The sequence below is a fragment of the Phaeovibrio sulfidiphilus genome (genome assembly GCF_014861485.1).
Taxonomy (GTDB): Bacteria; Pseudomonadota; Alphaproteobacteria; order Rhodospirillales; family Rhodospirillaceae; genus Phaeovibrio; species Phaeovibrio sulfidiphilus.
The window spans coordinates 519,045-576,715 of sequence record NZ_JACZHT010000001.1 but is presented as its reverse complement, the minus strand read 5'-3'; the positions used below and the strand labels follow the sequence as shown (position 1 = coordinate 576,715).

The following is a 57,671-nucleotide window of genomic DNA, read 5'->3' as shown; positions in this document are numbered from 1 at the left end:
CCAGAAGCTTTTTCGAGGCAAGATAGAGGGAGATCATAAGTCTGCCGAGGCGTCCATTACCGTCTAGAAAGGGGTGTATTGTCTCAAACTGATAGTGCCCAATGGCAATGCGAATCAGCGGATGTACAAAAATCTCCTCGGAATGTAAGAAGCGTTCAAGGTCACTCATCAGGTCTGGTACATGCGTGTGATGTGGCGGAACAAAAACGGCATTCTTAAGGCTGACCCCGATCCAGTTCTGGCTGGTGCGGAATTCTCCAGGCTGTTTATGCTCGCCTCGTACGCCATCAAGAAGGGTCACGTGGGTCTGGCGTAAAAGGCGTGATGAGAGAGGCAGTGTTTCCATTTCTTTAATGGCGCTTTTAATTGCCATAATGTAGTTCTGAACTTCTTTCCAGTCATTTCGCTCCTCTGGATCTAGATCATCCGAATTTTTGAAGGCGTCTTCAATATTGGTTTGGGTTCCTTCAATTCGGCTAGACTCTGTTGCTTCTTTTGCGACGTACATGGTGATAAAAAAATTGATATCGGGAATAAGCTGTCCGAAGGCATTCAGTTCCCCAAGTGCACGATCTGCGCGCCCCAGAATGTCGCTCAGCTCGGGGTCGGAAATGATCCATTCACGACAAATTGGCTCAGGACGGAATGCTCGATATTCGTAGAGTTTTTCGTAGGTTCCTGCTTGAAAGTTCCGAATGTCCATGAGTGAACCGCTCCTTGTTTTTACCTTTATCTAGACGCTACCTCATAAAGGCCCACGCCTCAATCTTTATGTCAAAAACTAGCCTGTTCCTGACATAAGGCTGGGGCTTATGTCAGGAACAGTGTCTTCTTCAGGACATTGTCGTGGGCGGGTGAACCAAGCTGCCTGCTTTTCAGCCCGCGCCCTCGCTGCCCGGGGTCCCGAGGCCATACAGCACGACGTCGCTCGCTATGTCCAGAACCTCCATAACGCGGGGGAAGATCATCGGGGGAAACTGAATGCAGTGGCAAGGGTTTTGGTTCCTTAGGAGGTGGCCTAGTGGTTTGCAGGGCGCTTCTAACCCCTTGATTCTTATGGGGGCGACAAAGGGCTGGAAGCTGCAAACTCTCTATTGGCCAACGGAGTTTTCAGGCAACTCTTAATCAGCGGGTCCAAGGTTCGAGTCCTTGTGCGCCCACCAAATTCAGGAAGGGGTGACCCTTCGTCGAGAGACAGAAAAAGGACACGGAACTTCGGTTCGTGTCCTTTTTTGTTTGGGCGTTTTTCACGTCTGTCGTGAAGGGGCGGCTCCTCCTTTTTGTGTGCGTGGTTGTCCGGGGGCTGGCGCCGGGGCCCGCTTACATTCGAGGTGGCCGGTGCCCGCTCCGTGCGTTTTCTTCCGGAGTCGCGCCTGCTTTCGGCCCGGGTTGCGGGGAGGGACGGGGGCTGCCGGTCGACCTGTCGCTGCCCCGGACCGGGGCCGCCAAACCCGGAGTCCGGGCCCGTCGCGCCGCACGGTTGTGACCGCATCCGTCTGTAGAACACCCCAAAACGCCCCGAAATCGGTCTCCCGGGCGTGTCCGGGGCGATTTTTCCGGCTTGGAACACACTGAATTCCCAGTGGTATTTGAAAAAATAATCATCTGATGAAAGATCGTATTGACGGGTGTTCGGCATGGCGTCATGATCCGCCGGCGCGCCATGGTTGGTGTGTTGTGCCCCTGTGGCGGAACCGGTAGACGCGGCGGACTCAAAATCCGCTGCCCTTGCGGGCGTGGGAGTTCAAGTCTCCCCGGGGGCACCATCTTCTTCGCCTGGAGACCGAGACAGGCGAGGTTCCGTTCGCCCGTGCCCTTCCGGCGAGCCCACTGTTCGCTTCGTGCCCTGTTGCGAACCCAGCCCTGAAAGCAGCCCCGCATGGATCCCCGCCATCTGAAATCTTTTCTCCAGATCATGGAAACAGGCAGCTTCAGCGCTGCGGCGGAACGCATTGAGCTGACCCAGCCGGCCCTGTCCCGGCAGATCAGCATTCTTGAGCAGGAAGTCGGCGAGACCCTTTTTCGCCGGACCGGTCGTGGGGCGGAACCCACCGAGGCCGGACTTCTCCTGGCCGAGCACGCCCGTTCCATTCTGGATTCCATTGAGGCCGCGCGCCACGCCATGGCCTCGCGTCACGAGGAGGTCATGGGCCGCGTTGCGGTTGGCCTCCCGCCGTCGATTGGCGTGCGCCTGACGGCTCCCCTTGTGGACCATTTCCGTCACCGGCATCCCCTCGTTCACCTGTGCGTGGTCGAGGAGCTCTCGGGTTTTGTGCAGGACGGCCTGCTGGCGGGCTGGATCGACACGGGTATCCTGTATGCCCAGACGGTCCATCCGGCCCTGTTCCACGAGCCCCTGATGACCGAGGAACTGATGCTGATCTCGCACCCGGACCTGATGCCGGACACCGGATCGCCGAACTCCCCGGTGCCCATCCAGGCCCTCGCCGAGCTGCCGGTTCTGATGCCCAGCCGCCGTCACGGCATGCGCTCGCTGATTGATCAGGCTCTGCTGTCCCACCGCATGACCCTGAACACGGCGATTGAGACCGATTCGCTCCGGGTGTCCTCCGAGCTGGCCAAGCGCAAGCTGGGTGTGTTCATCCACGCGCCCTCGGCGTTCGAGAGAGACCTGAAGAGCGGCGCCCTCGTGGCCCGTCCGCTGGGCACCCCGCCGCTCAAGCGCGCGATTGTTCTGGCCTGGCCGAGGGACCGGGCTCCCACCCGGGCCACCCTGGCCATGGCCGATGCGATCCGCGAGATGTTCGATGCCTCGGGCGGGTACTTCGAGCTCTAGGGGGCGACTGCCCCACAGGAAACCGGCTGGCGGATGTCAGCCGGTTTTTTTGTGCCCGCAGCGGGCCAGGGGGGATGCGCCGATGGGCGCGGCTGGGTAGCTCTGCCTCGCGTCAGGGGCCCGGGTGGGGCAGTACGGGTGCGGGAGCGACCCCCGGAGCCCCGTCGCGTTCGGGCATGCAAGCCCTTGCGTTCGGGCACGCACGCCCCGGCATTCGGGCATGGAAAAGGCCGGGTCGCACGGGGCGCCCGGCCGTTTCGGTGTTCTGGCGTTCTGCGGGGCCGGGCTGCCTTGGGGCGCCCGTCCCGCGCGCGGAGGCCTTACTGGGCCATGGTCCAGCTGACCGGATCGATCCGGACCACCTTGCCGGTACACGGGCTGTAGACCACGCCCAGGGTCCAGACCTGCCGGGTTCCCTCGCTGGAGCCGTTGACCGCCAGGGAATAGCGGATGTCGTACTGGCCCTCGCCGCGGGGGAGGCAGTCAATGCTGGCCAGCCGGTGCAGGCCCGCCTGGAGGAAGCCCTTTTCCCGTTTGCACAGGGCGTCCACATCGGAGAACTTCTGTCCGACAAAGCGGGACTCGTAGTACTCGCGAGCCACGTCCGTATCGGCCTCCATGGCCTCGCGGGCGCTCAGCACCTTTCCGGTGTGGGGGATGCCCGCAAGCACCAGCGTCGGGTCGTGCTCGTCGGCGGGCATCACAAAGACCGTGTACAGGACGACGCCCATCATCAGTGCGCCGAAAATGATACTTTTGCTCATGTCTGACGTCTGGCTCCCCGTTTAGACATCCAGGTTTTTGACTTTGAGGGCGTTGTCCTGGATGAAGTCCCGTCTGGGCTCCACGACGTCGCCCATCAGGGTGGAAAACACTTCCTCGGCCTGGTCGATCTGGCTGATCCGCACCTGGAGCAGCCGTCGCACGTTCGGGTCCAGGGTGGTTTCCCAGAGCTGCTCCGGGTTCATCTCCCCAAGGCCCTTGTAGCGCTGGACCGAGACGCCCTTCTTGCCCGCATCCGTGATGGCATTGATCAGGGAGACGGGGCCGGACAGGGGCAGCTCCTGGTCCTTCAGGCGCAGCCGGGCGGGCTCGGCGAAGACGTCCCGGAAGCCGGCGGCCAGGGTGTCGAGGCGGCGGGCCTCGGCGGTGTGGAGCGACACGGGCTCCACGTGGTAGCTCTCCTCGACGCCGCGCACGGTTCGGGACAGGCGGAAGCCGCCTTCCTCGGACAGGGAGCCGGTCCAGCCGCGCTCGTGCTCGTCGGCCAGGCGGTCCAGCCGCAGGGCGAGCGTCTCGATGGCCTCCTTGGCCCGGACCGGATCGGCGATGATCTCCGGGTTGAAGGCGCCCGCAAGGGCGGACTGCTCCAGCACCTGCCAGGGGAGGGTGCGCCGCACGTTCTCGATGCCGGTGCGCATGACTCGGGCCCGGTCCACCAGGGAGCGCAGCTCCCCGGCCGCGATCTGGAGCCCGTCCGAGCCCACAAGCACCGCGTCCGCAAGACCCGCGTTGATCAGGTAGTTCTCCATCTCGCGGTCGTCCTTGAGGTAGACCTCGGAGGAGCCGCGCTTGGCCCGGTACAGCGGGGGCTGGGCGATGTAGAGATAGCCGCGCTCGATCACCTCGGGCATCTGGCGGAAGAAGAAGGTCAGGAGCAGCGTCCGGATGTGGGAGCCGTCCACGTCGGCGTCCGTCATGATGATGATCTTGTGGTACCTGATCTTGTCGACGTTGAAGTCGTCCTTGCCGATCCCGGTGCCCAGCGCCGCGATGAGGGTGCCGATTTCCGCGCTGGAGAGCATCTTGTCGAAGCGGGCGCGCTCCACGTTCAGGATCTTGCCGCGCAGGGGCAAGATGGCCTGGAAGGCCCGTTCGCGGCCCTGCTTGGCGGAGCCGCCTGCGGAGTCACCCTCCACGATGAACAGTTCGGATTCCGCCGGATCCCGGTTCTGGCAGTCCGCCAGCTTGCCTGGCAGGCTGGCCATGTCCAGGGCGCCCTTGCGCCGGGTCAGTTCCCGGGCGCGCCGGGCGGCCTCGCGGGCGGCGGCGGCCTCCACCACCTTGCCCACGATCTTCCGGGCCTCGGTGGGGTGCTCCTCGAGCCACTGCTCCAGCCGTTCGGCGGTGATCTGCTCCACCACCGGGCGGACCTCCGAGGACACCAGCTTTTCCTTCGTCTGGGACGAGAACTTGGGGTCCGGCACCTTCACGGAAAGCACGCAGGTCAGGCCCTCGCGCATGTCATCGCCGGTCAGCGAGACCTTTTCCTTGCGCATCAGCCCCGAGGCGTTCGCGTAGTTGTTGAGGGTGCGGGTCAGACCGGCGCGGAAGCCGGCCATGTGGGTGCCGCCGTCCCGCTGGGGGATGTTGTTGGTGAAGCACAGGACGTTTTCATGGTAGGCGCTGGTCCACTCCAGGCACAGCTCCACGTGGATTCCCTCGCGCTCGCCCGAGGCCGTGACCGGCGGCGTGTGGAGCGGGGTCTTGGAGCGGTCCAGGAAGTGGACGAACGCCTCGATGCCGCCGTCATAGTGGAACTCGACGGTCTTGGGCTCCGCCTGGCGCAGGTCGGACAGCACCAGCCGAACGCCCGAGTTCAGGAAGGCCAGTTCCCGCAGCCGGTGCTCCAGGGTGGCGAAGTCGTAGTCCGTGTTCGAGAAGATCTCGGTCGAGGCCAGGAAGGTGACCTCGGTGCCGGTGCGGCCGTTGCTGTCGCCCACGGCCTTCAGCGGGGCCACGGAGGCCCCCTTCTCGAAGCGCAGGAAGTGCTCCTTGCCGTCGCGCCAGATGCGCAGCTCCAGCCAGTCCGACAGGGCGTTGACCACCGAGACGCCCACGCCGTGGAGGCCGCCCGACACCTTGTAGGCGTTGTGGTTGAACTTGCCGCCGGCGTGCAGCTGGGTCATGACCACCTCGGCGGCGGAGATGCCCTCGCCCTTGTGGATGTCCACCGGAATGCCGCGGCCGTCGTCCACCACGGTGACCGAGCCGTCCTTGTTCAGGGTCACGGTCGTGTGCTGGGAATAGCCCGCCAGAGCCTCGTCGATGGCGTTGTCCACGACCTCGTAGATCATGTGGTGGAGCCCCGAGCCGTCATCGGTGTCACCGATGTACATGCCCGGCCGCTTGCGCACCGCCTCGAGCCCCTTGAGAACGTTGATGTCGTCGGAGGTATAGGCCATCTGGGTCATCTGGAAAGTCCACTCCTCACCCGGGTTTTTCCGGCTAAAACCGGGAGTTTGCGAAAAACGCACCACCTTAGCACACCGTATCGGCACAGGCGGGAAAATTGTGCGTGGGGGGCCGGTTTCTCCTGCAAAAAGCCTCCTGAACCGTGCCCCGGGCCGGTCCGGACGCTACAGGATGGCGCCGTTCTCAAGCCGCAGGAAAAGGGCGTCCGGTCCCACGCCGCCGAACAGCTCGCGGTCGGTGCCCGAGACCCAGACCTGGGAGCCGAGGGCCCGCAGGGCCTCGAACAGGGCGTCCCGGCGCAGCCCGTCCAGGTGGGCGGCCACGTCGTCGAGCAGCAGCAGCGGGGATACCCCCCGCGAGGCCGACAGAACCCGGGACTGGGCCAGAAGAAGGGCCACCAGCATGGCCTTCTGCTCCCCGGTCGACGAGTGGTGGGCCGGAGCCCCCGTCGTGCCGTGCCAGGCCAGCAGGTCGTCCCGGTGGGGGCCCGCGGTGGTTATGTCCCGCTGGGCGTCCGTCTCCCGGCTGGCGGCAAGGGCGTCGCGCAGGCGGTCCTCGGCGGCCAGGGCCGGGCCCGAGGCCAGCCAGCGGTCCACGTCCGAATCCATGTCCAGCCGAACGCCGGGAAAGGGGCCGCAGGACAGGGACACGGCGGCTCCCAGGCGGTCGAGAAGGTCGCGCCGGGCGGCCACAAGGGCCACGCCGTGGCGGGCCATCACGTCTTCCAGGGCGTCCAGCCAGGCGCCCGGCGGCCGCTGGGGCGAGCGCAGGAGCCGGAGGCGTTCCCGCTGGGCCCGGGCGTAGGCCGAGGCCCGGCCCGTATGCCCCGGGTCCAGGGCGGCAACGAACCGGTCCAGGAAGCGGCGGCGTTCCTGGGCCGCATCCCGGAACAGGGGATCCATCTCGGGGGTCAGCCAGAGAACGGGAAACAGGGCTCCCAGGGCGGCGTGTCCGGCGGCGGGCTGCCCGTCAATCTGGACCACGCGCTTTTCCCGGGCTCCGGGGCGGCCCGAGGCCTCGAGCCCGGTGCCGATGCTCACTTCGTCGGCGCCGCCGATGCGCACCCGCGCGGACACGGCCCACACCAGGGGATCACCCGGGACGGGCGGCCTGGCCGGGGTCCACTGTCCCACGTCTCCCAGGGCCGCATTGCGCAGTCCGCGTCCCGGGGCGAGGAAGGACAGGGCTTCGAGAAGGTTTGTCTTGCCTGCCCCGTTCGGGCCGACAAGCACCACAGTCGGATGGCCTGACTCCAGGCGGACGCTTCCGTGGCAGCGGAAGCGGCTCAGGGTCAGGCGCTCCACATGGGCGCCCGGGCGGGTCAGGGGAAGCCGGGCAGGGTCAGACACGCATCGGCATCAGGACGTAGAGCGCCGAGGCATCCGCCGTGTCGCGGATGACGGTCGGGGCGGCTCCGTCCGAGAGGCTGATCTGGACCGTCTCACCTTGAAGGTGATCCAGGATGTCCGTCAGGTAGCGGGCGTTGAAGCCGATCTCGAAGGCCTGGCTGTCGTATTCGGCCGAGACGTCCTCCTGGGCGCTTCCCGCATCCGGGCTGTTGGCGGACAGGGAGATCTGGTCCTTGCCCAGGGCCATCTTGACGGCCTTCGAGCGCTCGGACGAAATGGCCGACACGCGGTCCACGGCCTGCGAGAAGCTCTGCCGGTCGATCTGGAGCATCTTGTCATTGTTGCGCGGAATGACCCGCTCATAGTCCGGGAACTTGCCGTCGATCAGCTTTGAGACCAACGAGATGTCGTCGAACGTGAAGCGGATCTTCTGTTCCGAGACGGCGATGGAGATGTCCATTCCGGTTTCGTCGGACAGCTTGCGCAGCTCGCCCACGGTCTTTTTCGGCAGGATGATGCCGGGCATGCCCGCCGCACCCTGGGGCAGCGGCACGTCGGCGCAGGCCAGACGGTGCCCGTCGGTGGCCACGGCCCGCAGGACAGGAACGCCCCCCGAGTCGGCCGCGTGCAGGAAAATCCCGTTCAGGTAATAGCGGGTTTCCTCGTTGGAGATGGCCTGGCGGGTCCGGTCGATCAGACCCCGCAGGTCCGAGGCGGGAATCGCGAAGGTGTGGGAGAACTCGCCCGGGTTCATGATGGGGAATTCGCTCACCGGCAGGCAGGCCAGCCGGAACCGGGAGCGTCCGGCGCGCAGCAGGATCTGGCTCTCGTCGCCGTCAAAGGAGACCTCGACCTGGGCGCCGTCCGGCAGCTTGCGGACGATCTCGAACAGGGTGTGGGCCGGAGCCGTCGTCGCGCCGGGCTGGATGACGCCGGCGGGGCAGAACTCCTCGATCTCGATGTCCATGTCCGTGGCGTTCAGGGACAGGCCCTCGCCTTTTGCCTCAAGGCGCACGTTGGACAGGATGGGAATCGTCCCGCGCTTTTCGACGATGCTCTGAACGTGTCCCAGACTCTTGAGGAAGGCAGTCCGCTCGGTCGTGAATTTCATGCCAGAAAGCCCGTATCGCGAAAAATGAAAAAGGGGCGCAAGTATACGCGCCCCGGTTCCATTCGCCAACGGGTATTATCGCACGCGTTTATCCGGGGCCCGGAGCGGGGCTCGGTCCCTGGGCTGCGGCGGCCGCGGCAACGGCGGCTGCGGCGGCGTTTTGCCGGGCGGCCTGCTCCAGCTCGGCCTGGTGGACGAGGGCCGCGTCCTCAAGCTTCGCGAGCCCGAGCCGGCCCGCCAGGTCGGCGCACCGGGCGTAGTACTTGCACGCCAGTTTGGGGGCGCTGTCCCGGTAGAAGTTCCCCAGCTTGATCAGGGCCCGGGCCTCGCCCTTGCGGTCTCCGGCGCTGGAGAACGCACGCAGCGCCCTGAGCATGGCCTCCCGGCCGTCGTTCAGGTTCCCCAGGGAGGCCAGCATCTCGCCCAGGTCGAAGTGGGTCTGGGCCTCGTCCAGGGTGTTGCCGTTCATGGCGAACAGCTCGATGGCGGTTTCAAAGTCGTTGTGGGCCAGGTCGGGGCGCTCCATCTGGCGGTGCAGGAGCCCCCGCTCCCGCAGGACCATGCCCCGGTGGAACGTGTGGCCCAGGGCGGTGTAGAGGCCCAGGGCCTGACCGTAGAGGGCCAGCGCCCGCTTGTCCTTGCGGGCCCGGCGGGCGACCCCGGCCTGAACCCGGAGGATCCGGGCCTCTCCGGCCGTGTCTCCGGCGTCGTGCAGGAGGGCCTTGGCCTGGTTCCACAGGGCGTCGCGTTCGGTGGTGTTGGACTCCGCGTCCTCGAGGGCGCCCATCATGTAAAGCGCATAGGCCCGGTCCGTGATCCGGGTGTCATCCCAGGGCAGGGCCAGGGCCTCGGACAGGGTCTCCCGGGCGGCGCCATAGAACGAGCTGGCCAGTTCCAGCTCGCCCAGGCGGGCCAGTATCCCCAGCTCGGCGTCCGCGGGGCCCTGCTCCCGGGTGAGCATCCGGGCGCGGCGGAGAGCCTCCCGGGCGCGGTTCACCTCCCCGCACAGCACGAGGCGGTCCGCATCGGCCAGAATGTCTTCAATGGGGCGGGGAGTGTGGGTCATGGGACGGGCCTCCGGAAGGCGGGCCTCCGCGGGATGGGCAAGGCGCGCGTGGGCACCGTGAACTGATCCGCACATTTTACTTCTTCCAGACTGTGCAGGCAATCGGCAAAACCCTGGCCCCGCTCCCGTTCCCTTTTCCTGCCCCCGCGCCCTCTCCCGCGCCCCGCTTCCGTCCCGTCCCCCTGTGTCCCGTCCCCCTGTGTCCGGTTCCCCTGTGCCCGGCCCGTGCTCCGGTTCCCTGTCCCCGGCCCCGCCCCTGCGCCCGCCTCTTGTCAGGAGCGCTCCGGGGTGGCAAGACAGGACAACCGCACCGGCGGCGGACGCGTCGCCCCCACGACACAGGAGCGCTCTCTGATGGGCTGGGACATCACCTATCACCCCTTCGGCGTAAACGAGGTCCGGGATCTGTATTTCGCCGGCGTTGACACCCCCGACGCGGTGGCCGCGATGGCGGAGCGCTTTCAGGTGCCGGAGGTGGATCGTCCGCGTCTGGAGTTCATCTTCGAGCGCGCCCGGGACACGGATCCCGAGTTGCCGTTCCCCCAGACCCACGCCTTTTTCATGGCCATTACAGCGGGCTTCCTGCGCCCGTACTGGTATATCCGTGACGGGGCCCTGTCGTTTCTGTACGACGACCCCGAGTTCCGCCCGTTCTTCAGTGACTGGACGGATCTGGTCCCCGAAAGCCGCCGGCGTGAGGGCCTGGACACCCTTCTTCTGTGCAACTACTGCGGCGGGGTCTACCTGACGCCGGAGGCTCTTGCCGACCTGCGCGAGGCGGCCCGGACCCGGGCCCCGGTGGCCGAAAAGCTGGAGGCCCTGTTCTCCGGCGGGAGGCTGGATCTGTTCTGGAGCGCGGTGGACCACGCCCTGGACAACGGCCTGGGCCTTCTGGAGGCCGCCGAGGTCATCGAGCCCAACCCGGTGGATGTGCGCAAGACCCGCTGCTACGCCCGCACCGAGAACTGTGACCCGGCCGGGCCGATCCTCTACCAGAGGGACTACCTGGCGGAGATGGACCGGCTGCGGCGGAAAAAGGCCGAGGAGGATGCCCGCAAGGGCGTGGTGCGCCGCCTTCTGGACCGGATCGTCTACCGGCCCTGAGGCTCCGGCCCTGCCCGGTGGCTGGATGGACACCCGGCGGGCGGGCCGGGACAGGCGCGGTCCCGGACGCCCCGGTGGCTCGATGGACACTCGGCGGGTGGGCCCCGGTGTCCGCCGTCCGCGGGCGTGATCCGGCGTGGGGTCAAAGACCGGGGCCGGGCCTGCGCCCCCGCCAGCGTTTCCCGCTTCCCGCGTTCCGTCCGTCCCCGCTCCGGCGCGTGCGGGCCGTCAGCGTCCGCCGGGGGCGGGCTGCTGCTCCCCGCCCTCGATCTCGCAGGCCAGTTCGCTGCGCGGCAGCACGAAGAGCCAGACCAGAAGCGCAAGGGTCGCGCACAGCAGCATCATGCTGAGAAGCGGCCGGGTGGTGTGGTCAAACTGGGCGCTGATCAGCCAGCTGATCCCGGCGGCAAAGGCCATCTGCGAGAACCCCAGAAGCGAGCTGGCGGTCCCGGCCATGCGCGGGAAGGGCGTGATGGCTCCCGCCTGGCTGCTGGGCTGGATCAGGGCGTTCGCGAAGTACTGGAGGCAGCCGATGGGCAGCACCGTCCAGATCGACATCCAGCCGCCCCAGGCGAGAATGCAGCCGGTGCTGATGGCGCCGACCGAAATGGCCAGCCCCAGCGGAACCATCCGGCTCGCGCCAAGCCGGACGGACATCCGGGCCCCCAGAAGGGCCCCGGTGAAATAGGATCCCGCCAGGGCCATGAAGGTGTGGCCGTACTCTCGGGCGCTCAGGTGCAGCACGTCGATAAAGACAAACGCCGAGTTGGAGGAGTAGCTGAACAGGGCCCCGAAGCTCAGGCCCGCAACAAGCGCGTTCCCCAGATAGCAGCGGTTCGTCAGCAGCGTGCGGGCATTGTGGTAAATGCACACGATGCTGGTGGCGGCGGGGTTCTTGTTGCGGTTGGTTTCCTCCAGGAACAGGGCTGCCGACAGCAGGATGGTCGCCCCCATGATCGCCATGACCATGAAGGTGGACTGCCAGCCCAGGTGTTCCTGGAGGTAGCCGCCCACGATGGGGGCCACCGCCGGAGCCAGGGACAGCACCGAGGCCATAAGGGACAGGATGCGCGGGATCTCCGAGCGGTCGAAGGAGTCCCGCACGATGGCGCGCCCCAGGTTTCCGCCCCCGCAGGCTCCGAAGGCCTGGACGAACCGGGCCGCGATCAGGAACTCGATGTCGGGGGCAAAGGCGCACGCCACCGAGGCCCCCAGGTAGATTGCCAGGCTGGCCAGCAGGACCGGGCGGCGTCCGAACCGGTCCGACAGGGGGCCGTAGACGAGAATCCCCGCCGCGAGGCCCAGGGCGTAGACCGAGACCGTCAGCTGAACCGTGGACACGGTGGTCCCGAAGACCGCGGTCATGCTGGACAGCGACGGCAGGTACATGTTGCTGGAGAAGGGGCCGATCATGGCCATCCCGAGAAGGATCGCAAGGATCGCTCGCCGGGAGTTCCGATGCGGGTCGACCGGAGTCTCGGGGGAACGGGGTGCTTCGGTTTCGGTTCGGGTCATGAGGCGTTCGGCTCTTTCGCGCGCAGCGGGTTTCACACGATGGTCACAGGTCACAGGTAAGCCCCCGGGTCCGAGGGGGCCTGGGGGGCGAAGCCGGGTCTGGTCCTGCGGTGTGCCCCCGGCCCCGGTTCCTGTGGAACCGGCCGGTGGCGGTCCCCGCCCGATGCCGCCCGCGAGAGTCTGAGGACGATGGAACTCTTCGCAGTCTGGCCCGGACGGGGAACACCGGCTCTCTCTCCTGCCCCGGATGCAGGCTGATTTGGGAAGAGAACGCTCTCCTTTAATGGGGACACCCCGGGCGCTATTCCAGAGTACGGTACTCGATTTTTTCCCCGATGTCGCCGGAGGCCCTGGAGGCCGTCCCGTCCCCCGCTCCCCGCCCGATTCGCTCCCCCTTTTTTCGGGGGAGGCGGGGGTGACGGGCGTACCGGAGGGGGTATGTCCCGCCGGCCATGAACCCGTTATGGTTGAGTGGTGTCCGGCTGGGGTGTCCGGGGTCGGACCGGGCCCTGCGGCCTCGCGCGATTCGTGAATTCCCAGGTTTTCTGCCGCCGAACGGGTCGGGAACCGGCTTTGTCCCCCGTTCGGCTGTGCGGGGCGGCCGGGCCCGGGGCCGGGTTTTTCCGGTTTGACACCGCTATGCCTGTACAATCAAACGACGAATCCTATATTTAGCAATGAGAATTGCTAGCAATACTATGGCGTAAAGGACATTTGAGGAATTTTGGTTTGTTGGTCGTTATGTTCTTGTGTAATAGTATTGACGATTCTGTTTCTTGGGTATGCGGCTACGGGGGGTGACAGCCCATGAACGAGACCTTTTATGACGTCCTGAGGCGCCAGGGCATTACCCGGCGCAGTTTCATGAAGTTCTGCAGCCTGATGGCGGCCTCCATGGGGCTTGGGGCCGGGGCTGTCCCGAAGATTGCCCATGCCCTCGAGACCAAGCCCCGCACGCCGGTGCTCTGGATCCACGGGCTGGAGTGCACCTGCTGCACCGAGTCCTTCATCCGCTCGGCCCATCCGCTGGCGAAGGACGTGCTGCTGTCCATGCTCTCGCTGGACTACGACGACACTCTGATGGCCGCGGCCGGTCACCAGGCCGAGTCGATTTTGGACACGATCCGCGAGAAGTACAAAGGCAACTACATCCTCGCGGTGGAGGGCAACCCGCCCCTGGGCGAGGAGGGCATGTACGCCATCCAGGGCGGACGCCCCTTTGTGGACAAGCTGCGGGAGTGCGCCGCCGACGCCAAACACATCATCGCCTGGGGGTCGTGCGCGTCCTGGGGATGCGTCCAGGCCGCCCGCCCGAATCCGACCCAGGCCACTCCGGTCCACAAGGTCATCACGGACCGTCCCGTGATCAAGGTTCCCGGCTGCCCTCCCATTGCCGAGGTCATGACCGCGGTCATCACCTACATGCTGACCTTTGACCGGGCTCCCGAGCTGGACCGGATGGGCCGCCCGAAGATGTTCTATTCCCAGCGCATTCACGACAAGTGCTACCGGCGCCCGCACTTTGACGCGGGCCAGTACGTGGAGGCCTGGGACGACGAGGGCGCGCGCAAGGGCTACTGCCTCTACAAGATGGGCTGCAAGGGGCCCACCACGTACAACGCGTGCTCCACGACCCGGTGGAACGAGGGGGTCTCCTTCCCGATCCAGTCCGGGCACGGGTGCCTGGGGTGCTCGGAGCATGATTTCTGGGACCAGGGCTCGTTCTACAACCGGGTGGCCAACCTCTCCCAGTTCGGGGTCGAGGCCAACGCGGACACCATCGGCATGACCATCGCCGCCGGTGTGGGAGCGGGTATCGCGGCCCATGCGGCGGTGTCCGCCGTTGTGCGCTACCGGGGCAAGACCGGTATCGACGTCCCGGAACACGGAGAGTAGGCCATGACACGTCACGAGACCCAGGGCTTCACCCTGGACGATACCGGTCGTCGCATTGTGGTGGATCCGGTGACCCGGATCGAGGGCTACATGCGCGTCGAGGTGAACGTTGACGAGAACAACGTGATCCGCAACGCCGTGTCCACAGGGACTCTCTGGCGGGGACTCGAGGTCATCCTCAAGGGCCGTGATCCCCGGGACGCCTGGGCGTTCACCCAGCGGATCTGCGGCGTGTGCACGGGAACCCATGCGCTTGCCTCGGTGCGGGCGGTGGAGAACGCCCTCGGGATCACCATTCCCGACAACGCGAACATCATCCGCAACCTGATGCAGCTCTGCCTCCAGGTGCATGATCACCTGGTGCACTTCTATCACCTCCATGCCCTGGACTGGGTGGATGTGGTCTCGGCCCTGGATGCGGACCCCCGCACCACGTCGGAGCTGGCCCAGTCCCTGTCGGACTGGCCCCTGTCCTCGCCGGGCTACTTCCGCGACATCCAGAACCGCCTGAAGGCCTTCGTGGCCAGCGGCCAGTTGGGCCTGTTCACCAACGGCTACTGGGGCAACCCGGCCTACCGCCTGCCCGCGGACGCCAACCTGATGGCCGTCGCCCACTACCTGGAGGCCCTGGACTTCCAGAAGGAGATCGTCAAGATCCACACCGTGTTCGGTGGCAAGAACCCGCACCCCAACTGGCTTGTGGGCGGCGTGCCGTGCGCCATCAACCTGGACGGGGTGGGCGCGGTCGGGGCCGTCAACATGGAGCGGCTCAATCTGGTCAAGAGCATCATCGAGCGCACCATCGAGTTCGTGGACAAGGTCTACATTCCGGACCTGACCGCCATCGCCGGCTTCTACAGGGACTGGCAGTACGGGGGCGGCATCTCGTCCCAGTGCCTTCTGGCCTATGGCGATATCCCGGTGCGCGCCAACGACTACGGTCCGGACAGCCTGCTGATGCCCCACGGGGCCATCATCAACGGGGATCTCTCGACCGTTCATGACGTGGACCTGAGCGACCCGGAGCAGATCCAGGAGTTCGTGTCCCACTCGTGGTACACCTACCCCGACGAGACCCGGGGGCTCCACCCCTGGGACGGGCTGACCGAGCCCGATTTCCAGCTGGGGCCCAACACAAAGGGCACCCGCACCAAAATCGAGCAGATCGACGAGAACGCCAAGTACTCCTGGATCAAGTCGCCCCGCTGGCGCGGCCACCCCATGGAGGTCGGGCCTCTCGCCCGCTTTGTCATCGGGCACGTGCGCGGCAATCCGGAGTTCAAGGAGCCGGTGGACCGGCTTCTGAGGACGCTGGACCTGCCCCTCGAGGCCATTTTCTCCACCCTGGGGCGCACGGCGGCCCGGGGGCTCGAGGCCTCGTGGGCGGCCCACAAGATGGCCTGGTTCTTTGATCGCCTGATCAGCAACCTCAAGGCCGGGGACACCGCCACCGCCAACACGGAGCGCTGGGATCCGGCCACCTGGCCCGACGACGTGAAGGGATACGGTTTTACCGAGGCCCCGCGCGGCGCCCTGGGCCACTGGATCCACATCCGGGATCGCAAGATCGAGAACTACCAGGCGGTGGTGCCCACTACCTGGAACGGCAGCCCCCGAGATCCGCAGGGGCAGATCGGACCGTTCGAGGCGGCCCTGATGAACACGCCGCTCGCGAAGGCCGACGAGCCGCTCGAGATTCTGCGCACGCTCCACTCGTTTGATCCGTGCCTTGCCTGCTCGAGCCATGTCCTCAGTCCCGACGGACAGGAGATGGCAACGGTTACGGTACGCTAGTTCGGCCGGGTCCGCCGGTTCGGCCGGTGCCGGTTCCGTTCGGGGCCGGTCCGGGTGCAGCGCACGGCGGTCGCGTCCGTTTTCCGGGCAAGGGGGGGTACCGGGGTCACCGGTCCCCCCTTCGCAGGCTGGAGGGCGTGGGCTCCCGGCCCCGGGTTCCAGGCTGATGAACACAGGAGGCTGCAATGGCGACGATTGATGATTTCGAGATTGCCCGTCGCTCGCGCATGGTCAAGGCACTCTATATCTACAGGCCCATGAACCGCCTGTGGCACTGGGTCAACGCGGCCACCATTCTGGTGCTCATGATCACCGGGTTCTTTATGGGGCGGCCGTTTCCGTCCGTCGAGGGCGACACGTCGGTTCTCTACGTGATGGGCTGGCTGCGCTACATCCACTTCGTGGCGGGCTGGATCCTTCTGGTGGGCTTTGTCCTGCGGGTCTACCTGGCCCTGTCGGGCAACCGCTACGCCCGCGAGCTTTTCCTGCCCGATGTCCTCAGCCGGGAGTGGTGGAAGGGCCTGTTCACCGAGCTGGCCTGGTACATGTTCCTGATCAAGGAGCCCCCGAAGTACGCCGGGCACAACCCTCTGGCCCAGTTCCTGATGTTCTGTTTCTTCGTGGTGGGCCTTCTGGTCATGCTGCTGACCGGGTTTGCGCTGTTTTCCGAGGCGGTGGGCCAGGGATCCTGGGCGGATCACCTGTTCGGCTGGGTGATCGAGCTGTTTGGCGGCAATTCCCTGGCCGTGCATGCCTGGCACCGCCTGGGCATGTGGTGCCTGATCTTCATCATCCTCGCCCACATCTACACCGCCGTGCGCGAGGACATCATGAGCCGGCAGTCCATGGTCTCGACGATGATTTCCGGCTGGCGCATGTTCAAGGACTGACATGAGAACCGATCCTCAGGCCCTGTCGCCCTTCGACCCCCACAGCGATCCCGTGCTGGTTCTCGGGATTGGCAATCTGCTGTGGGCGGATGAGGGGTTCGGCGTGCGCTGCGCCGAGACCCTGGGGCGCACCCACGTGCTTCCCGGCACCGTCACGCTGATGGATGGCGGGACGCAGGGCCTTTATCTGCTGCCCCATGTCACTGCGGCCCGTCGGATGGTGCTGTTTGACGCCGTCGACTACGGTCTGCCGCCGGGGAGCGTCCACGTGGTCGAGGACGGGGACATTCCCCGCTTTACCGGGGCGAAGAAAATGAGCCTGCACCAGACCGGCTTCCAGGAGGTTCTGGCCGCGGCCACCCTGCTGGGGCGGCTTCCGGAAAAAATGGTGCTGATCGGCGTGCAGCCCGTGGACATGAGCGACTATGGCGGTCCGCTGCACGACACCCTGAAGGCCCGGGTCCCCGAGGCCGTCGCCCTTGGCGTGGCCCGCCTGCGGGACTGGGGTCTGAGTGTGGGCGTCCGGGCCGGGGAGGTGTCTGCGGACCTGTTCGACCCCTCTCTGGCCCACGAGCCCTTCGAGGCCGGGCGTCCGTCCGCGGACGAGGCCTGCCGTTTCGGGGACACCCGGGTTCTGGCCCGGATGTCCCCGTGCTCCGGGCGCGGCCCCGGCCCCAGCCCCGGGGCCGGCGTTGGCGCCAAATATGATGACCGTGCCCCGCACACACGGGAAAGGATCTGAGCCCATGTGTGTCGGTATTCCCATGCAGGTACTCGAGGACAGGGGCCCCCTTGCCCTGTGCCGCGATCGGGGTGGAAACCCTGTGCTTGTCGACATGCGCCTTTCAGGTGCCCAGCACGCCGGAACCTGGGTCATGACGTTTGCGGGAACGGCCCGCTCGGTCATGGATCCGGACACCGCGCGGAAGACGCTGGATGCCCTGGAGGCTCTGGACACTCTTATGGCGGGCGGCTCTCCGGATCTGGAGATGCTGTTCGCCGACCTCGTCGGGCGGACTCCTGAGCTGCCCGAATTCTTGAGACCGATGCCGGGAAAGGATACCTCATGAATATCTCATCACCCTCTTGCGGCATGACCATGCCGAATGAAACTTATGGGCCCGACGAGTTGCTGACTCGGGCCTCGTCGAGCTATTCCGAGTATCGGAATGCCCGATCGTCCCATGTGTCTCCCATGGCCTTCCCGCAGGGCATGCACACGTTTGCGCGCCCCGTCGTTTCGGCCAGCGACATGCCGCCGGAGACCGTCCGGGCGGTCGCGGACCATATAGGTGACTGGGCGGACCGTCTGGATGAACACTGCCGGGGCGATCTGGATCCGGTCCGGGCCCGGATCGATTTCCGTGAGCTGCCCTCGGATGTTGCGCTTCTGGCCAACGATGTCCTGGGTCAGGGCGAGGTGAGCGCCATCATTGACTCGGATCCCGTGACCCTGATCCAGGAAACGGCGTTTGCCGGTCTGTGGCGGGTCGTCTCCCTGGATGACGCCGGGGTGGTCGTGTCCGATCACACCGAGATCGGCCGGTTCCCGTCTGTTGTGTCCCGTCGCCTGCGGGACGAGCCCCGCTGGTCCCTGCCCGATTCGGCGGTTGCGGGGGTGCGCTCTGCGGTTGCCGGTGTCCTTGCCGAGCTTCGGCCGCACCTTGAGTCCGGAATCTGGGTCGAGGATGCGCAACCCCATGTTGTTGCCCTGACCCTCCTTCCCCTTTCGCAGGACGATATCATGTGGATGGCGCAGGCGTTCGGCGTCGGTTCGGCGGTTATTTTGTCCCGGGGCTATGGAAATTGCCGGATCACGAGCACGAGGGTTCAAAACCTGTGGTGGGTGCAGTACTTTAACAGTGAAGACAAAATGATTCTCAATACGCTGGAGGTCGCGGCGGTCCCGGATGCAGCGCAAGCCGCCCCCGAGGATCTTCTGGCCAGCGCCGCGCGCCTTCGGGATTGGGCAAAGGAACTGACTGTACCATGACTCAGCCACCCCTTGTCGTGCGGGCCCGCTATGAAGGCGGGTGCGTGTCCGACATCAGCGTGACCAACAGCCGCCCTGTCGTCGCCCGGCTTCTGTCCGGATGCGATGCCGAGGGGGTTCCCGACCTTGTTGGCAGTCTTTTCGTTCCCTGCCGCAACGCCCATATGGCGGCGGCGTCGTTCGCCATCAGCGCGTTCCGGCGGGAAGTGGCCAACATTCCGGACGGCATCTGGCTTCGCCTTCACGTGGAGCTGTTCAACGAGACCTTGCACCGTCTCCTGATCAGCTGGCCGGAGGTGCTCGGTCACCCCAGGATGACCGAGACCTACGCCCACCTTTACCGGGCGGCGGCGCGCACGGACATGCCCTCGCTTATGAAGCAGGTGGGCACTCCCGAGGTCTGCGCCCTGTACGAGAGCGCGCCGGTCGATGGTTCGGTGTTCGCCGACCGGATCGCGCAACTCGACGCGCCCTGGAATCTTCTTGCGGACCTGATGGCCCTGGAGCGCGAGCAGCCTCCGGCGGGCTCGGCCGCCGATCTGAGTTTCATCCCCGACGGTGCGGACGCGGGCCGGGATGCGCCCGGGTGGCTCGAGGAGTCCCTCTGTCTTTGTCCCACCGTTCCGGGCACCCGGATCCGCCCGGACTCCCCGGCGGAGACCGGCGCGTTTTCCCGCCACAGCAACAAGCCCCTGGTCCTGTGGCTTCGCAAGGAGAACCTTCCGCTCTCGGCGCGGTTCGCCTGCCTGGTCCTGGACCTTCACGACTGGCTGCGGGGCCTGCGCGACCCCCAGATGGACCGGTTCTCGGGCACGGTCATGCCCCTCAACGACGAGGGCGTGGGCCTGTGCCGGGTCGAGACCCAGAGGGGCGCCCTGATCCATGCCGTGCAGCTGGACGACCAGGGGCAGGTCAGCCGCTATGGCATCTGTGCGCCGACCGAGTGGAACTTCCACCCCCGGGGGATCTTGCGCCGGGAGGCCCTGCGCCTGTGCGGCTCGCCGGACAATGTGGAGGCCCGCCTGAGGGCCCTGGTCCTGGCCCTGGATCCCTGCGTGGAGCACAGCGTCGTCCTGGAGGCGGCCTGACATGCATGAGATGGCCCTGGCGGAAGGCGTGCGCTCCATTGTGGACAACGCAGCCCGGGCCCATCGGATCCGTGGCCTGGAGGCGGTCGTCCTGGAGATCGGCCAGCTGTCGTGCGTCGATCCCGAGGCCCTGCGCTTCGCCCTGGGGCTGGCGCTGAGGGGCTCCGCCGCCGAGCGGGCCCGGATCGAGATTGAGTCCATTCCCGGAGAGGGCTGGTGCCTTGCCTGCGACCGCAACGTTCCCCTTGCCAGTCGCGCGGACGCCTGCCCCTCCTGCGGGAGCCATCGGATCCAGCCGCTCCGGGGAACGGAAATGCGGGTCCGGGAGCTTCTGCTTCAGAAAAACCGTCAGTGAAAGCGGGAGTTTCGGATATGTGTGTGACGTGCGGGTGCGGAAGCGGGCGGGGTGTCATCACCTCGGAGCCCGGATCAGAGGACCATGGCCACGACCGGCCGGAGGCAGCCGGACAGGGGCCGGGCGGGGGCCACGACTGCGGGTGCGGGCACGACCACGGGCACGGCCATCACCATCATGACCACAGCCACGACCATGGCGACGGCCACCACCACCACGCCCATGATCACGACCATGCCCATGACCATGAGCACGGGCACGGGCATCACCACCACCATCACGATCACGACCATGACCATGACCACGACCATGATCACGGGCATCACCATGGTCACTCTCACGATCATCATCCGGGGCACTACGGTCACGACCGCCCCCTGGGCTACCATCACCACGCTGCGGCGGGGCTCGGCTCCCATCACCACCACGGCCAGGGTCCGCAGGGGGTCCGCGTCCCGCTTCCCGGTGGCGCGGGGGAGGTCCACGTTCACGTCCATATCCACTCACCCGCGGCGGCTGTGGGGCCGGAGCCCGCTCCGCTCCACCATCACCACTATGATCTCGGGCCGGCGGTGGGGGTGGGCCTCCGGGGCGGGCAGGCCGACACGGAACAGCGGGTCATCCAGCTGGAGCAGGACATTCTGGGGGTCAACAACGCCATCGCTGCGGCGAACCGCCGCTGGCTGCGCCGCAACGGTATCCTGTCCCTGAACCTTGTGTCCTCCCCCGGGGCGGGCAAGACCTCCCTTCTGACGGAGACCATCCGCCGCCTTCCCGACGCCTCGGCGGTGACCGTGATCGAGGGGGACCAGCAGACGGATCTGGACGCGGCCCGCATCCGGGAGACCGGGGCGAAGGCGCTCCAGATCAACACCGGGAAGGGCTGCCACCTGGATGCGCGCATGGTCAACGAGGCCATCGGCCGCCTGAACATGGAGCCCGCGTCCCTCCTGCTGATCGAGAACGTGGGCAACCTGGTGTGCCCCGCCTCCTTCGACCTGGGAGAAGAGGCCCGGGTGGTCATCCTCTCGGTCACCGAGGGGGACGACAAGCCGCTCAAGTACCCGGATATTTTCGTGGGCGCGTCGCTGATGATTGTCTCCAAGACCGATCTGCTGCCCTACGTGCACTTTGATATCGACCGGGTGACCGAGTACGCCCGGCGCATCAATCCGGACATCGCCTGCCTGACCCTGTCCGTCGAGACCGGCCAGGGGATGGATGCCTGGATGGAGTGGCTGGAAAAGCGCCGCTCCACGTTCTGCATTACGGCTGCGGACGGGGATCCGGGCCTGGTGCCGTTCTTTACATGAGCCGACGGCTCCGGGTCACGCTCTCGGGGCGGGTTCAGGGGGTGGGGTTCCGTCCCTTCGTCTACCGGCTTGCGGTCGGGGCCGGTCTGGGCGGGGAGGTGCGCAACACGCCGCGCGGCTTGGACCTGGAGATCCAGGGTGAGCCGGCTGCGCTGGAGACCTTTCTGGCCCGGCTCCGAAACGAGGCGCCGGAGGCGGCCCGCATCGATGCCCTGGACGTGCAGCCGGTGGAGCCCCGCTCCGATGCGGGTTCCGATCCGGGTTCCGATCCGGCGGCGCATGGGGCGGCCGCGCCGCGGTTCGTGATCAGCGCGTCCGGTGCCGGGGAGCGCTCGGACCCGGACGGGGTGGACCGGGCGTCGTGTCCCGACTGCCTTGCCGAGATGTTCGATCCCGACAGCCGCCGCTGGCGCTATCCGTTCACCGCCTGCACGGCCTGCGGTCCCCGCTACACCGTGGAGACCCGCCGCCCCTGGGCGCGGGAGGGCACGGTATTCGCGGACTTTCCCCTGTGTGACGCCTGCCGGGCCGAGTTCCTCAACCCCTCGGACCGGCGTTTCCACGCCGAGACCCTGGCCTGTCCGGAGTGTGGCCCCCGGTATGCTCTCGAACCCGTCTCAGGGCCCCCGGTGGGCGCCGTCGCCGGGCCCGTGGAGGCCGACGCCCCGGGCTCTCTTAAGGCTTCCCGCACGGACACCCGTACGCCAGCCGTCTGCCCGGTTCCCGGCGCAGGGGCGGGTGCGACGCTCCCGGGCGCGCCGGTCTGCCGGGATGCGGCCCGCGATCCGTTTGCCGCCGCGTGGGGCGCCCTGGATCGGGGCGGCATCGTGGCCTTCCGCGGCACCGGGGGCTTTCATCTTCTGTGCGATGCCCGGAACCCGGATGCGGTCCGTCGCCTGCGGAGCCTCAAGGCCCGGGAGGCCCGGCCCTTTGCCCTGATGGTGCTGAACACGGCGTCGGCCCGGGCGCTGGTCCGGTTCGGCCCCCACACCGCCGCTCTCCTGGAGAGCCCCCGCCGCCCGGTTGTGCTGTCCCCGCGCAGGCCGGACGCCCCGCCGTTGGAGGGCGTGGCCCCCGACAGCAGCGATCTGGGTCTTCTCCTGCCCCCCACCGGGGCGCATGTTCTCCTGTTTCACGAGGCACTCGCTCGCCAGTCCGGCGCGGTGCCCACGGGCTCCGCCTGGCTGGAGGCGCCGTTTGACCGGATCCTGGTCTGCACCTCGGCCAATCTCCATAACGAGCCGATCCTGACCGGGGCCTCGGAGATCCGGCGTGTCTTCGGGGAGGGGATCGACTGCCTGGTCACCCATGACCGCCCGGTTCCCTGGCGCATTGATGACTCGGTGCTGCGGGACGGGGCGTGTCCCGACGCGTCCGGGGTTTCGGTGCCGGATGTCCGCTCCGGGTCCGGGTGCGACGAAGATCCCTCCCCCGGGCCGTCCCGGGACGCGGTCCTGTCCCCGTTCCCGTCCTGGGATCCGCCAGCGGGCCCTTCGTCCGGCCCCAGGCCCGGTCCCGGTTCCGGACCCGGCGAGCACCCTGTCCCGGACCGCTCTTGTACGCCGTCGCCCGGCGCGTCGACGGCCACGGGCCCGGCGCCCTTCCCGGCATCGGATCCCGGGTGGGGGGCAAGGTGGGGTGCTCCGGTCATGATCCGCCGGGCCAGGGGCTATGTCTGGGAGCCGGTGCCCCTTGCCCACGGTGGTCCCGCCGTGCTGGCCCTGGGACCGTATCGGGCGGCAACCCAGTGTCTCGTGTCGGGAGAGCGGGCCTTTGTCTCGCGTCACCTGGGCACCCTGTCCGGGGCCGACGCCCTTCTGGACGCCCGGGCCACCGCCCGGTTTCTGGGGCAGCGGCTGGCGGAGGCCCCCGTGGCCCTGGCCTGCGATCTTCATGAGGACTATCCCTCCACCCGCCTTGCCCGGGACCTGGGGCGGGAGTGGGGGCTCCCGGTCCTGGCGGTCCAGCATCATCACGCCCACATTGCCGCCGTTGCCGCCGAGAACCGGCACACCGGCCCGCTGTTCGGGCTGGCCCTGGACGGGGCCGGTCTGGGCACGGACGGCACGGTTTGGGGGGGCGAGCTTCTTGCCGTCGAGCCCGACGGCACCTTCCAGCGGCGCGGTTTCCTGCATCCCTTTCCGCTTCCCGGAGGGGACCGGGCGGCCCGGGAACCCTGGCGCATGGCGGTGTCGGTCCTGTGGGCGCTGGGCCGGGAGGACGAGGCCGCCTGGCGCTTTCCCCATATCCCCGAGGCTCCGGCCCTGGCCCGCCTGGTGGGGAAACCGGGCCTGTGGCCGGTGTCCTCGTCCCTGGGGCGGCTGTTCGACGCCGCCGCCGCCCTTCTGGGCGTCTGCACACACCAGTCGTTCGACGGGCAGGCGGCCATGGCGTTGGAGAGCCTGGCCTGCGATCATGGCCCCGTTTCCTTTGACGTGGCCGGGTGCGAGCCCGGGCACGGGTATGGCCACGGGCCTGGGTGTGATTGGGGTGGGGATGGGCCGAATGGCGTTCCCCCGGTCCCGCTTATGCCTTCCACCATGGCTCCTTGGACGGCGCCCGCAGGCGTCCTGCCAGAAGGGCTGCCGCTGGTTCCATTCGGGGTGCGTCCCGGCGATCCCTCCGGGCTCTCGCCGGCCCCGGCCCCGGCTCCGGTGTCGGCGACGGCCACCGACGGTCGGCTGTCCCTTCTGCCCCTTTTCGCCCGTCTTCTGGACGAGCCGGACCCGGCCCGGGGGTCGGCCCTGTTTCATGCGGGGCTGGTCCGGGCCCTGGCCGACTGGTGCGGGGCCCTGTGCGGGCCGGGTGCTACGGTGGCGCTGGGCGGGGGCTGCTTCGTCAATCGCATCCTGGGCGACGGGCTGGCCCACGCCCTGGAGTGTCGTAACATCAGGCCGTTGCGGGCCGCGCTGCTGCCTCCGAATGACGGGGGCCTGTCCCTGGGGCAGGCGGTGGTGGTCCGCCAGAGGCTGGAACAGGAGGGACGCTGAGATGTGTCTTGCCCATCCGACGCGTGTTGTGGAGCTTCTTGAGGGCGACCGGGCCCGGGTGGAGCTGGACGGGGTGATCCAGGAGGTCTCCGTGGCCCTGCTCGATGACGTGCGCGAGGGGGATTACGTGATCGTGCATGTGGGGTTTGCCCTGTCCCGCCTGGACCCGGCCGAGGCGGAGGCGACCCTCGCCCTGTTCGCGAGGGCGGCGACGACCCGGCCTGCTTCCTGAGGACGTCCCGGCCTTCCGGACAGGTTTGGTTGTGGGGTCCGCGTTCCGCGTTACGGAATGGATGCTTGCTTGCCGGGGCGCCCACCGGGCCGGCTTCCTGACGGCGTTCCGGCGTCTTGGGCTCGGGTTGGTACGGTGGTCCGTGTCACAGAGCGGGTGCTTCGTGGGGGAGCGACCCGGCGTGGACCCTGACGGCATTCCGGGGTCTCGGGCTCCGATTGGTAAGGTGTTCCGTGTCGCGGAACGGGCGCTTTCTGGTGAGGCTGCCCGCCTCGCTTCCTGAGGACTTTCCGGCCTCCCGGGCCAGGGTTGGTGCGGTGTTCCGTGATGCGGAACGGGTGCTGCGCGGGGCGCGGACCGGTGTCCGCTGCCGGAACCGGCCCTGCGTGCCCGTGTCTAGCCGGCCTCGGGTCCGGCGGGCGAGATGGACAGCCCCGGCCCCTCGGCCCGGGCCACCGGCACATCGAAGCTGACCCGGGTTCCCTCGCCCGGGCGCGCGTTGATGGTCAGGGTCCGGCCATAGAGGATCTCGGGCAGATCCCAGGTCTGGGTGCCGTTGCCGTTGTCCTCGATCGAGATGGTGGCGATGCCGTCCGCGATCCGGGCACCGATGTCGACGCGCAGGAACCGCCGCGTCCCTTCCGAGTACAGCGCCGTTTCCACGACGGTGCGGAACAGGGCTTCCAGGTCGTCCTCGATGGCGCGGACCATGGGCAGCACGTGGGCCCGGATATCAGCGCTGACCGCCTTGATGCGCGGTGCCAGGGATTCGAGCGCCCGGGTCAGGGATTCGTTGGCGTCGATGTTGGCCTCCAGCCGGGAGGCGGCCCCCATCCGCGCCAGGTCCAGGGGCGTGGCGAATCCGGAGGGCTTCCAGGGGTCGTCCAGCGCGATCAGGGACAGGGTGTGCCCCGGCGTGAGGAACCATCTCTGGATCCGGACCCGGTGCCCCTCGCCGTGGGGCGAGGTCCAGATCAGGGTCGAGTCCTCCTGCTGTTCGGCCGGCTCCCCCGCGCCCCCGGCTGCCCCGTCGCCAGGCGCGTTCGGTCCGGTCGCTCCGGCCGGGGCGGAGACGGGGGGCGTTGCCAGCTTCTCCACGAGGGCGCTCACGAGGCCGGGGGCCAGTTCCTCGAAGGACCGGTTGCGCAGCACCGGTTTGCCCCGGGCGTCGAGTACCGCAAGCGGCATGGGCGAGCACTCCATCGCCAGATCCCGCATGTGGGCGCACAGGTTCCGGCTTTGCCGGTAGCGCTGCGACTCGCGGACCAGCCGGGCCTCCCGCCGGAGCGAGCGCACCAGAAGCACCATCAGCGCCACCGTGCCCACGCTGGCCACCGCCGAGGCCATGATGAACAGGACCGGCGCCCCTCCGGCCGGCGGGTTGGCGGCCAGCCACGCGGCCACGCCGTCCGCGCTCACGCCGCCGCCCAGAAGCCGCTGGACGGTGGCGATGCGGCTCTCGGCGGAGTCCAGGGCCGTGAAAACACCTCGGAAAAGCAGGGCGTTGAAGCCCGCCACAACCGTCGCGCCAAAGATCAGGGCCGCAAGGTACAGCCGGAAAAGAAACCGTTCGGAGGAGGGAGATCCGGGCTTTTCTGTCATTTTTTCCATCATAGACCTTGTCTTTGGGGCGGATTCTGTGGTCTTGAGACGATCCGGTATGGTGCGTTTTGCGTCAAGTCCTGCCGATTTGCCCGGATGGGCGGTTGCGGGTCGCGTCCGCGACGGGCATACTCGCCCCGTTTTCTTTCTGGTTCATGCGTAAATGTCGAGGCACTCATGGTCAAGAATACCCCGAACGCCGAAGGTCGAAGCAAGGAGAGAGGACCGGTTTTCCCCTTCTCCGCCATTGTCGGGCAGGACGAGATGCGCACCGCGCTTCTGATTGCTGCCGTCGACCCTGCCATCGGCGGAGTCATGGTTTTTGGTGACCGCGGCACCGGAAAGTCCACGTCCGTGCGCGGCCTTGCGGCGCTTCTGCCCATGATGTCCGTGGTGCACGGCTGCCCGTACAACTGCGACCCCGAGGGCGACCTGAGCCAGTGCCCGGTCTGCTGCCTGGACGAGAGCGGCACCCAGCCCCGCGCTGTGGACACCACGCCGGTTCCGGTTGTGGACCTGCCCCTGGGCGCGACCGAGGACCGGGTCGTGGGCGCTCTGGACCTCGAGCGGGCCCTGACCCGCGGCGAGAAGGCCTTCGAGCCGGGCCTGCTTGCCCGCGCCAACCGCGGCTTCCTGTACATCGACGAGGTGAACCTTCTTGAGGACCACCTGGTGGACCTTCTGCTCGACGTGGCCGCCTCCGGTGTCAACGTGGTGGAGCGCGAGGGCCTGTCCATCCGCCACCCGGCGAAATTCGTGCTGATCGGCTCCGGCAACCCGGAGGAGGGCGAGCTTCGCCCGCAGCTTCTGGACCGCTTCGGCCTGTCGGTGGAGGTCTCCACCCCCACGGACCTGAGGGTGCGCATCGACGTGGTCCGCCGCCGCGACGAGTTCGAGAACGACCCGGCCGCCTATGTGGCCAAGTGGGCCGACGACGATGCCGCCGTGCGCCAGCAGCTTCTGCGGGGCAAGGAGATGCTCCACAGCGTGGAGGTTCCCGACGACATTCTCGAGCAGGCGGCCAAGCTGTGTATCTCGCTGGGCACCGACGGCCTGCGCGGCGAGCTGACCCTGATGCGGGCGGCCCGCGCCCTTGCGGCCCTGCGCGGTGACAGCGTTGTCACCCTGGCCCACCTGCGGGAGGTCGCGCCCTCGTGTCTGCGCCACCGCCTGCGTCGTGATCCTCTGGACGAGTCCGGCTCGACCACCCGTGTCGAGCGCGCCATGGAGGAAATCCTGGGATCATGAGTGAGGCGCCCGTCAATCCTCCCGTGCATGCGCATGCGGCGGTGGAGTCCCTGGGGGGCGGCCTTGCCACGCCCTGGGACGAGGCGCTTCTGGCGGTCACTTTGTTCGCGGTCGATCCCGTGGGGTGCGGGGGTATCCGCCTGCACTCCATGGCGGGCCCGGTCCGCGACCGCTGGCTTGCGTACCTGGCGGCCAGCCTCCCCGACGACCAGCCCCCGCGCCGCATCCCCATTGGCATTTCCGATGACCGTCTCCTGGGCGGTCTCGACCTGCCCGCCACTCTGAAGGCCGGAAAGCCGGTGGCCCGGATCGGGCTTCTGGCGGAAAGCGACGGTGGCGTTCTTCTGCTGTCCATGGCCGAGCGTGTCGAGCCCAACGTGGCCGCCCGCCTGGCCGCCACCCTGGACACGGGCGAGGTCCTGGCCGAGCGCGAGGGCCTGACCTTCCGGTCTCCCGCCCGGCTGGGCATTGTGGCTCTGGACGAGAGCGGCGAGGGCGACGACCCCGTCGCCGAGGGCCTGTCGGACCGGCTGGCGTTCCAGCTGGACCTGCGGGCCATCAGCCACCGGGACGCTCCCGAAAGCGAGCCCGATGCGGACGAGATCCGCGCCGCGCGCGCCCTGGTCTCGCAGGTCCGGGTCTCGGACGAGCAGGTCCAGGCCGCGGTGCTGACCGCTGTTTCTCTTGGCATTGCGTCCCTGCGCGCTCCCATGCAGGTGCTGAAGGTGGCCCGCTGCGCCGCCGCTCTGGATGGCCGCACCGAGGTGGACAGCGACGACATGGTTGCGGCGGTCCGTATGGTTCTCGGGCCCCGGGCCACGCGGATTCCCGAACCCCCGCCCCCGGAAGAGGACGAGGAGGACGAACCGCCTCCGCCCCCCGAGGACGAGCCGCCCCCCGAGGAGCCGGAGCAGCAGGACGATCCGCCCTCTCTGGAGGACATCCTGCTGGAGGCCGCCAAGGCCGCCATTCCGCCGGGGCTTCTGGCCCAGCTCCAGTCGGCCGAGCGCCAGCGGCGCCAGAGCCGCGCGGGCAAGGCCGGGGCCAACGCGCCCACGAAGGGCCGGGGCCGTCCCATCGGCGTGCGGGCCGGCGCCCTGCGTCCGGGCGTGCGCCTGAACCTGATTGCCACCCTGCGCACGGCTGCCCCCTGGCAGACGGTGCGCCGCCGCTCGCTGGAGGCCAACCTGACCTCGGGCCGGGAGCTCCCGCCCATCATGGTCAGGCCCGAGGATTTCCGGATCACCCGGTTCCGCAAGCGCAAGCCCACCACGACGATCTTCGTGGTGGACGCCTCCGGATCCGCGGCCATGGCCCGCCTGGCCGAGGCCAAGGGCGCGGTGGAGCTTCTGCTGGCGGAAAGCTATGTCCGTCGTGACCACGTGGCTCTGGTGTCCTTCCGGGGCAAGGAGGCCGAAATTCTTCTGCCGCCCACACGGTCCCTGGTCCGGGCGAAGCGGTCCCTGTCGGCCCTGCCGGGCGGGGGTGGAACCCCGCTTGCTGCCGGAATCCATATGGCGACCCAGGTGGCCGAGTCGGTCTCGCATCACGGGGAAACCCCGGTCCTGGTCTTCCTGACCGACGGCCGGGCCAACGTGAAGCTGGACGGAACCGGTGGCCGGGCCCAGGCGCACGAGGAGGCCCTGCGGGAATCCCGCCGCATTCTCGAGCACGGGTTCATGGCCGTGATGATCGACATGGGACAGCGTCCGGATCCGAAGGCCGCCGAGATTGCCCTCGCCATGGGCGCCCGGTACCTGCCGCTTCCGTATGCGGACTCCCGGACCATCTCGGAAGCCGCCAAGAACGCTGCCGGACCCCTCTCCGGGGGTGCGGGCTCCGCCTCGGGCCGGAGCCGCTAGACATGGCGGCGCCCCGCAGCGGTCCCCTGGACTGGGCCATCGATGGAAAGACCTGGCCGAACCGGGACGCCAGTTCCTTCGTGAAGGCGTCCGGGTTGCTGTGGCATGTGCAGCGGAAGGGGTCGGGCCCGACCCTTCTCCTGCTGCACGGCACCGGCGCCTCGACCCACTCCTGGCGGGATCTTCTGGGACCCCTGTCCGAGCACTTCGACGTCGTGGCCCTGGACCTGCCCGGCCACGGCTTCACGGATCCGCTGCCGTTCCATCGCCTGAGCCTGCCCGGCATGGCGAAAGCGGTGGCGGGACTTCTCCAGACGCTGGAGGTCCGCCCGGCCTTTGTCGTGGGGCACTCGGCCGGTGTGGCCCTGGCCCTGCAAATGGTGCTGGCCGGGGATATCCACCCCAGGGGAATTCTCAGCATCAATGGCGCGCTCAAGCCCTACGGCGGCTTCATGGGGCCGGTGTTCACGGGGATGGCCAAGATGCTGTTCGCCACGCCGGTCGTCCCCTGGCTGGCCACAAGGGAGGCCGCCGACCCCAGGCGCACCCGTTCCGTGATCCAGAACACCGGGTCCACCCTGAACCCCGAGGGGCAGGCCCTCTATGACCGGCTGCTGCGGGCGCCGTCCCATGTGGAGGGGGCTCTGGGCATGATGGCCAGCTGGAACCTTCACGGACTGGTCCGGGCCCTGAGGACTGTGTCCGTCCCCATTCTGCTGGTGGGCTCGGAAAAGGATCTGGCCGTGGCGCCGGAGATCGCGGAGACCACGGCGGCCCTGATGCCGAAGGCCCGGGCTCTGATTGTTCCCGGGCTGGGGCACCTGGCCCACGAGGAGAACCCGTCCTTTTTCGTCGATCTGATCGAGCGCGAGGCCCGGCGGTGCGGAGCCCTGCCCGCCGCCTGCGGCCCGTGACGCCCCCGGATCGCCTTTTGCCCCTGACGGTCGGCGGTGTGGGGCCGGGTCCAAAACGAATCGCCATCCGGAGGATGCGACTCTCATGCTTTTCTGGCTTGTAGCCTTTCTCGGGCTTCTGTTCGTGGCCCTTCTTCTGGCCCGTCGCCGGAACGCGCGACCGGCCCCCCGGCGACCGGCGGCCCCCGCCCCTGGTCCCCGGGTGACCCACCTGCGCGAGGTGCGCCTCTCGCCCCTGGCGCGGAGCGGCAACCCCCTCGTTGCGGCGGCGGCGGTCTCGCTGGCCCTTCTGCAGGACGGTCCACAGAGCTCCGACTCCCTGCGCGCCTCTGTGGAAACCGACATCCTCGCCCGGCTTTACCCCGACGTGTCGCCCTCGGTGATGGGGGAGGCCCTGGATGTGGTCCGGGAGATGGGCTTCGACCGCATCGCCATCGTGGACGAGGCCGCGACCCTCTTCAACGGATGCCTGACCCCGGCGGAAAAGGCCGAGTTCCTGTCCCTTCTGGAGGAGGCCGCCCGGCGCGAGCCCGACACCCACAACCGAAGCTACTTTTTGGGGCGGCTCCGCAAGGCTCTCGGGGTTCCGGCGCCCTGACAGCACGGCCCGGAATGAGGCACTGAGAACCTTTTTCAGCCCCATATTGCCTTTTTTTTGCTTTAAAAATGCCGCCCGCCGTGGTTTGGTCCCATGAATACCCCTCGCCCCTTCGGGGCGTTCCCCTGTTCGCCCGGTCCCGGGCGTGTTTGTTACCTGGAGCCCTCAATGACCCTGGATGCTTCCGCGCCCCACCGCCCTGACATGGACACCGCCTCCCGCCCTGCTGTCGGCAAGGCCCGTCCCCATGCTGTTGTGATCGGGAGCGGTTTCGGCGGTCTCGCCGCCGGGGTGCGGCTCTCGGCCCGGGGCTACCGGGTGACCGTGGTGGAGGCGCTGCCCGACGTGGGCGGCCGCGCCCGGGTGTTCCGCCAGGACGGCCACGCCTTTGACGCCGGCCCCACCATCGTGACCGCGCCCTACATGTTCGCGGACCTGTGGGAGCTGTGCGGCAAGCGTATGGAGGACCACGTTCAGCTGAAGAAGCTCGATCCGTTCTACACCGTGCGCCTGAACGACGGCCGGACCTTCCGGGTCAACGACGATCCCGAGTTCATGCGCGAGGAGGTCGGCCGCTTCGCGCCGGGCAACGTCGAGGGCTATGAGCGCTACCTGAAGGAAAGCGGCGACATCTTCAACATCGGCTTCAAGAAGATGTCGGACACGCCGTTCGACACCCTCTGGGACATGCTGAAGGTGGTGCCGTACTTCGCCTGGCTGCGCTCGGACCGCACGGTGGCCCAGCACGCGGCCAAGTGCATGTCGGACCCGAACCTTCAGATGTGCATGGGCTTCCACCCCCTGTTTGTGGGCGGCAACCCGTACTCGGTGACCTCGGTCTACTCCCTGATCGCCTACCTCGAGCGGCACTGGGGCGTGTGGTGGGCCATGGGCGGCACGGGCCGTCTCGCCGAGGGCCTTGCGGACCTGATCCGGGGCCAGGGCGGCGAGATCCGCACTTCGGCCCAGGTGGACAAGATCCTGGTCGACGGCCGCCGCGCCCGGGGCGTGCGCCTGATGTCGGGTGAGGAGATCCGCGCGGATATCGTGGTCTCCAACGCCGACTCCACCGTGACCTACAAGACGTTCCTGCCGTCCGACTACCCGCTGACGGCCCTGACGAAGCGTCGCCAGCGTCAGTCCATGAGCCTGTTTGTGTGGTATGTTGGCACAAAGGGCACCCGCAACGAGTGGCCGGAGATGGGCCACCACACAATTGCCATGGGCCCCCGCTACAAGGGCCTGCTGGACGATATCTTCCACCGGCGCCACCTTGCGGACGACTTCAGCCTCTACATTCACCGCCCGTCGGCGACGGACCCGTCCGTTGCGCCGGAGGGGGACGACACCTTCTATATCCTCTCGCCGGTCCCCAACATGCTCGGGGACGCGAGCTGGCCCCAGGCCGCGGACGCCTACCGCGACCGGATCGCCGACTACATCGAGCGGGAACTGATGCCCGGTTTCCGAAGCCGGATCAGCACCTCCCGCATGATCACCCCGGCGTACTTCGAAACGGCCCTCCAGTCCACGGACGGCGCCGCCTTCGGTCCCGAACCGCTTTTCCTTCAGAGCGCCTGGCTCAGGCCCCACAACCGAAGCAAGGATGTGGACGGCCTGTATCTGGTTGGCGCGGGGACGCACCCCGGCGCCGGTCTCCCGGGTGTTCTGTCCTCTGCCCTTATTCTCGACAAGGTCGTGCCGGATGCCTCAACCTTTGCCTGAGACCATGCCCCTTGCGCGCCCGCAGCCCCCGCGCCGCGCCACGGTGGCCGACACCCTCCCGCGGTCGGCTGCGAAGCCCCGGGAGACGTCTTTCCCGCGGCCCTGTGATGCCGTCAGCGATCTGGTCCGCCCGCTGCTGGAGAAGCCGGAGGCTGACATTCGCCCCTCCGGGTTCCAGACGGACTCGGACTTCTGCCGCGAGACCATCAAGGGAGGCTCGCTGACGTTCCACGCGGCGTCCCTGTTCCTGCCCCGGGACCGGCGCGACCCGTGCTACGCCCTCTACGCGTTCTGCCGCCTGGCGGACGACGCCGTTGACTGCGAGCCGGACGCCGAGCGCAAGAAGGCCGCCTGCCAGCTTCTGCGCAAGCGGCTGGACGCGGCCTATGACGGGCGCCCCTGGGATACTCCCATCGACCGGGCGTTCTCGGACATGGTCCGGGCGTACCGGATGCCCAAGGCCCTGCCCGAGGCCCTGATCGAGGGCATGGAGTGGGACGCGGACGAGCGCCGCTACGAGACCCTCTCCGACCTGAAGGCCTATGCGGCCCGGGTGGCGGCGGTGGTGGGCGCCATGATGACCGTCCTGATGGGCGTGCGCTACGAGCGGACCCTGTCCAGGGCCTGCGATCTGGGCGTGGCCATGCAGCTGACCAACATTTGCCGCGACGTGGGCGAGGACGCCCGGGAGGGACGCCTGTTCCTGCCCCTGTCCTGGCTGCGCGAGGAGGGGCTGGACGTGGACGCCTGGATGGCCGATCCCGTCTTCTGCCCGGAGGTCGCCGCCGTGGTGAAGCGTCTTCTGGACGAGGCCGACCGCCTCTATGAGCGCGCCTACAGCGGAATCCACGGCCTGCCCGGCGTGTGCCGCTGCTCGATCCAGGCGGCGGGCATGCTCTATCAGGCTATCGGCCACAAGGTGGTGGAGCGGGACTATGACTCCATCTCCAGCCGCGCCTGGGTCAGCACCGGCGAGAAGCTCGTGATTGCCTCGAAGGCGTTTTTCTCCTCCCTGGTTCCGCGGTTTGCGGACCGGGCCCCCGCCCTTCCCGAGACCGCGTTTCTTGTGGATGCGGTGGTCAACGCCCCCGAGCCGGTCCGCCGCGCCGACGAGGCCCCGGGCGAGCGTGTCCTGCCCCGGCCGTCCCGCACGCCCTGGTGGCGCCTCGGGCTTCGGGTGGCCTGGACCCTCGAGATGCTCATGCACATCGACGAGCGCAGCCACGCGCCCCAGCTGTATCACCCCCATCCCCGTCTTTCCGGATCCGGTGCCCCCGGGGCCGCAAAGCCGGAGCCCGCACCTCTCCAGTAGCCGGGGATTTCCCCGGCTGCGCGGTTTACAGGGCCGACCGCGCTTGATAATGTCCCCTCACCCCGGGAGACCATGGCCGACCGCTCCGGCGAAACGGCCCGGCACAGCCCCCGCCGGCGTTCTCCCTTCTCACAGTCCGGATACATTCCCATGAAGATTTTGGCGTGCAACAGCAACCGCCCCCTTGCCGAGGCCATCAGGAGCTACCTCGGAATCGAACTGACCCACGCGAGCGTCAAGCGCTTCTCCGACATGGAGATCTGGGTCGAGATCCTCGAAAACGTCCGAGGCAAGGATGTCTTCGTGATCCAGCCCACCAGCTTCCCCACAAACGACAGCCTGATGGAGCTGCTGGTCACCCTTGATGCCCTCAAGCGTGGCTCGGCCCGCCGGATCACCGCGGTGATCCCGTACTTCGGCTACGCCCGCCAGGACCGCAAGACCGGCCCGCGCACGCCCATCACCGCCAAGCTGGTGGCCAACCTGATCACCGTTGCCGGTGCAAACCGGGTGGTGACCGTGGATCTCCACTCCGGACAGATCCAGGGCTTCTTCGACATTCCCCTCGACAACCTCTACGCGGCGCCCGTGTTCTCCAAGCACATCCTGGAGACCTACAAAGGCGACATGCCGGTGGTCGTGTCTCCGGACGTGGGCGGCGTGGTCCGTGCCCGCGACCTGGCCAAGCGCCTGAACGACACCGAGCTGGCCATCATCGACAAGCGCCGCGAGCAGGCGGGCGTGTCCGAGGTCATGAACATCATCGGTGAGGTCGCCGGACGGAACTGCATCCTGATCGACGACATCGTGGACTCGGCCGGCACCCTGTGCAACGCGGCCCTGGCCCTGAAGGAGGCCGGCGCCCTGTCCGTGTCCGCCTATGTCACCCACGGTGTCCTGTCGGGCGGAGCGGTGGCGCGTGTTGCGTCCTCGCCGCTGGACTCCCTGTGCATCACGGACTCGATCAAGGCGACCGAGGCCATGCAGATGGCGCCCAACATCCACCAGATCAGCATTGCGCCGCTTCTGGCGGAGGCCATTCACCGGGTCTCGCGCGAGGCATCCGTCTCCAGCCTGTTCGACTGATCCTCCGGAGAGTCTCCCCATGAAAGTTCTCGTTCTCGGTTCCGGGGGGCGCGAGCACGCCCTGTGCTGGAAGCTCGCCCGCTCGCCCCTGTGCCAGGAGGTTCTCTGCGCACCGGGCAACGTGGGCATCGGAGCGGTGGCCCGCTGCGTCCCCGTTGCGCCGGACGATGGCCCGGCGGTCGTGGCCCTGGCCCGGGAGGAGGGCGTGGGCCTGGTGGTGGTTGGCCCCGAGGCTCCCCTTGTGGCCGGTGTGGCGGACGCCCTGCGGGAGGCCGGGATTCCGGTCTTCGGTCCGGGCCGCGGCGCCGCGCGCCTGGAGGAGTCCAAGGCCTTCATGAAGGACATCGCGTCGGAGGCCGGGGTTCCCACGGCGGCCTACGCGTCCTTCACCGATCCCGAGGCCGCAAAGGCCTACATCCGCAAGCAGGGCGGGCGCCTGGTGGTCAAGGCCGATGGTCTGGCCGCGGGCAAGGGCGTGATCCTGTGCGACACGCCGGACGAGGCCGTTGCCGCCGTGGACCTGATGATGAACGACCGGGCCTTCGGCGCCTCCGGGGATACGGTGGTCGTCGAGGAATTCCTGGAGGGCGAGGAGGTCAGCTTCTTTGTCCTGTGTGACGGCACCCGCGCCATTCCCCTTGCGGGCGCCCAGGACCACAAGGCGGTGGGCGACGGGGACACGGGCCCCAACACCGGTGGCATGGGGGCCTACTCCCCGGCTCCGGTCCTGACGCCCGAGCTCCAGCAGCGGGTCATGGCCGAGATTATCGAGCCGACCCTGGCCACCATGGCCGCGCGCGGGACGCCCTACAGCGGCGTGCTGTTCGCCGGGCTGATGGTGTCCGCCGACGGTCCCCGCCTTCTGGAGTACAACGTCCGTTTTGGGGATCCCGAGTGCCAGGTGCTGATGATGCGTCTGGACAGCGATCTTCTCCCGGCCCTGCTGGCCAGTGCGCAGGGCGACCTGTCCGGTGTGGACCTGACCTGGTCCGCGGGCACGGCCCTGGTTGTGGTCATGGCCGCCGAGGGCTACCCCGGCACGCCGCGCACCGGCACGGAAATCCGGGGGCTGGAGCGGGCTGCGGCCACCCCCGGCGTCCAGATTTTCCACGCGGGCACCCGCCCCGGGCCGGACGGCTCCATTGTCGCGGCCGGCGGTCGTGTTCTGGGCGTGGCGGCCGGCGGGTCCACCGTCGCCGAGGCCCGGGAACGGGCCTACGAGGCCGTTGACCGTATCGACTGGCCCGAGGGCTTCTGTCGCCGGGATATCGCCTGGCGCGCCCTGGAGCGCTAGTCTCCGCCGCATTCACACGGTGGGAAAAACGGGCGGTTTCCCCCTCAGCGGGAAGCCTGCCCGTTTTTTGTTCTTAACCATTGTGTATTATCATGCCAAAGTGCCGAATCGGGTGAGACGGTTCCCTAGTCAGACGAGGATTTGTGCCCATGGCGGATGATGGTGTGCGACACACCCCCGGGCAGCCGCATTTTCTTTCCAGTGCCGCACAGCGCCGGCTGGCGCGGGCCCGGCGGCGGGCCGTTCAGAGGCAGGCAGAGCCGCAGGAGGCCGGGTCCGGCGAGGGGGTGACCCCGACGCCCGGGGGCCCTGTGGCTCCCGTGCCTGCTGCAGGTCCGGTGGCGGAGACCCCGGCGGCGGCGCCTCCGGCTGAGGCCGCTTCCTCCTCGGCTGGGGTCTCGGCCTCTGTTGCGGCGGCACTCCCGGCGACGGCGTCTTCGGTTGCGGTGGAGCCCCCTGCGGCGTCGGCTTCGGTAGCGGGCGAGGCTCCCGGAACGGCGGCTTCCCCTGCGAGCGAGGCGTCCGCGACGGCATCGGCCCCCGAGCGTTTTCCGTCCGGGGCGACGTATCGGCCTGTGCCGCGTCCGTCCGGGTCCGGGGCGTCCTCCGCAACGCCTGCGCCCGCGCCGGCCCCCGGTGCGGCGCCCGCTGCCCATGCGCCAGTTGTTGAGACACCAGTAGCGGTCCCGGCCCCCGGTGTGGCGCCTGCTGCCCATGCGCCAGTTGTTGAGACACCCGTGGCGGCTCCGGCTGGTACCGCTGCCGACACAGCACCCGTTGCGACCCCAGTAGCGGCTCCGGCTCCCGTTGTGGCGCCCGCTGCCCATGCGCCAGTTGTTGAGACACCCGTGGCGGCTCCGGCTGGTACCGCTGCTGTCACAGCACCCGTTGCGGCGCCAGTAGCGGCTCCGGATGACACCGGCGCGGCCCACGCGTCACCCTTTGGGACGCCAGCGGAGGCCCCGGCTGACACCGCCGCTGCCGACACATCCTCCGGCGAGCCGCCGGCTCCGGCCCCGGATGGGGTGTCCGCCGGGCCTGTGTCCGCTCCCCCTGTGTCCCGGCCCGGGCACGGCGCCACCGTGCCGGATCCGGAGCCCCTTCCCGTCCGCCCGGTTCTCCCCATGACCGGGGAGCCGTTCCCCGTGATTGCGCCCGTGTCCCCTCCGGACCACCCGCCCGCGCGCCCCGTCGAGGAGCCTTTGGGGGCGGGCTTTGCATCCCTCGGCTCCGGCGGTGTGTCGCCCCGGATCCTGGGAACGTTCCCCTCGGTTCACGCGCCCCAGTCCCCCGCGGATGGCACGGACACGGCTCCCGGTCCTGCGGAGCCCGGACACAATGTTCCCGCTGACACGGCGCCCGGTGGCGTGGCCTCGGGTGACGTTGCGCCAGGTGACGTGGCGCCCGGTGATGCGGCATTCGGTCCCACGGTACATGGGACGGCGGGGCCCGGGACCGTGGCGGTCCCGTCCAGCGATCCGGTCCTTGGCCTGTCCGCGCTCCCTGCCTCCGAACCGGTGACACTCCAGCCCGCCGGGCCTGCGCCGGTGGTTCCCCAGTCCACCGGGACAGAGCCCGCGGCTGCCGACCCCGCCTTGCCCGAGCCGGGTGCGTCGGGCCCGGCATCGTCCGCACCGGTTTCGCCCGGTCCTGTGGCATCCGCTTCGGTTTCGCCCGACCGGTCCGCCCCTGCGGGGGTGCCCGGGTCCGAGGACACCGCCCGTGAGCCCGCCCTTCCGGACGCGGCCTTTCCCGAGGCCCCGGTGTCGGCCGGCAGCGCCCCGGACGGGTCTGCCGAGCCCCCCGCGACGTCCGATCTCTCCCTGGCAGACGGGGAGCCGGAGGCGTCTGAGGCAACCGGGACACCCGCCGACGTCGCTCCGTCCGGCAGTCAGGAGGTGCACCCGGTTCTGGTGTTCTTCGGGCCGGGCTCGTTTTTCCCCCCGATCGGGACCATGCCCGGGCGCCTGCCGTCCCTGCCGTCCCGCCGCATGCCCGCCGGGCGGGTTCGGCCCGAGCCGTCCGCGCCGGTCCCGACCCGCACCGCCGCGCGGCGCGAGGCCCCCGCGTCCCCCGGGGTTCGCCCCCACCGGATCGAGCATCCGGATCGGGCCCCGATCCCGGACGGGGGTCCGCAGTGGCCGGCTCAGGGCACGGGTCCGGAGCCCGCGGCGGCTCCGTTCTCCGAAGACGCGCCCGCCTTTGCCGCCGATCCGGCTTACGCTCCCCTTCCCGCGCCCGGGTACGACGACCTCCCGCCGGCGCCGGGCGCCCGTCCCGTGACCGCCGAGTTCCCCCGGGTTCCCGAGCCCGAGGCCCCGCCCCCCGTGGCGGACGTGCCCTTTCTGCGGCCCACGTCCGGCGGGCCGGTTTCCAGTCATACCCCCGATCCCGCACGGGCTCAGGCGGCGCATGCGCCCCTCCCCTGGAGCGAGCCCGGGCAGGGGGGCGACCGTGTGCGTCAGGTGTTTTTTGGCTCGTCACTTCAGCCGCTTCTGGACACCCTTGCCCACCTTGTGACCGATCACCCCCAGCCGGTTCTTCCCCGGGGTGCCGGGGGGGTGCAGGCCGCTCCCGTGATGACGGCGGCGGCCGCTGCCGTGTCCCGCTTCGCATCGGCGACGACGGACCTGACGACCGTCACGGTTGTCGAGACGGGGTCAGTGGGCGTGCAGCCGCCCCGCGATGGCGCGGACCGCCCGCACGAGGCCGATGCGGCCGGCGCCTTTGGGGCGGGGGCCGCACGCGGTCCCGACCCGGCGTTTGGTTCCGCCTCTGCCGCGGTGCCGGACCCCGGCGCGGTCCCGTTTCCGGCGGCGCCGGTTCCCAACGGTCTCCCCTTCGCGGACGAGATCTGGCCGGCGGCGGATCAATCCTCTGGCGCGGACGATGCTCAGGCGTATCCCCCCGAAAGTACCGCCCCGTGGACCGGGGGCGCGTCCGCGGACCCGTTCCCTCCGGCAGCGCCGGACTGGTCGGCCGGACCGGCCCTGTCGGGTCTGGAGCCTGGCCCGAGCTTTGACAGCGTGACCTTTCCGGAGCCCGGCTCCCGCCCGCCCGGGGCCTCCCCGGCGTTCGGCGACGAGGCCGACTACGCCGCTCACGGGCCCGGGCCCGAGTGGGGCGGGGCTCCGGCAGCGTTCCAGGAGGCTCCCCTGGTGCCCGGTTCCGCTCCGGCCCCCGAGTTCGCCCCCGAACCGTCCCCGGCGCCGGCTCCGGCCCCGGCTGTCAAGGCGGCTTCCGCGCGGGCTGTGGCGGCCCCCGCACGGACGGGCCGCAAGATCGCGGTGATCCTGCTTGTCCTTTTGGGGCTGGGGCTTGCGGTTGTGGCCGCCGGCGCCGTGGTGTGGTCTCTCTACGGGGAGCGGATCCTGGCCACCCTCGACGTGGCCGTTCCGGGACGCACGGCGGCCCTCCCGGCGGCTCCGGCGGGGCGGGCTCCCGGCCTGCCCGGCTCGGAGGCTACCGGCGCCGACCTGGTGATGCGGGCCTATCTGACCCCGGCCGAGATGGCCCGCCTGCGCTCCAGCACCAATCCGGTGACCTCCCTCCAGGCCGCCTTTGCCGAGGCCTTGGCGGGAATGGAGGACCGGGACACGGCCGTCCGGGCCGCCGTGGCCCTGACGGGTCTGTCCCGGGAGTTTGTGGACAGCAATCTGGACACGCTGCACGTCCATATCCGGCCCGGCGACCTGGGCCGCGTGCTGCGGATCTCCAGCGTCTACCAGGCCATTCTTCCGGATCCCGACGCGCCGCGGGATGTCCGTTTCGTCGAGGCCCTGCGCTCCTTGCTGGGGCAGCTGGGCCGCGACACCCCGGCGACCCTGTCCACCGCCCCGGTTGCAGGGGGTCTGGCGATTCGCTAGCCTTTTGGCGGTATTTTTTTTCGGTTGTTATTCCTCCCGGTCTCCCCCGGGTGCGTTTGCGCAATAAACGACCGTTTTTTTTTGCCAAAATTAGCCGAAAGACCCCCTTCCGCGTCCAATCTGGCAAGGATATAATCCGCGCGCTTTGCCCACGCCGGGGAGCCGCGTCGTGCCTGAAGTGGACTCCGGAATTCCCCGCAAGACCTACCCCACATCGGACAGGATTTTTTTATGAGCGATATTACCCGTCAATTACAGGAAAAGCGCGATCGCGCCCGCATGGGTGGTGGCCAGCGTCGGATCGACGCCCAGCATGCCAAAGGCAAGCTGACGGCCCGCGAGCGCATTGACCTGCTGTGTGATCCCGGCTCCTTCGAGGAATGGGACATGTTCGTCGAGCATCGCTGCACCGATTTCGGTATGGGAGACAACCGCATCCCCGGAGACGGCGTCGTGACCGGACACGGCACCATCAACGGGCGTCTGGTCTTTGTGTTCTCTCAGGACTTCACGGTTCTTGGCGGCTCCCTGTCCGAGACCCACGCCCGGAAGATCTGCAAGATCATGGACCGCGCCCTGGAGGTCGGAGCGCCGGTCATCGGGCTCAATGACTCCGGCGGCGCCCGCATCCAGGAGGGCGTTGACTCCCTCGCGGGCTACGCGGACGTGTTCCTGCGCAACGTCCTGTCGTCCGGCGTGATCCCCCAGGTGTCCATGATCATGGGCCCCTGCGCCGGTGGCGCCGTTTACTCTCCGGCCATGACGGACTTCATCTTCATGGTCGAGGACAGCTCGTACATGTTCGTCACGGGCCCGGATGTGGTCAAGACCGTCACCCACGAGGTCGTGACGGCCGAGGAGCTGGGCGGTGCCATCACCCACTCCACCAAGTCCGGCGTTGCCGACCTGGCCTTCCCGAACGACGTCTACGCCATGGTCCAGCTGCGCCGGTTCATGGACTTCCTGCCGTCGTCGAACCGCGAGAAGCCGCCGGTGCGCCCCACCGACGATCCCTGGGACCGGGTCGAGGTCTCCCTGGACTCCCTGGTGCCGGCCAACCCGAACAAGCCCTACGACATCAAGGAGCTGATCCGCAAGGTCGTGGACGAGGGCGACTTCTTCGAGCTGTCGCCGAACTACGCCGGAAACCTGGTGGTCGGTTTCGGTCGCCTCGAGGGCTCGACCGTGGGCTTCGTCGCCAACCAGCCGATGGTCCTCGCGGGCTGCCTGGATATCGACAGCGCCAAGAAGGGCGCCCGCTTCGTGCGCTTCTGTGACGCCTTCAACATTCCCATCGTGACCTTCGTGGACGTCCCGGGCTTCCTGCCGGGCACCGCCCAGGAGTACGGCGGGATCATCAAGCACGGCGCCAAGCTGCTCTACGCCTACGCCGAGGCCACCGTGCCCAAGGTCACCCTGATCACCCGCAAGGCCTATGGCGGTGCGTATGACGTCATGAGCTCCAAGCACCTGCGGGGCGACGTGAACTACGCCTGGCCGACCGCTGAGATCGCGGTCATGGGCCCCAAGGGCGCCGTGGAGATCATCTTCCGTCAGGACATGAAGGATCCGGAGAAGATCGCCGCGCACGAGCAGAACTACCGCACCAAGTTCGCAAACCCGTTCGTTGCCGGAGCCCGTGGCTTCATCGATGACGTCATCATGCCGGCAGACACCCGCAAGCACCTGTGCCGGTCGCTCGCGATGCTGCGCAACAAGGAGCAGAAGAACCCTCCGCGCAAGCATGGGAACATCCCGCTCTAACGAGGCGGATGCCCGGCTTGTGCCGATCGAAACGCAACGAAATCGAGGAAAATGGGGTTCCCTATGTTTAAGAAAATTCTGATTGCCAACCGCGGAGAAATCGCCTGCCGCGTTATCAAGACCTGCCAGAGGATGGGCATCAAGACGGTGGCCGTGTACTCCGAGGCGGACGAGAACGCGCTGCACGTGGATATGGCCGACGAGCGGGTTCTGATTGGCCCGGCTGCCTCGGCCCAGAGCTACCTGGTCATCGACAAGATCGTCCAGGCCTGCAAGGACACCGGCGCCGAGGCCGTCCACCCGGGCTATGGCTTCCTGTCGGAAAACCGCCTGTTCCAGGAGGCGCTGGCCAAAGAGGGGATCGTCTTTATCGGTCCCGACGCCCACGCCATCGGCGCCATGGGCGACAAGATCGAGTCCAAGAAGCTGGCCGCCGAGGCGGGCGTCAACACCATTCCCGGCTACATGGGCGTCCTGAAGGATGCGGACGACGCGGTCCGCGTGGCCCAGGAGGTCGGCTATCCGGTGATGATCAAGGCCTCGGCCGGCGGTGGCGGCAAGGGCATGCGCGTGGCCTGGAACGACACCGAGGCCCGCGAGGGTTTTGTCTCGGCCACCAACGAGGCGCGGTCCTCGTTTGCCGACGACCGGGTCTTCGTCGAGAAGTACATCCAGAGCCCCCGTCACATCGAGATCCAGGTCCTGGCGGACGGCGAGAACTTCATTCACCTCTTCGAGCGTGAGTGCTCCATCCAGCGCCGGAACCAGAAGGTCATCGAGGAGGCCCCGTCCCCCTTCCTGACCGAGGACGTCCGCCGCAAGATGGGCGAGCAGGCCTGTGCCCTGGCCCGCGCCGTGGGCTACAAGTCCGCGGGCACCGTCGAGTTCGTCGCCGATGCGGACATGAACTTCTACTTCCTGGAGATGAACACCCGCCTCCAGGTGGAGCACCCGGTCACCGAGATGATCACCGGCATCGACCTGGTCGAGTGGATGATCCGCATCGCCGCCGGCGAGAAGCTCACCTTGAAGCAGGAGGACGTCTCGATCAACGGCTGGGCCATCGAGTCCCGCCTGTACGCCGAGGATCCGTTCCGGGGCTTCCTGCCCTCCATCGGGCGTCTCGTGCGCTTCATCCCCCCCGTGGACGAGGACGGCGCCGTGCGCGTCGACACCGGTGTCGAGGAGGGTGGCGAGATCAGCATGTACTACGATCCCATGATCGCCAAGCTGATCACCCACGGACAGACCCGTGACGAGGCCATCCAGCTCATGAGCACGGCTCTGGACGGGTTCTACGTGCAGGGGATTTCCCACAACGTGCCGTTCCTGGCGGCGATCATGGCTCACCCGCGCTTCCGCGAGGGGCGCCTGACCACGAACTTCATCGCCGAGGAGTATCCCGAGGGGCTGCGCAAGGCGGACCTGCCGGCCAAGGATCCGACCTTCCTGATTGCAGCGCTCGGTGCGATCCACCGCAAGAACGTGGACCGCAAGGCCCGCATCAGCGGCCAGATCCAGGGGCACGAGAAGGTTCCCCGGGACCACTGGATCATCTACCTGGGCGGCGCCGTGTACGACATCTGGGTGCGCGAGATCGAGGGCGGCCACCGGGTGCACTTCAAGGACCGGATCTACACGGTTCTGCACAGCTGGCGCTTCGGCGAGCCGATTTTCCGGGCCATGATCGACTGCCGCCCGACGGATCCGGCGTTTCGCAACGGTCAGATGCTGGTGGTCCAGGTCGAGGAGAACGGGGTCGAGTACTCCCTGTCCCACGCCGGCACCCAGGAGACCGCTCTGGTGTTCACGCCGGAGGCGGCCCAGTACATCAACCGCATTCCGCACAAGGAGCCGCCTGACCTGTCGCGCTTCCTCATGTCCCCGATGCCGGGCCTGCTCATGAGCATGGCGGTCGAGGAGGGCATGGAGGTCCGCGCGGGCGAGACGCTTTGCGTGATCGAGGCCATGAAGATGGAGAACATCATGAAGGCCGAGCGCGATGGCGTGATCTCGAAGATCTACGCGAAGCCGGGAGACTCCCTCTCGGTGGACCAGAAGATCCTCGAGTTCGCCGAGTAACACGCCCGGTCCGGGGTCCGGGGCGCGCCAGCACGGGCGCTCCCGCGCACCCGGCCCCGGCCACACACGAGGGAGGGGAGGGCTCCGGTCCTCCCGCCCCGCTCCGGTTCGCAATGCCCGGACGGGGGCTCCCGCGCAGAAAGCCTCCCCGCACCGGCTGGGAGGCTTTTTTCATGGGGCATGGTGCCGGGGCTTGTGGTTGGGGCGGTGTCCTGTGGCCCGTGTCCGGGGGCTGTGGCCGTGCCTGACGGCCGGGGAGCCTCCCGGGGTGTTGCGGACGGGCGTGCGGGGCAAGCCATGACACCGTGCCCTCGGGGTCGGACAGGATGGGGCGCCGGCAACCGGGTGCGGGGTGTAGCGAGCGGGTCGGCCAACACCGGGAAGGGCGTTCGGGCGTATCTCTCCGGGGGCGTGGACCCGGATTTGCCGGACGGGCCGGGCAGGGCGGACGCACCGCAGGGGCACCGGGTTTGGGCCCCGATCGCAGGCAAAAAAAGCGGCTCCTCGGGTGATGGAGCCGCAAGCAGAAGCGAGGCCAGGGGCCTGCAGACGATGTACGGGAACCCGCATGATGGAGCCGTCCGGTCCGGTCGGTCCAGCCGTCTCACTTGGGGGGCGGGGTACCCGGTGTGCTGCCCCGGCCTCAGGCCGTGGTGGGCGCCGGATCAGCGGGCAGCAGCAATAACCTTGAGAGCCCGCGCCGTGCGCGCCGTTTTGGTGGCCGGTTTGAAGGTCTCGAAAATCTCGATAGCCGCGGAGATCATGGCCACGAACTTGCCGGTGAGCGTGACCGCCGTCTTGAAAAATGAAAATGCGATCTTCATCGTTCAGCCCTTTCGCTGGTTTGCTGGTGTCGCGTCCGTGTTTTCGTGACGGACGCCCATGGTATGCCAGCGATTCATGACCCCGTCAAATATATTGCGACGCAGTCGCGATGAAATTGACTATCGATCCCGCACGATCCGGCGCCGCGCGCGCGGTTTATGCCCGTTTCCCCATCGGGTTTCGGGCCTTTCGGGTGTGTGGAGGGTCCGCCGTCCGGATCACAACCAAATCGTGCAAGTCCCCGCGCCATCACGGGAATACCCCTGCCGGGCTCGGTTCTGGCGGCGACCTGGTCCGGTGTGCCGAGGGGGCCGGGCGGTGTGTGCGGGCGTCGGGAACGCGCCGGTGTGTCCCGAGCGCGCCTGTGCGGCGGCTGCCGCGGCCAGGCGCCGGGGTTGGGCCGCGAATCGGGCGAATCGGGAGCGCTGGGGGCGGCGCTCACGGGCCCCCGTTCCCACACCAACGCTCGCCCCGGGGTGCGGAACCGGAGCCGGGACGGGGGCAAGGCCGGTGGCAGGAAGAAAGGGCGTGGGCCGGTGGCAGGGGCAGGGCCGTGGGTGGGATGGCTGCCCTGCCCTCACCGCACGGCCAGCCGCGACGGCAGGGGGGCGGCAACCGCGGTGGGCAGGCGTGCGCTGTGGGGCGTGGTCGCCATATCCCGGGGAGCGCCCACCGCATTTTGCGCCACGGCGGATCGGGGCGTGTCCGTACACCGCCCTCCGGATGGGGGGACGCTGGGATATCAGGGAATGCGGAAGGGGAAAAATGGCGGGAACGAGAGGATTCGAACCTCCGACCTAGCGATTAGGAATCGCTCGCTCTATCCAGCTGAGCTACGCCCCCGCAGGCAAAAACGCGCTTTCTTATAGCTCTGCGGGCGCCCACAATCCACTGAAAAGAGAAGGGCGCTCGGGCCTGCAGTCGTTTTGCGGGTCGCCTGCCCAGGGTTCCCCGGCCCCAACCGCGCCTCCGGCATCACGCCCGGTGCGTCAGGGCGCATTCGGGTCGCGGACGCAGGTGTCCCCGGTTCCCGTGGCCTGGCGCTTGCCGCCCGTTGAGGGGGGAGTGGGCGCGCGGTGTCGGGGCTCCGGGGGGCGGTCTGTCGGTACGGACAGGGGCGCGGCACGCCCCCAAAGCAGCCCCCGCCGGCCCCCGGCCGGGCCCGGCCTCAGAGCAGCGCCAGGAACTCGTCTTCTGTGAGAATGCGAAGCCCCAGCTCCCGGGCCTTGGTCTCCTTGGAGCCCGCATCCGCGCCCACCACCACGAAGTCGGTTTTCTTCGAGACCGAGCCCGCCACTTTCGCGCCGCGCTCCAGGGCGCGGGCCTTGGCTTCCGAGCGGCCCATTTTCTCCAGGGTGCCGGTGAAGACTACGGTCTTGCCGAAGAACGGGCTGTCTCCGTCGTCCGTCGGGCGCTGGGCGTCCTGGACCACCACGCCCACGTCCCTCAGGCCCTGGATGACCTCCAGGTTGTGGGGCTCGCTGAAGAAGGCGGCCATGTCGGCGGCCATGGAGGGGCCGATCCCCTCGATGGAGACCAGGTCCTGGAAGGCCTCCGAGCCCGGATCCAGGGCGGCCTGCATGGCGCCCAGCCACGCCTCAAGGGAGCCATAGTGCAGCGCCAGAAGCCGCGCCGTCGAGACCCCGATCTGGGGAATGCCGAGCGCGAAGATGAAGCGCTCCAGCGCGACCCCGGCCCGGCGCGCGTTGATGGCGGCAAACAGGTTCTCGACCTTCTTCTTGCCGAAGCCGTCCCGGTTTTCCAGGCGCTGCAAGGTGCCCGGGGCGCGGTTGCGCTCCTCCAGGGTGAAGATGTCCACCGGGGTGCGCACCAGCCCGGCCTCGAACAGGGTTTCCAGGATCTTGTGCCCCAGCCCCTCGATATCGAAGGCCGAGCGGGAGACAAAGTGGCGCAGCCGCTCCACCACCTGGGCGGGGCAGACCAGGCCGCCGGTGCAGCGCAGGGCCACCTCGCCCTCCAGGCGCACCACGTGGGAGCCGCAGACGGGGCACACGGTCGGGAACACGAACGGCTCCGAGCTCGCCGGGCGCTTGTCCAGCAGAACCCGCACGACCTGGGGGATCACGTCCCCGGCCCGCTGGATGATTACCCGGTCGCCCTCGCGGATGTCCTTGCGGCGCAGTTCGTCCTCGTTGTGCAAGGTAGCCCGGGAGACCATCACGCCGCCCACCCGGACGGGCTCCAGCTCCGCAACCGGGGTGAGCACGCCGGTCCGCCCCACCTGAAGGGCGATCCGCTCGAGGACGGTCTCCACCTGCTCGGCCGGGAACTTCCGCGCCACCGCCCAGCGGGGCGAGCGGGAGATCATGCCCAGCCGCTCCTGGTACTCCATCCGGTTGACCTTGAAGACCACGCCGTCGATATCGTAATCGAGCTCGGGCCGTTTGGCGCCCAGGTCCCGGGTGTAGGCCAGGGCGTCGTCGATCCCCTCGCAGACCCGGTTCAGGGATTGGACCGGGAAGCCCCAGGCGGCCAGCTGGTCCAGAAGGGCGGACTGGCTGTCGAAGGGCTCGGCCCCCTCGATGTCGCCGAGGGCGTAGGCATACAGGGACAGGCGCCGGGAGGCGGTCACGGCCGGATCCTTCTGGCGCAGCGAGCCCGCCGCGGCGTTGCGCGGATTGGCAAACAGCTTGCGCTCGCCGTTGGCGGCCAGCTGCTCGTTCAGGGCCTCGAAGTCGCTCTTCTTCATATAGACCTCGCCGCGGACCTCCAGGGTCGCGGGCAGCCGGTCGCCCCTCAGGGTTTTGGGCAGGTCGGAGAGGGTGCGCAGGTTCTCGGTGATGTCCTCGCCCACGGTGCCGTCGCCGCGGGTGGCCCCCTGCACATAGACCCCGTTCTCGTACCGGGCCGAGAACGAGAGCCCGTCGATTTTCGGCTCGCCCATGTAGGCCACGGGGGTGCCGGCCCCCAGGCCCAGGAACTTGCGGACCCGGTCGTTGAAGGCCACCACCTCGTCATCGTCATAGGTGTTGGCCAGCGAGAGCATGGGCACCCGGTGGGTGACCGGGCTGAACAGGGTGACCGGCGCGGCCCCCACCCGCTGGGACGGGCTCTGGTCCGTGACCAGGGAGGGATACTCGGCCTCCAGGGCGTCCAGGCGGGCGCGCAGGGCGTCATAGTCGCCGTCGGAAATCTCCGGGGCGTCGTTCTGGTAGTAGAGGGCGTCGTGGTGGGCAATCTCGGCGCACAGGCGTGCGTAGTCCTCCCGGACCTCCCCTGAGGGGAGGCGGGCGGACCCGGTGTCGGTGGTGGTCATGGGGTCTCCCCGAGCAGGGCGCGGGCGGCGGCCCGGGCGGCGTCGGTCACTTCGGCACCGGCAAGCATCCGGGCCACTTCCTCAAGGCGGTGGTCGGGCGCCAGGGTTCGGACCTCGGTCCCCGGCAGCTCGTCCTGTCCGCGCACGGTTTTCGATACATGGTAGTGGTGCGTGCCCCGGGCGGCGACCTGGGGCGAGTGGGTGACCACCAGAACCTGGACGGCCTTTCCCAGGCGGGCCAGACGCTCGCCGACGGCGTCGGCCGTGGCGCCGCCAATTCCCGCGTCCACCTCGTCGAACACCAGGGTCTCCACATCCCCGTCGGCGGCCAGGACCACCTTCAGCGCCAGCATGAAGCGGGCGAGCTCGCCGCCGCTGGCGATCTTGTGGATCGGGGCGAGGGCGGCGCCCGGGTTGGTGGCGACCAGGAACGTCACCCGGTCGAAGCCCCGCGGTCCCCAGGCGTCCTCGTCCAGCGCCTCGACCGAGGTGCCGAAGCGGGCCTTTTCCAGCTTCAGGGGGGGCAGTTCGGCGTTGACGGCTTTGTCCAAGGCGGTTGCGGCGCTCTTGCGGGCTTTGGACAGGGCCGTGGCCCGGGTGAGATAGGCCTCCCGGGCGGCGGTCTCCTCTTTCTGAAGCCGGTCAAGGGCGAAGCCGCTGTCGTCCAGCGAGGCGAGCTGGGTGCGGGTGTCCTCCAGGAAGGCCTCGAGGGTGTCGGCGGGCCGGTCGTACTTGCGCGCAAGGCCCCTGAGGGCAAAGAGGCGCTCCTCCACCCGCTCCAGGGTGCGGGGGTCCAGATCCAGCCGCGAGGCGTAGGCCTCCAGCGAGGCGCGGGCTTCCGACAGCTCGACGGCGGCGCGCTCCAGCCCCTCCAGGATGGGGGTCAGGCCGGGCTTGTCCGCGTCCGCGATGCGCTCCAGGGCGCGGGACGCGGTGGACAGGGCACGGGACACGTCCGGCGGACCGAAGAGGGCGTCCAGGGCGGTTTTCATGGCGTCGGCCAGTTTCTCGCCGCTCATGAGGCGGGCCCGCTCGATGGCGAGGCGCTCCTCCTCCCCGGGCTTGGGGGCCGCCTGCTCCAGTTCCTCGAGGACGGCCCGCAGGTAGGCCTCGTCCCGGCGGGCGGCCTCAAGGGCCAGCTCGCACTCCCGGCGGGCTTTGCGCCGCTCCTGCCAGGTGGCCCAGGTGGCCGCGGTGTCCGCAAGGGCCGAGCGCACGGCGCCGGAGAACGCGTCCAGCACCGGGCCATGGCGGGACGGGTCCAGAAGGCCGTGGCTCTCGAACTGGCCATGGATTTCCAGCAACTCGGCTCCCAGGCGTTTCAGCAGGCCCACGCTGGCGGGGCGGTCGTTCACGAAGGCTTTCGAGCGGCCGTCGACGCCGATATCCCGGCGCACGATCAGGGGCTCCCCGGGAGCGGGGGCAAGGTCGGCCTCTTCCAGGACCGCGTGGGCCCGGTGTCCCTCGGGCAGGGAGAACTCCGCCGAGACCGAGAGCCGGTCCGCGCCCTTGCGCACCAGGCCCGCGTCCGAGCGGCCGCCCAGCACCAGGGACAGGCTGTCAAGCAGGATGGACTTGCCCGCGCCGGTCTCGCCCGTCAGGACACTCAGGCCGGGCTCCAGGGGGAGGTCCAGCTTCTCGATGAGTACAACATTGCGGATGGACAGGAACGAAAGCATGGGAACGCGCCCTCAGGGCAGGGTCTGGCTCTCGACCGGTGTCAGGGCGGAGCTGACGGGCGGCGGCGGAGCGTTCTCGTCAAGGACCACCTCGCCCACCAGGTCATAGGCGTCCTGGTACCACTCGGATCCGGGGAAGTTGTGGCCCAGGATGGCGGCCACGCGCTGGGCCTCCCAGTTCAGGCCCAAAATGGTGTTGATCTCCACAAGGCGGTAGAGGGCCTCGGGGACGTGGGTCGTCTGGTCGAACTTCTCGATCACCTTGCGGAAGCGGTTCATGGCCGCCAGGTACTGGTTGCTCTTCAGGTAGTAGCGCCCCACCACCATCTCGCGTCCGGCCAGGTGGTCGCGGGTCAGGTCCAGCTTCAGGCGCGCGTCCCGGGCGTACTCGGACTCCGGGAAGCGGCGCATGACCTCGGTCAGGGCCTCGGCGGCGCGCTCGGTGGCGCTCTGGTCCCGGCGGACGTCGGACATCTGCTCGTACTGGCACAGGGCCCGCAGGTAGTAGGCGTAGGCGATGTCCTTGTTGCCCGGGTGCAGGTCGATGAACCGGGACAGGGCCACGTTGGCGTCATCGTAGTCCGAGTTCTCGTACAGGGCGTAGGCGCCCATGACCTGCGCCTTCATGGCCCAGGTCGAGTAGGGGTGCTGGCGCTCCACCTCGTCGAACGCCTTGGAGGCGTCCCGGAACTTCCCGTCATTCATCAGGGACAGGGCCTCGTTGTAGAGGGCCTCGGCCGGCCGCTCGACGTACAGATCGTCTTTCTTGCCGGAGCAGCCGGAAAGCGGAACCGAGAAAACCGCAGTGACCATGGCCAGCACCGCGATGACCGGGAACGAGAGTTTTTTCATGGAGCGAATTTCCCGCCTTCTGTCCTGTTCGGGCAATGACAAGGAGTCTGCCATTTTCGTCGGACCCGTAAGGGCATAATCGTAAAAAAGAACGCTTCTGGCAATTCCCCCGCCTGAATTTTTCACGCCTTTTGCGCTCTTTGGTGTTTTGTCGCGAATCCTTCTACCGGAACGGATGCAAACATGGCCTTTTCGGTCCGTAGCCCGTGCGACAAACGTCTTTTTCCTTTGAGTGGCTCCAGGGAGCGTGTATCCTAAAGGGTGTGGGCGCCAGGGGTTGCGTACCGCGAAAAAGGCCGACAGGAGGACCATCATGAGCAATGCAATCATCACCGTTCGCGACGCATCTGCCGAAGATGCCAGCATTCTCGCCAAACTCCTCCTGGAGGCGGGAGAGGGGCTTTACGAGTTTCTTTTCAGTGACCTGCAGCCCGGTCAGCCCGCGCGGGACGTCCTTGCGCGTCTGATCGCCGCGAATCCCGGCGGGCCCCTGGGCTTCCGCAGCTTCCGGGTCGCCACCTTGCACAATGCGGACCTGCGCTGTGATGTGGTGGTGGGCATGGTCAACGCGTTTGCGGCCGACAGCGCGCCCCGGATTGTTCCGGACTGGATCCCCGCGGACCGTCTGGCTCACGTGGCCCGGCTGTTCCAGCACGTTGTGGACCGGGACACCCTGCTGGTGAACGCGCTCGCGGTGAAGCCCTCCCAGCGCCGCATGGGCATCGGCGTGCGCCTGATTGCGGAGACTGTCGGCATGGCCGGAGCGGCCGGGAAGCGCCGCATGATTGCCCGGGTCTGGGAAAACAATGACCGGGCTCTGAAGCTTTACGGAAACTTCGGGTTCAAGCGGATTGATTCGGTGGAGCTGCCCTCGCACAACCGGCTGTCGGGCCGGCGGACCCTCATTCTGGAGCGTGTTCTCGAAGGATAGCCGGTTCCCCGGCGCCGGCCTTCGGGCCGGTGGCCGGTCGGGACGGCCGGAAAGAGGTGGGGGCCCGGGGTCGTGAGACCGCCGAGCCCCCGCGCCGTGTCGAAAGCGGAGTCCGGAGCGCAGTTTTGCACGCGGGAGATCGGTGTAGGTCTCCCCGGCGCCCGTTGCGCATCACGCGAGTTTCGCGGACAGTTCGGCGCTTTATAGTCGCTGGCACCGGACCCTGTGCCCGGGTTTCCGGGCGGGGTGGTGCGGTCGGCACTGGGTGGCCAAAACCCGAAAGGCCGGGCGGCCACACCGGAAAAGCAGGGCGTTAAGGCCCGAAAGACAGGGTGGCCACGCCGGAAAGGCGTGGCAAAGGCGAAAGCGGTACCCCCTTGGCGGCTCCGGTGTGGTCCGGGAGCCTTTGGGGTGTCGCCGGCGGGCGGGAGCGGTCCGCGTTCCGTATCAGGCGCAGACCAGCTCCGCCTCGTCCCGGGAGGCGGTGAAGGTCTCGGCAAGGCCGGAACCGGGAGCCACGGTTTCGATCGCATAGGCGGTCGGGTCCGCAAGCAGGGCCTTCAGCAGGGCGGCGTTCATGGCGTGGGACGCGCGAACCCCGGTGTAGCGGCCGCTGATCGGAAGCGAGTGCATGTACAGGTCGCCGATGGCGTCCAGGGCCTTGTGGCGGACGAACTCCTCGTCGTAGCGCAGCCCCTCGCGGTTCAGGACGGTCGCTCCGTCCACCACGATGGCGTTGTCCAGCGAGCCGCCCAGAGCCAGACCAGCCGACTGCATGGCGTAGACGTCGTCCTTCATGCAGAAGGTGCGGGCGCCGGCCAGGTGGCGGCGGAATCCGGCCTCGCCCAGGGCGATGTGGCAGGACTGGCGGCCGATGGCCTCGGCGGGGAAGTCGATGTGGAACGAGACGCTCAGGCCGCCGGGGCCGGGCTCGAGGGTCGCGGAGACCGGGCCCTTCTCGACGTGGACACGCTTCAGCACACGCAGCATCTTGCGCGGCGCCGCCTGGGTGCAGATCCCGGCCCGGTCGATCATGGCCACGAAGGGCGCGGCCGAGCCGTCAAGGATGGGGAGCTCCGGCGCGTCGGTCTCGACGATCACGTTGTCGATGGCCAGGGCCGCAAAAGCCGCCATCAGGTGCTCGATGGTGGAGATCTGGCTGCCCGCCGGATTGGTCAGCGTGGTGCACAGGGGCGAGCAGACGACCCGGTCCGCGCGGGCCGGAAGGTCGCGGGCCGCGCCCGCGGGCAGGTCCATGCGGCGGAAGAGGATCCCGGTGCCCGGGGCCGCAGGCCGCAGGGTCATGGAGACGGGGCGGCCGCTGTGAAGCCCGATCCCGGAGAGGGTTTCGGCCCGGTCGATCGTGTGCTGAAGGGCCGGCCTTGACAGGCGGGGCAGCCCGGACACGGCGTAGGGCAACGCGCTCGACGACATTTCTTCCCGGACAAGACCAGCATCCATTTTCAACATTCCCGCAGTTCTCAAGTTCACTTTCGATAGTGATACTAGAAAAGATGTCCGGGCCCTTCAAATCAATCATTGTTGCAGAATGTTGCGGTGTCCGGGCCCGGGTGGCCCCGCCCCCAGGGGTTATGATGCGCGCGACATACACCCCGGGGGTGTTCGGGTGTAGTGCGGGACCATGGGTGCCTGTGTCGGGCGGCGCGCGTGTGCGGACCCCATGTCGGGTCCGAGTCCGGGCCCGGCGGGCGACGGATGTTGCGGCACATGCCAGCGAGGCTCCGGGGAGGCGACTCCACCCGGAGTTTCTGGCGCGGATACTCAATGAAAACAGGGGGATATGCCCGACTTGAGATGCGGGGCCCGTATCCCGCCGGGTGCCGGGCAGTGTGTGGGGAAGCGGCTTCTTGGGAACGCGTGGGGGGCTTTACCGAGCGTGGGGGGGTACCCGGGTCTGCCCGGACCCGCGCCGAAGCCGGGGGCCGTGGATCGCCTTCCTGTCATAACGGCGGCACCGGCGCCTTCCCCGTCCGTGCGGGGGACCGCGCCGGACCGGGGCCCGGCGGGGATCCGGGGCGGAGGCACCAGCCCCCGGCCCCGGTGTGTGTTGGCCGTGATCCGGTTCGGGACCGGATTAGACCGAGTAGTACATCTTGTACTCGATCGGATGGGGCGCGTGCTCGAAGGCGTGGACCTCGTCGCGCTTCACGGCGATGTAGCTGTCGATGAACTCGTCCGAGAAGACGCCGCCCTTCTTCAGGAAGTCGCGGTCCGCGTCCAGAGCCTCCAGGGCCTCCCGCAGGGAGCCGCAGACCGTGGGCACGCCCGCCAGCTCTTCCGGCGGCAGGTCGTAGAGGTTCTTGTCCATCGGGTCGCCCGGATGGATCCGGTTCTCGATTCCGTCCAGGCCCGCCATCAGCAGGGCCGCGAAGGCCAGGTAGGGGTTGGCGGCCGGATCCGGGAAACGGACCTCGACCCGCTTGCCCTTGGGGCTGTCCACATAGGGGATGCGGCACGACGCCGAGCGGTTCCGCGCCGAGTAGGCCAGCAGGACCGGCGCCTCGAAGCCCGGGATCAGGCGCTTGTACGAGTTCGTCGAGGGGTTCGTGAACGCGTTCAGTGCCCGGGCGTGCTTGATGATGCCGCCGATGTAGTAGAGCGCGGTGTCCGACAGGTCGGCGTAGCCCGATCCCGCGAACAGGGGCTTGCCGTCCTTCCACAGGGACTGGTGGGTGTGCATGCCCGACCCGTTGTCTCCGGCCACCGGCTTGGGCATGAAGGTCGCGGTCTTGCCGTAGGCGTGGGCCACCATGTGGACGACATACTTGAATTTCTGCATGTCATCCGCCGCCTCGATGAGGGTGTTGAAGCGGATGCCCAGTTCGTGCTGGGAGGGGGCCACCTCGTGGTGGTGCTTTTCCACGGCCATGCCCATTTCCGCCATGACCGAGCACATCTCGGCGCGGAGATCCTGTCCGCTGTCCACCGGAGGCACGGGCATGTAGCCGCCGCGCACGCCGGGGCGGTGGCCCGAGTTCCCTTCCTGGAAGACCTTCGCGCTCACGTAGGGGCCTTCCTCGGACTCGAACTCGAACATGGAGCGGTTCGGGGACACGTCAAAGCGCACGTCGTCGAAGACGAAGAACTCGGCTTCCGGTCCCACGTAGGCGGTGTCGCCCACGCCCGAGGCGCCCAGGTAGGCCACGGCCTTCTTGGCGATGGAGCGGGGGCAGCGGTCGTAGCTCTGTCCGGTGGAGGGCTCGAGCACGTCACAGACCAGGATCAGCTGGGGCTGGGCCGCAAACGGGTCCATCACGGCCGAGGACAGGTCCGGCTTCAGGATCATGTCGGATTCGTTGATCGACTTCCATCCGCTGATGGACGAGCCGTCAAACATGATGCCCTCGTTCAGCAGGTCTTCGTCCACGGTGGAGACGTGCTGGGCGACGTGATGCCACTTGCCCTTGGGGTCGGTGAAGCGGAAATCGACGTACCGCACGTCGTTTTCACGGATCATGTCGAGAACGTTCTGAACGTCGGACATTGAGGATGTTCCTGTTTACTGTTTGGGGAAAGTCGTGCGGGAGGGGGCCCCGCCCGGTCCGGTGACGGCGGCGTGCGCCGTCACGGGACCTGGAACGCCGGCGATGCTCAGATGGCGTCGCTGCCGCGCTCCCTGGTGCGGATGCGGATGGCATCCTCGATGGGGTAGATGAAAATCTTGCCGTCTCCGATGCGGCCGGTCTGGGCCGACTGCTGGATGGCCTCGACGGCCCGGTCAACCATGGAGTCCTCGACCACGATCTCGATCTTGACCTTGGGAAGGAAGTCGACAACGTACTCGGCGCCGCGATACAGCTCGGTGTGACCCTTCTGGCGTCCGAAGCCCTTCGCCTCGGTGACCGTGAGACCCTGGAAGCCGGCTTCGTTCAGGGCTTCCTTAACTTCGTCCAGCTTGAAGGGCTTGATGATCGCTTCGATTTTTTTCATGGGACTGCTTCTCGTCTCTCAAACAGGGGGATCAGGAAACGGGGCCGCTCGAGCAGGCCTCGCGGGGACTTTGACCGGAGCACTGTTCCTTAATGTTTACCATGAAACGCACCCGTTGCCCTTTGTCTTTTGAGGAGTCAGGGGTTCAAAGCCGTCCCGGACGGAGGGCGTGCCGGACCCGCCAGGCGGGCACGCCGCACGGTATTCGGCACACCGCCTTTTTTGAGCAAAACGACGCGAAAAGCAAGAAGCGTCTTTACCGGTCCGGCCCGGACACCGAAAAAGAAACACACATTTTTTGACACCCCCGCCAGGAAGGGCTTGACGATGCACTCCGGGATGGAGTATTCCGAGCCAGCTTTTGCGGTTGGGGCGGTTCGCCTCCTGAAGACCGCAGGTTTGTGTGGCGGATGTAGCTCAGTTGGTTAGAGCGCGTGGTTGTGGTCCATGAGGTCGTGGGTTCGAATCCCATCATTCGCCCCATTCCCCCTGTGCGGGAATACCCCCCTTACATCATTCGAGTGTGACGCCGGTTCGCGGCTGGCCTGATGGCGTGTTCGCCGGTCGGGTGTCCGTGTGCGGTTCTCCCTGACCTGTTCCTCCCGTCCGGTTTTCCGGGTGCCGGGGGCGTTCGCGTGCGTTGGGCGCGGTAAGGGGCGGGCCGCGCGCGTCCCGACGGGGCAACGGTACACGGCTCCCCCGGGAAATGACGGGGCTATGGGAGAGGGGGGTGAAAACCGGAGGCCCCGCGCACCGGGGCTCCGGCAATCGGATCAGACGGTTTCGTCCACCATGAGGCTTTCGGCCAGATCCCGGATGGTGCTGCTGTCGGTGCTTTTCAGGATCTGCTGGGCGCGGGAGACGGCCAGGCCCATGTCCAGCTGGCGCAGATTGTGCTTCACCCGCGGAATCCGGCTGGGCGCCATGGACAGGGTGCGCACGCCCATGCCCACCAGCAGAGCCGCCAGGCGCGGGTCTCCCGCCATCTCGCCGCACACCGCAATGGGGATCTCGGCCTCTGCGGCGGCCTTTATGGTGTACTGGATCAGGCGCAGGACCGCCGGGTGCAGCGGGTCATACAGGTGGGCCACCGTCTCGTCCGCCCGGTCGATGGCCAGGGTGTACTGGATCAGGTCGTTGGTCCCGATGGAGAAAAAGTCGCAGTGACGCGCCAGGTCGTCGGCGAACAGGGCCGCGGCCGGCACCTCGATCATCACCCCGATCGGGGGCAGGGGATTGGGCAGGGTCAGTCCCTGGGTGTGAAGCCGGGTCACGACGCGGTTGAAGATCTCGCGCACCGCCAGCAACTCGTCCTTGGAGGCGATCATGGGGATCAGGATCCGCACGGGCCCCAGGACCGCCGCCCGCAAGATGGCCGCGAACTGGGTTTCCAGGATCTCGGGCCGCTGGAGGCACAGGCGGATGGCTCGCAGCCCCAGCGCCGGGTTCGCCGGGATTTCCAGCCCCAGGGCGCCGGAGAGCTTGTCTCCGCCCACGTCCAGGGTGCGGATGATCACGGGCTTGCCCTTCATGGCCACCACCAGGGAGCGCAGCTCGGTGTACTGCTCCTCCTCGTCCGGCAGGGTGGTGCGGTTCATATAGAGGAACTCGGTGCGGAACAGGCCCACGCCCTCCGCCCCGGCCTCGAACACGGAGTCCAGCTCCGAGCCCAGCTCCACGTTGGCCATCAGGGTGATGCGGATGCCGTCGGGCGTGACGGCCGGAAGATCGCGCAGGCTGGCCAGCATCTTCTGGCGGGTGCGGTGGGCCTCCTCGCGCCTGCGGTACTCGGCCAGGGTCTCGTCGTCCGGGTTGAGGATGACAAGGCCGGTCTCGCCGTCGAAGCAAATGATGTCGCCGTGACGGGCAACCTCCATCAGGCCGGTGGCGCCCACGATGCAGGGCAGCCCCAGGGAGCGGGCCATAATGGCCGTATGGGATTCGGTGCCGCCGCGCTCCAGCACCAGACCGGCGACGGATCCCGGGTGCAGCAGGGCCGTGTCCGCCGGGCTGAGGGTGTCGGCCACCAGCACCGAACGCGGATCGAGATTGGACAGGGACTGTTCCACAGAGCCGACCAGGGCCCGGATCAGGCGTCCGCCGACGTCGCGCATG

The 57,671-nt window shown here is 68.1% G+C and carries 42 protein-coding genes and 3 tRNA genes (2 of these 45 cut by a window edge); 27 read left to right on the top strand and 18 right to left on the bottom strand.

Annotation, left to right across the window (positions count from 1 at the left end; genetic code table 11):
• Positions 1-703, bottom strand: partial view of a Fic family protein gene (locus tag IHV25_RS02400; protein ID WP_192533358.1) — the 5' portion only. 431 nt of this gene lie to the left of the window's left edge; 703 of the gene's 1,134 nt are visible here — the first part of the coding sequence; it begins with the start codon at positions 701-703; its stop codon lies off the left edge, out of view.
• Positions 704-1,679: 976 nt separating this feature from the next.
• Between IHV25_RS02400 and IHV25_RS02395 the strand changes: the two genes are divergently transcribed.
• Together IHV25_RS02395 and IHV25_RS02390 are read left to right on the top strand one after the other, a co-directional pair.
• A tRNA-Leu gene (locus IHV25_RS02395) sits at positions 1,680-1,766 on the top strand.
• 113 nt (positions 1,767-1,879) lie between these two features.
• Positions 1,880-2,797 (top strand): LysR family transcriptional regulator, encoded by a 918-nt coding sequence (locus IHV25_RS02390; RefSeq protein ID WP_192533357.1) that lies wholly within the window; start codon positions 1,880-1,882, stop codon positions 2,795-2,797.
• A gap of 320 nt (positions 2,798-3,117) precedes the next feature.
• Here the strand turns inward: IHV25_RS02390 and IHV25_RS02385 are convergent, their stop codons facing one another.
• The 5 genes from IHV25_RS02385 to IHV25_RS02365 all read right to left on the bottom strand — a co-directional run bounded on the left by IHV25_RS02385 (position 3,118) and on the right by IHV25_RS02365 (position 9,593).
• On the bottom strand, positions 3,118-3,561 hold the full coding sequence (locus tag IHV25_RS02385) for a hypothetical protein (RefSeq protein WP_192533356.1): 444 nt from the start codon (positions 3,559-3,561) through the stop codon (positions 3,118-3,120).
• A gap of 21 nt (positions 3,562-3,582) precedes the next feature.
• Positions 3,583-5,991, bottom strand: a complete 2,409-nt coding sequence (gyrB, locus tag IHV25_RS02380; RefSeq protein WP_192533355.1) for a DNA topoisomerase (ATP-hydrolyzing) subunit B — start codon at positions 5,989-5,991, stop codon at positions 3,583-3,585.
• Between the two features lie 165 nt (positions 5,992-6,156).
• Positions 6,157-7,341 (bottom strand): DNA replication/repair protein RecF, encoded by a 1,185-nt coding sequence (gene recF, locus IHV25_RS02375; RefSeq protein ID WP_338048571.1) that lies wholly within the window; start codon positions 7,339-7,341, stop codon positions 6,157-6,159.
• Complete coding sequence (gene dnaN, locus IHV25_RS02370) at positions 7,334-8,452, bottom strand: DNA polymerase III subunit beta (RefSeq protein ID WP_192533354.1); 1,119 nt, start codon at positions 8,450-8,452, stop codon at positions 7,334-7,336. The genes recF and dnaN overlap by 8 nt, the downstream gene beginning before the upstream one ends.
• A gap of 88 nt (positions 8,453-8,540) precedes the next feature.
• Positions 8,541-9,593, bottom strand: a complete 1,053-nt coding sequence (locus IHV25_RS02365; RefSeq protein WP_192533353.1) for a tetratricopeptide repeat protein — start codon at positions 9,591-9,593, stop codon at positions 8,541-8,543.
• 213 nt (positions 9,594-9,806) lie between these two features.
• Between IHV25_RS02365 and IHV25_RS02360 the strand changes: the two genes are divergently transcribed.
• Positions 9,807-10,622, top strand: a complete 816-nt coding sequence (locus tag IHV25_RS02360) for a hypothetical protein (protein WP_192533352.1) — start codon at positions 9,807-9,809, stop codon at positions 10,620-10,622.
• Positions 10,623-10,850: 228 nt separating this feature from the next.
• Here IHV25_RS02360 and IHV25_RS02355 read toward each other — a convergent pair whose 3' ends face one another.
• Positions 10,851-12,137 carry a multidrug effflux MFS transporter gene (locus IHV25_RS02355; protein ID WP_192533351.1) on the bottom strand — a complete coding sequence of 429 codons (1,287 nt, stop codon included), beginning with the start codon at positions 12,135-12,137 and terminating at the stop codon, positions 10,851-10,853.
• Between the two features lie 807 nt (positions 12,138-12,944).
• On the opposite strand from IHV25_RS02355, the gene IHV25_RS02350 reads away from it, so the two are divergent.
• The 8 genes from IHV25_RS02350 (at position 12,945) to hypA (ending at position 20,153) form a co-directional block, all read left to right on the top strand.
• Positions 12,945-14,033, top strand: a complete 1,089-nt coding sequence (locus IHV25_RS02350; protein WP_192533350.1) for a hydrogenase small subunit — start codon at positions 12,945-12,947, stop codon at positions 14,031-14,033.
• Positions 14,034-14,036: 3 nt separating this feature from the next.
• A complete protein-coding gene (locus IHV25_RS02345; RefSeq protein WP_192533349.1) occupies positions 14,037-15,827 on the top strand; it encodes a nickel-dependent hydrogenase large subunit in 1,791 nt (596 codons plus the stop codon).
• Positions 15,828-16,012: 185 nt separating this feature from the next.
• Positions 16,013-16,717 (top strand): Ni/Fe-hydrogenase, b-type cytochrome subunit, encoded by a 705-nt coding sequence (gene cybH, locus IHV25_RS02340; RefSeq protein ID WP_192533348.1) that lies wholly within the window; start codon positions 16,013-16,015, stop codon positions 16,715-16,717.
• A 1-nt stretch (position 16,718) separates the two neighbouring features.
• On the top strand, positions 16,719-17,459 hold the full coding sequence (locus IHV25_RS02335; protein ID WP_192533347.1) for a HyaD/HybD family hydrogenase maturation endopeptidase: 741 nt from the start codon (positions 16,719-16,721) through the stop codon (positions 17,457-17,459).
• A gap of 4 nt (positions 17,460-17,463) precedes the next feature.
• Positions 17,464-17,787 carry a HypC/HybG/HupF family hydrogenase formation chaperone gene (locus IHV25_RS02330; RefSeq protein ID WP_192533346.1) on the top strand — a complete coding sequence of 108 codons (324 nt, stop codon included), beginning with the start codon at positions 17,464-17,466 and terminating at the stop codon, positions 17,785-17,787.
• A complete protein-coding gene (locus tag IHV25_RS02325) occupies positions 17,784-18,710 on the top strand; it encodes a hydrogenase expression/formation C-terminal domain-containing protein (RefSeq protein WP_192533345.1) in 927 nt (308 codons plus the stop codon). Before IHV25_RS02330 ends, IHV25_RS02325 begins: the two co-directional genes overlap by 4 nt.
• A complete protein-coding gene (locus IHV25_RS02320) occupies positions 18,707-19,798 on the top strand; it encodes a hypothetical protein (protein WP_192533344.1) in 1,092 nt (363 codons plus the stop codon). The genes IHV25_RS02325 and IHV25_RS02320 overlap by 4 nt, the downstream gene beginning before the upstream one ends.
• Position 19,799: 1 nt before the next feature.
• Complete coding sequence (hypA, locus tag IHV25_RS02315) at positions 19,800-20,153, top strand: hydrogenase maturation nickel metallochaperone HypA (RefSeq protein WP_192533343.1); 354 nt, start codon at positions 19,800-19,802, stop codon at positions 20,151-20,153.
• A gap of 74 nt (positions 20,154-20,227) precedes the next feature.
• Here hypA and IHV25_RS10615 read toward each other — a convergent pair whose 3' ends face one another.
• Positions 20,228-20,644, bottom strand: a complete 417-nt coding sequence (locus IHV25_RS10615) for a hypothetical protein (protein WP_197974940.1) — start codon at positions 20,642-20,644, stop codon at positions 20,228-20,230.
• A gap of 27 nt (positions 20,645-20,671) precedes the next feature.
• On the opposite strand from IHV25_RS10615, the gene hypB reads away from it, so the two are divergent.
• From hypB to IHV25_RS02300, 3 genes are read left to right on the top strand one after another with little or no spacing between them, the layout of a single operon-like run.
• Complete coding sequence (hypB, locus tag IHV25_RS10610; protein ID WP_338048570.1) at positions 20,672-21,466, top strand: hydrogenase nickel incorporation protein HypB; 795 nt, start codon at positions 20,672-20,674, stop codon at positions 21,464-21,466.
• On the top strand, positions 21,463-24,456 hold the full coding sequence (locus tag IHV25_RS02305; protein ID WP_192533341.1) for a Kae1-like domain-containing protein: 2,994 nt from the start codon (positions 21,463-21,465) through the stop codon (positions 24,454-24,456). Before hypB ends, IHV25_RS02305 begins: the two co-directional genes overlap by 4 nt.
• 1 nt (position 24,457) lies before the next feature.
• Positions 24,458-24,688 carry a HypC/HybG/HupF family hydrogenase formation chaperone gene (locus tag IHV25_RS02300; protein ID WP_192533340.1) on the top strand — a complete coding sequence of 77 codons (231 nt, stop codon included), beginning with the start codon at positions 24,458-24,460 and terminating at the stop codon, positions 24,686-24,688.
• A 396-nt stretch (positions 24,689-25,084) separates the two neighbouring features.
• On the opposite strand, the gene IHV25_RS02295 is transcribed toward IHV25_RS02300, so the two are convergent.
• On the bottom strand, positions 25,085-26,302 hold the full coding sequence (locus tag IHV25_RS02295; protein ID WP_192533339.1) for a HAMP domain-containing histidine kinase: 1,218 nt from the start codon (positions 26,300-26,302) through the stop codon (positions 25,085-25,087).
• Positions 26,303-26,467: 165 nt separating this feature from the next.
• On the opposite strand from IHV25_RS02295, the gene bchI reads away from it, so the two are divergent.
• The 11 genes from bchI (at position 26,468) to IHV25_RS02240 (ending at position 44,041) form a co-directional block, all read left to right on the top strand.
• Complete coding sequence (gene bchI, locus IHV25_RS02290) at positions 26,468-27,538, top strand: magnesium chelatase ATPase subunit I (protein ID WP_192533338.1); 1,071 nt, start codon at positions 26,468-26,470, stop codon at positions 27,536-27,538.
• Entirely contained in the window at positions 27,535-29,400 is a 1,866-nt protein-coding gene (locus IHV25_RS02285; protein ID WP_192533337.1) for a magnesium chelatase subunit D, read from the top strand. The genes bchI and IHV25_RS02285 overlap by 4 nt, the downstream gene beginning before the upstream one ends.
• 2 nt (positions 29,401-29,402) lie before the next feature.
• Positions 29,403-30,314 (top strand): alpha/beta fold hydrolase BchO, encoded by a 912-nt coding sequence (gene bchO / locus IHV25_RS02280; RefSeq protein ID WP_192533336.1) that lies wholly within the window; start codon positions 29,403-29,405, stop codon positions 30,312-30,314.
• Between the two features lie 85 nt (positions 30,315-30,399).
• Positions 30,400-30,912: a hypothetical protein gene (locus tag IHV25_RS02275; RefSeq protein ID WP_192533335.1), complete on the top strand. Its 513-nt coding sequence runs from the start codon at positions 30,400-30,402 to the stop codon at positions 30,910-30,912.
• A 168-nt stretch (positions 30,913-31,080) separates the two neighbouring features.
• The gene (gene crtI / locus IHV25_RS02270) at positions 31,081-32,637 is read left to right on the top strand and encodes a phytoene desaturase family protein (RefSeq protein ID WP_192533334.1); all 1,557 of its coding nucleotides are present in this window, start codon (positions 31,081-31,083) and stop codon (positions 32,635-32,637) included.
• Positions 32,630-33,949 carry a phytoene/squalene synthase family protein gene (locus IHV25_RS02265; protein WP_242018734.1) on the top strand — a complete coding sequence of 440 codons (1,320 nt, stop codon included), beginning with the start codon at positions 32,630-32,632 and terminating at the stop codon, positions 33,947-33,949. Before crtI ends, IHV25_RS02265 begins: the two co-directional genes overlap by 8 nt.
• Before the next feature lie 150 nt (positions 33,950-34,099).
• Positions 34,100-35,035 (top strand): ribose-phosphate pyrophosphokinase, encoded by a 936-nt coding sequence (locus IHV25_RS02260; protein ID WP_192533333.1) that lies wholly within the window; start codon positions 34,100-34,102, stop codon positions 35,033-35,035.
• A 19-nt stretch (positions 35,036-35,054) separates the two neighbouring features.
• Positions 35,055-36,329, top strand: coding sequence for a phosphoribosylamine--glycine ligase (purD, locus tag IHV25_RS02255; RefSeq protein ID WP_192533332.1), 1,275 nt, complete (start codon positions 35,055-35,057; stop codon positions 36,327-36,329).
• Positions 36,330-37,369: 1,040 nt separating this feature from the next.
• Positions 37,370-40,195 carry a hypothetical protein gene (locus tag IHV25_RS02250; protein WP_192533331.1) on the top strand — a complete coding sequence of 942 codons (2,826 nt, stop codon included), beginning with the start codon at positions 37,370-37,372 and terminating at the stop codon, positions 40,193-40,195.
• A 231-nt stretch (positions 40,196-40,426) separates the two neighbouring features.
• Positions 40,427-41,959 carry an acyl-CoA carboxylase subunit beta gene (locus IHV25_RS02245; RefSeq protein WP_192533330.1) on the top strand — a complete coding sequence of 511 codons (1,533 nt, stop codon included), beginning with the start codon at positions 40,427-40,429 and terminating at the stop codon, positions 41,957-41,959.
• A gap of 63 nt (positions 41,960-42,022) precedes the next feature.
• Positions 42,023-44,041 carry an acetyl-CoA carboxylase biotin carboxylase subunit gene (locus IHV25_RS02240; protein WP_192533329.1) on the top strand — a complete coding sequence of 673 codons (2,019 nt, stop codon included), beginning with the start codon at positions 42,023-42,025 and terminating at the stop codon, positions 44,039-44,041.
• A 665-nt stretch (positions 44,042-44,706) separates the two neighbouring features.
• Here IHV25_RS02240 and IHV25_RS02235 read toward each other — a convergent pair.
• From IHV25_RS02235 to IHV25_RS02215, 5 genes are all read right to left on the bottom strand, one after another.
• Positions 44,707-44,865, bottom strand: a complete 159-nt coding sequence (locus IHV25_RS02235; protein WP_192533328.1) for a hypothetical protein — start codon at positions 44,863-44,865, stop codon at positions 44,707-44,709.
• 767 nt (positions 44,866-45,632) lie between these two features.
• Positions 45,633-45,709, bottom strand: a tRNA-Arg gene (locus tag IHV25_RS02230).
• A gap of 325 nt (positions 45,710-46,034) precedes the next feature.
• Entirely contained in the window at positions 46,035-48,143 is a 2,109-nt protein-coding gene (gene ligA, locus IHV25_RS02225; protein WP_192533327.1) for an NAD-dependent DNA ligase LigA, read from the bottom strand.
• On the bottom strand, positions 48,140-49,822 hold the full coding sequence (gene recN / locus IHV25_RS02220; RefSeq protein WP_192533326.1) for a DNA repair protein RecN: 1,683 nt from the start codon (positions 49,820-49,822) through the stop codon (positions 48,140-48,142). Before recN ends, ligA begins: the two co-directional genes overlap by 4 nt.
• A 12-nt stretch (positions 49,823-49,834) precedes the next feature.
• Positions 49,835-50,674, bottom strand: coding sequence for an outer membrane protein assembly factor BamD (locus tag IHV25_RS02215; protein WP_192533325.1), 840 nt, complete (start codon positions 50,672-50,674; stop codon positions 49,835-49,837).
• 313 nt (positions 50,675-50,987) lie between these two features.
• Between IHV25_RS02215 and IHV25_RS02210 the strand changes: the two genes are divergently transcribed.
• Positions 50,988-51,605 carry a GNAT family N-acetyltransferase gene (locus tag IHV25_RS02210; RefSeq protein WP_192533324.1) on the top strand — a complete coding sequence of 206 codons (618 nt, stop codon included), beginning with the start codon at positions 50,988-50,990 and terminating at the stop codon, positions 51,603-51,605.
• A 447-nt stretch (positions 51,606-52,052) separates the two neighbouring features.
• Here the strand turns inward: IHV25_RS02210 and lpxC are convergent, their stop codons facing one another.
• The 3 genes from lpxC to IHV25_RS02195 all read right to left on the bottom strand — a co-directional run bounded on the left by lpxC (position 52,053) and on the right by IHV25_RS02195 (position 55,556).
• Complete coding sequence (gene lpxC / locus IHV25_RS02205) at positions 52,053-53,066, bottom strand: UDP-3-O-acyl-N-acetylglucosamine deacetylase (RefSeq protein ID WP_242018733.1); 1,014 nt, start codon at positions 53,064-53,066, stop codon at positions 52,053-52,055.
• Between the two features lie 634 nt (positions 53,067-53,700).
• Positions 53,701-55,110 carry a type I glutamate--ammonia ligase gene (gene glnA, locus IHV25_RS02200; RefSeq protein ID WP_192533323.1) on the bottom strand — a complete coding sequence of 470 codons (1,410 nt, stop codon included), beginning with the start codon at positions 55,108-55,110 and terminating at the stop codon, positions 53,701-53,703.
• A gap of 107 nt (positions 55,111-55,217) precedes the next feature.
• The gene (locus IHV25_RS02195) at positions 55,218-55,556 is read right to left on the bottom strand and encodes a P-II family nitrogen regulator (RefSeq protein ID WP_192533322.1); all 339 of its coding nucleotides are present in this window, start codon (positions 55,554-55,556) and stop codon (positions 55,218-55,220) included.
• Between the two features lie 406 nt (positions 55,557-55,962).
• Between IHV25_RS02195 and IHV25_RS02190 the strand changes: the two genes are divergently transcribed.
• A tRNA-His gene (locus IHV25_RS02190) sits at positions 55,963-56,039 on the top strand.
• A 290-nt stretch (positions 56,040-56,329) separates the two neighbouring features.
• On the opposite strand, the gene ptsP is transcribed toward IHV25_RS02190, so the two are convergent.
• Positions 56,330-57,671 carry the 3' portion of a phosphoenolpyruvate--protein phosphotransferase gene (gene ptsP / locus IHV25_RS02185; RefSeq protein WP_192533321.1) on the bottom strand. Its footprint extends 452 nt past the window's final position, so 1,342 of the gene's 1,794 nt are visible here — the last part of the coding sequence; its start codon lies off the right edge, out of view — the gene reads right to left on this strand; the stop codon is at positions 56,330-56,332.

Coding starts and splice junctions, on each gene's coding strand:
- lpxC (WP_242018733.1), bottom strand. CDS start 53,066: ATGGATGCTGGTCTTGTCCGGGAAGAAATGTCGTCGAGCGCGTTGCCC.
- IHV25_RS02320 (WP_192533344.1), top strand. CDS start 18,707: ATGACTCAGCCACCCCTTGTCGTGCGGGCCCGCTATGAAGGCGGGTGC.
- IHV25_RS02300 (WP_192533340.1), top strand. CDS start 24,458: ATGTGTCTTGCCCATCCGACGCGTGTTGTGGAGCTTCTTGAGGGCGAC.
- IHV25_RS02245 (WP_192533330.1), top strand. CDS start 40,427: ATGAGCGATATTACCCGTCAATTACAGGAAAAGCGCGATCGCGCCCGC.
- IHV25_RS02385 (WP_192533356.1), bottom strand. CDS start 3,561: ATGAGCAAAAGTATCATTTTCGGCGCACTGATGATGGGCGTCGTCCTG.
- IHV25_RS02355 (WP_192533351.1), bottom strand. CDS start 12,137: ATGACCCGAACCGAAACCGAAGCACCCCGTTCCCCCGAGACTCCGGTC.
- IHV25_RS02195 (WP_192533322.1), bottom strand. CDS start 55,556: ATGAAAAAAATCGAAGCGATCATCAAGCCCTTCAAGCTGGACGAAGTT.
- IHV25_RS02260 (WP_192533333.1), top strand. CDS start 34,100: ATGAAGATTTTGGCGTGCAACAGCAACCGCCCCCTTGCCGAGGCCATC.
- cybH (WP_192533348.1), top strand. CDS start 16,013: ATGGCGACGATTGATGATTTCGAGATTGCCCGTCGCTCGCGCATGGTC.
- IHV25_RS02275 (WP_192533335.1), top strand. CDS start 30,400: ATGCTTTTCTGGCTTGTAGCCTTTCTCGGGCTTCTGTTCGTGGCCCTT.
- bchI (WP_192533338.1), top strand. CDS start 26,468: ATGGTCAAGAATACCCCGAACGCCGAAGGTCGAAGCAAGGAGAGAGGA.
- IHV25_RS02365 (WP_192533353.1), bottom strand. CDS start 9,593: ATGTGCGGATCAGTTCACGGTGCCCACGCGCGCCTTGCCCATCCCGCG.
- IHV25_RS02325 (WP_192533345.1), top strand. CDS start 17,784: ATGAATATCTCATCACCCTCTTGCGGCATGACCATGCCGAATGAAACT.
- IHV25_RS02240 (WP_192533329.1), top strand. CDS start 42,023: ATGTTTAAGAAAATTCTGATTGCCAACCGCGGAGAAATCGCCTGCCGC.
- IHV25_RS02285 (WP_192533337.1), top strand. CDS start 27,535: ATGAGTGAGGCGCCCGTCAATCCTCCCGTGCATGCGCATGCGGCGGTG.
- IHV25_RS02305 (WP_192533341.1), top strand. CDS start 21,463: ATGAGCCGACGGCTCCGGGTCACGCTCTCGGGGCGGGTTCAGGGGGTG.
- IHV25_RS02390 (WP_192533357.1), top strand. CDS start 1,880: ATGGATCCCCGCCATCTGAAATCTTTTCTCCAGATCATGGAAACAGGC.
- hypA (WP_192533343.1), top strand. CDS start 19,800: ATGCATGAGATGGCCCTGGCGGAAGGCGTGCGCTCCATTGTGGACAAC.
- IHV25_RS02345 (WP_192533349.1), top strand. CDS start 14,037: ATGACACGTCACGAGACCCAGGGCTTCACCCTGGACGATACCGGTCGT.
- purD (WP_192533332.1), top strand. CDS start 35,055: ATGAAAGTTCTCGTTCTCGGTTCCGGGGGGCGCGAGCACGCCCTGTGC.
- IHV25_RS02235 (WP_192533328.1), bottom strand. CDS start 44,865: ATGAAGATCGCATTTTCATTTTTCAAGACGGCGGTCACGCTCACCGGC.
- gyrB (WP_192533355.1), bottom strand. CDS start 5,991: ATGACCCAGATGGCCTATACCTCCGACGACATCAACGTTCTCAAGGGG.
- IHV25_RS02215 (WP_192533325.1), bottom strand. CDS start 50,674: ATGAAAAAACTCTCGTTCCCGGTCATCGCGGTGCTGGCCATGGTCACT.
- IHV25_RS02295 (WP_192533339.1), bottom strand. CDS start 26,302: ATGATGGAAAAAATGACAGAAAAGCCCGGATCTCCCTCCTCCGAACGG.
- glnA (WP_192533323.1), bottom strand. CDS start 55,110: ATGTCCGACGTTCAGAACGTTCTCGACATGATCCGTGAAAACGACGTG.
- bchO (WP_192533336.1), top strand. CDS start 29,403: ATGGCGGCGCCCCGCAGCGGTCCCCTGGACTGGGCCATCGATGGAAAG.
- crtI (WP_192533334.1), top strand. CDS start 31,081: ATGACCCTGGATGCTTCCGCGCCCCACCGCCCTGACATGGACACCGCC.
- IHV25_RS02330 (WP_192533346.1), top strand. CDS start 17,464: ATGTGTGTCGGTATTCCCATGCAGGTACTCGAGGACAGGGGCCCCCTT.
- recN (WP_192533326.1), bottom strand. CDS start 49,822: ATGCTTTCGTTCCTGTCCATCCGCAATGTTGTACTCATCGAGAAGCTG.
- dnaN (WP_192533354.1), bottom strand. CDS start 8,452: ATGAAATTCACGACCGAGCGGACTGCCTTCCTCAAGAGTCTGGGACAC.
- ligA (WP_192533327.1), bottom strand. CDS start 48,143: ATGACCACCACCGACACCGGGTCCGCCCGCCTCCCCTCAGGGGAGGTC.
- IHV25_RS02335 (WP_192533347.1), top strand. CDS start 16,719: ATGAGAACCGATCCTCAGGCCCTGTCGCCCTTCGACCCCCACAGCGAT.
- IHV25_RS02350 (WP_192533350.1), top strand. CDS start 12,945: ATGAACGAGACCTTTTATGACGTCCTGAGGCGCCAGGGCATTACCCGG.
- IHV25_RS02210 (WP_192533324.1), top strand. CDS start 50,988: ATGAGCAATGCAATCATCACCGTTCGCGACGCATCTGCCGAAGATGCC.